General features: G+C 69.3%; 56 protein-coding genes, 1 tRNA gene and 1 pseudogene (1 of these 58 running past the window's edge). 24 read left to right on the top strand and 34 right to left on the bottom strand.

Annotated features, from left to right (window positions below; genetic code table 11):
* Nucleotides 1-1047 carry the 5' portion of a D-alanyl-D-alanine carboxypeptidase family protein gene (locus tag HZF19_RS17270; RefSeq protein WP_208029387.1) on the bottom strand. The gene continues 252 nt to the left of window position 1, outside the view, so only the first 1047 of its 1299 coding nucleotides appear in the window; the start codon lies at nt 1045-1047; the stop codon falls past the left edge of the window.
* Nucleotides 1048-1313: 266 nt separating this feature from the next.
* Between HZF19_RS17270 and HZF19_RS13855 the strand changes: the two genes are divergently transcribed.
* Complete coding sequence (locus HZF19_RS13855; protein ID WP_208029386.1) at nt 1314-2102, top strand: SDR family oxidoreductase; 789 nt, start codon at nt 1314-1316, stop codon at nt 2100-2102.
* A 9-nt stretch (nt 2103-2111) separates the two neighbouring features.
* Here HZF19_RS13855 and HZF19_RS13850 read toward each other — a convergent pair whose 3' ends face one another.
* The 5 genes from HZF19_RS13850 to HZF19_RS13830 are packed head-to-tail and all read right to left on the bottom strand — an operon-like array spanning nt 2112 to nt 8058.
* Entirely contained in the window at nt 2112-3491 is a 1380-nt protein-coding gene (locus HZF19_RS13850) for a flavin monoamine oxidase family protein (protein ID WP_208029385.1), read from the bottom strand.
* Nucleotides 3492-3530: 39 nt separating this feature from the next.
* Nucleotides 3531-5384, bottom strand: coding sequence for a hypothetical protein (locus HZF19_RS13845; protein WP_208029384.1), 1854 nt, complete (start codon nt 5382-5384; stop codon nt 3531-3533).
* Between the two features lie 13 nt (nt 5385-5397).
* Entirely contained in the window at nt 5398-5673 is a 276-nt protein-coding gene (locus tag HZF19_RS13840; protein ID WP_208029383.1) for a 2TM domain-containing protein, read from the bottom strand.
* 21 nt (nt 5674-5694) lie between these two features.
* Nucleotides 5695-6795 (bottom strand): Zn-dependent alcohol dehydrogenase, encoded by a 1101-nt coding sequence (locus HZF19_RS13835; protein WP_208029382.1) that lies wholly within the window; start codon nt 6793-6795, stop codon nt 5695-5697.
* 9 nt (nt 6796-6804) lie between these two features.
* A complete protein-coding gene (locus tag HZF19_RS13830) occupies nt 6805-8058 on the bottom strand; it encodes a cytochrome P450 (RefSeq protein WP_208029381.1) in 1254 nt (417 codons plus the stop codon).
* 51 nt (nt 8059-8109) lie between these two features.
* On the opposite strand from HZF19_RS13830, the gene HZF19_RS13825 reads away from it, so the two are divergent.
* Genes HZF19_RS13825 through HZF19_RS13815 form a run of 3 tightly spaced genes read left to right on the top strand, consistent with a single transcriptional unit; the run spans nt 8110 to nt 11427 of the window.
* Nucleotides 8110-8898: an inositol monophosphatase family protein gene (locus HZF19_RS13825; protein WP_208029380.1), complete on the top strand. Its 789-nt coding sequence runs from the start codon at nt 8110-8112 to the stop codon at nt 8896-8898.
* Between the two features lie 28 nt (nt 8899-8926).
* Entirely contained in the window at nt 8927-10732 is a 1806-nt protein-coding gene (locus tag HZF19_RS13820; protein ID WP_208029379.1) for a copper resistance CopC/CopD family protein, read from the top strand.
* A complete protein-coding gene (locus HZF19_RS13815; protein ID WP_208029378.1) occupies nt 10732-11427 on the top strand; it encodes a DUF1775 domain-containing protein in 696 nt (231 codons plus the stop codon). The genes HZF19_RS13820 and HZF19_RS13815 overlap by 1 nt, the downstream gene beginning before the upstream one ends.
* Before the next feature lie 65 nt (nt 11428-11492).
* On the opposite strand, the gene HZF19_RS13810 is transcribed toward HZF19_RS13815, so the two are convergent.
* The 12 genes from HZF19_RS13810 to dnaA form a co-directional block, all read right to left on the bottom strand.
* Nucleotides 11493-12338 (bottom strand): sigma-70 family RNA polymerase sigma factor, encoded by an 846-nt coding sequence (locus tag HZF19_RS13810; RefSeq protein ID WP_208029377.1) that lies wholly within the window; start codon nt 12336-12338, stop codon nt 11493-11495.
* A gap of 196 nt (nt 12339-12534) precedes the next feature.
* Nucleotides 12535-13524 (bottom strand): saccharopine dehydrogenase family protein, encoded by a 990-nt coding sequence (locus tag HZF19_RS13805; RefSeq protein WP_208029376.1) that lies wholly within the window; start codon nt 13522-13524, stop codon nt 12535-12537.
* Nucleotides 13525-13538: 14 nt separating this feature from the next.
* Entirely contained in the window at nt 13539-13676 is a 138-nt protein-coding gene (locus HZF19_RS13800; protein ID WP_208029375.1) for a hypothetical protein, read from the bottom strand.
* Between the two features lie 50 nt (nt 13677-13726).
* A tRNA-Ile gene (locus tag HZF19_RS13795) sits at nt 13727-13800 on the bottom strand.
* 17 nt (nt 13801-13817) lie between these two features.
* Nucleotides 13818-14480: a DUF3566 domain-containing protein gene (locus HZF19_RS13790; protein ID WP_208029374.1), complete on the bottom strand. Its 663-nt coding sequence runs from the start codon at nt 14478-14480 to the stop codon at nt 13818-13820.
* Between the two features lie 165 nt (nt 14481-14645).
* Nucleotides 14646-14921, bottom strand: a complete 276-nt coding sequence (locus HZF19_RS13785; protein ID WP_208029373.1) for a pilus assembly protein TadG-related protein — start codon at nt 14919-14921, stop codon at nt 14646-14648.
* Nucleotides 14922-15059: 138 nt separating this feature from the next.
* Nucleotides 15060-17525, bottom strand: coding sequence for a DNA gyrase subunit A (gene gyrA, locus HZF19_RS13780; protein WP_208029372.1), 2466 nt, complete (start codon nt 17523-17525; stop codon nt 15060-15062).
* Nucleotides 17526-17539: 14 nt separating this feature from the next.
* Entirely contained in the window at nt 17540-19477 is a 1938-nt protein-coding gene (gene gyrB, locus HZF19_RS13775) for a DNA topoisomerase (ATP-hydrolyzing) subunit B (RefSeq protein WP_208029371.1), read from the bottom strand.
* Nucleotides 19478-19665: 188 nt separating this feature from the next.
* A complete protein-coding gene (locus HZF19_RS13770; protein ID WP_208029370.1) occupies nt 19666-20004 on the bottom strand; it encodes a DciA family protein in 339 nt (112 codons plus the stop codon).
* A 114-nt stretch (nt 20005-20118) separates the two neighbouring features.
* Nucleotides 20119-21210: a DNA replication/repair protein RecF gene (gene recF, locus HZF19_RS13765; RefSeq protein ID WP_208029369.1), complete on the bottom strand. Its 1092-nt coding sequence runs from the start codon at nt 21208-21210 to the stop codon at nt 20119-20121.
* Between the two features lie 6 nt (nt 21211-21216).
* Nucleotides 21217-22329, bottom strand: a complete 1113-nt coding sequence (dnaN, locus tag HZF19_RS13760; RefSeq protein WP_208029368.1) for a DNA polymerase III subunit beta — start codon at nt 22327-22329, stop codon at nt 21217-21219.
* 268 nt (nt 22330-22597) lie between these two features.
* Nucleotides 22598-24037 (bottom strand): chromosomal replication initiator protein DnaA, encoded by a 1440-nt coding sequence (gene dnaA, locus HZF19_RS13755; RefSeq protein WP_208029410.1) that lies wholly within the window; start codon nt 24035-24037, stop codon nt 22598-22600.
* A gap of 410 nt (nt 24038-24447) precedes the next feature.
* Here dnaA and rpmH point away from each other — a divergent pair, with 410 nt between their 5' ends.
* Genes rpmH through HZF19_RS13720 form a run of 8 tightly spaced genes read left to right on the top strand, consistent with a single transcriptional unit; the run spans nt 24448 to nt 29960 of the window.
* The gene (gene rpmH / locus HZF19_RS16580) at nt 24448-24582 is read left to right on the top strand and encodes a 50S ribosomal protein L34 (protein WP_307781229.1); all 135 of its coding nucleotides are present in this window, start codon (nt 24448-24450) and stop codon (nt 24580-24582) included.
* Nucleotides 24579-24935 (top strand): ribonuclease P protein component, encoded by a 357-nt coding sequence (locus HZF19_RS17500; RefSeq protein ID WP_372443468.1) that lies wholly within the window; start codon nt 24579-24581, stop codon nt 24933-24935. The genes rpmH and HZF19_RS17500 overlap by 4 nt, the downstream gene beginning before the upstream one ends.
* The gene (gene yidD / locus HZF19_RS13745; protein WP_208029366.1) at nt 24932-25213 is read left to right on the top strand and encodes a membrane protein insertion efficiency factor YidD; all 282 of its coding nucleotides are present in this window, start codon (nt 24932-24934) and stop codon (nt 25211-25213) included. Before HZF19_RS17500 ends, yidD begins: the two co-directional genes overlap by 4 nt.
* Nucleotides 25213-26277, top strand: a complete 1065-nt coding sequence (locus HZF19_RS13740) for a YidC/Oxa1 family membrane protein insertase (RefSeq protein ID WP_208029365.1) — start codon at nt 25213-25215, stop codon at nt 26275-26277. The genes yidD and HZF19_RS13740 overlap by 1 nt, the downstream gene beginning before the upstream one ends.
* 15 nt (nt 26278-26292) lie before the next feature.
* On the top strand, nt 26293-27285 hold the full coding sequence (jag, locus tag HZF19_RS17265; protein ID WP_208029364.1) for an RNA-binding cell elongation regulator Jag/EloR: 993 nt from the start codon (nt 26293-26295) through the stop codon (nt 27283-27285).
* Between the two features lie 49 nt (nt 27286-27334).
* Nucleotides 27335-27973 carry an RsmG family class I SAM-dependent methyltransferase gene (locus tag HZF19_RS13730; RefSeq protein ID WP_208029363.1) on the top strand — a complete coding sequence of 213 codons (639 nt, stop codon included), beginning with the start codon at nt 27335-27337 and terminating at the stop codon, nt 27971-27973.
* A 39-nt stretch (nt 27974-28012) separates the two neighbouring features.
* Entirely contained in the window at nt 28013-29062 is a 1050-nt protein-coding gene (locus tag HZF19_RS13725; RefSeq protein WP_208029362.1) for a ParA family protein, read from the top strand.
* Nucleotides 29037-29960 (top strand): ParB/RepB/Spo0J family partition protein, encoded by a 924-nt coding sequence (locus tag HZF19_RS13720; RefSeq protein ID WP_208029361.1) that lies wholly within the window; start codon nt 29037-29039, stop codon nt 29958-29960. Before HZF19_RS13725 ends, HZF19_RS13720 begins: the two co-directional genes overlap by 26 nt.
* 123 nt (nt 29961-30083) lie before the next feature.
* On the opposite strand, the gene HZF19_RS13715 is transcribed toward HZF19_RS13720, so the two are convergent.
* The 11 genes from HZF19_RS13715 to HZF19_RS13665 all read right to left on the bottom strand — a co-directional run bounded on the left by HZF19_RS13715 (nt 30084) and on the right by HZF19_RS13665 (nt 40470).
* On the bottom strand, nt 30084-31091 hold the full coding sequence (locus HZF19_RS13715) for a peptidoglycan-binding protein (protein WP_208029360.1): 1008 nt from the start codon (nt 31089-31091) through the stop codon (nt 30084-30086).
* A 47-nt stretch (nt 31092-31138) separates the two neighbouring features.
* Nucleotides 31139-31462 (bottom strand): thioredoxin, encoded by a 324-nt coding sequence (gene trxA, locus HZF19_RS13710; protein ID WP_208029359.1) that lies wholly within the window; start codon nt 31460-31462, stop codon nt 31139-31141.
* A gap of 116 nt (nt 31463-31578) precedes the next feature.
* A complete protein-coding gene (gene trxB / locus HZF19_RS13705; protein ID WP_208029358.1) occupies nt 31579-32544 on the bottom strand; it encodes a thioredoxin-disulfide reductase in 966 nt (321 codons plus the stop codon).
* Nucleotides 32545-32637: 93 nt separating this feature from the next.
* The gene (locus HZF19_RS13700; protein WP_208029357.1) at nt 32638-32973 is read right to left on the bottom strand and encodes a hypothetical protein; all 336 of its coding nucleotides are present in this window, start codon (nt 32971-32973) and stop codon (nt 32638-32640) included.
* Nucleotides 32974-33062: 89 nt separating this feature from the next.
* Complete coding sequence (locus HZF19_RS13695; protein ID WP_208029356.1) at nt 33063-33959, bottom strand: anti-sigma factor family protein; 897 nt, start codon at nt 33957-33959, stop codon at nt 33063-33065.
* A gap of 5 nt (nt 33960-33964) precedes the next feature.
* The gene (locus tag HZF19_RS13690) at nt 33965-34504 is read right to left on the bottom strand and encodes an RNA polymerase sigma factor (RefSeq protein ID WP_208029355.1); all 540 of its coding nucleotides are present in this window, start codon (nt 34502-34504) and stop codon (nt 33965-33967) included.
* 39 nt (nt 34505-34543) lie between these two features.
* Nucleotides 34544-34747 (bottom strand): hypothetical protein, encoded by a 204-nt coding sequence (locus HZF19_RS13685; protein ID WP_208029354.1) that lies wholly within the window; start codon nt 34745-34747, stop codon nt 34544-34546.
* A 241-nt stretch (nt 34748-34988) separates the two neighbouring features.
* A complete protein-coding gene (locus HZF19_RS13680) occupies nt 34989-36623 on the bottom strand; it encodes a protein kinase domain-containing protein (protein WP_307781228.1) in 1635 nt (544 codons plus the stop codon).
* 52 nt (nt 36624-36675) lie between these two features.
* Nucleotides 36676-37512 carry a DegV family protein gene (locus HZF19_RS13675; RefSeq protein ID WP_208029352.1) on the bottom strand — a complete coding sequence of 279 codons (837 nt, stop codon included), beginning with the start codon at nt 37510-37512 and terminating at the stop codon, nt 36676-36678.
* Complete coding sequence (locus HZF19_RS13670) at nt 37487-39757, bottom strand: DUF6049 family protein (RefSeq protein ID WP_208029351.1); 2271 nt, start codon at nt 39755-39757, stop codon at nt 37487-37489. Before HZF19_RS13670 ends, HZF19_RS13675 begins: the two co-directional genes overlap by 26 nt.
* Nucleotides 39754-40470: a GNAT family N-acetyltransferase gene (locus HZF19_RS13665; protein WP_208029350.1), complete on the bottom strand. Its 717-nt coding sequence runs from the start codon at nt 40468-40470 to the stop codon at nt 39754-39756. The genes HZF19_RS13670 and HZF19_RS13665 overlap by 4 nt, the downstream gene beginning before the upstream one ends.
* 90 nt (nt 40471-40560) lie before the next feature.
* On the opposite strand from HZF19_RS13665, the gene HZF19_RS13660 reads away from it, so the two are divergent.
* Complete coding sequence (locus HZF19_RS13660) at nt 40561-41574, top strand: histone deacetylase family protein (protein ID WP_208029349.1); 1014 nt, start codon at nt 40561-40563, stop codon at nt 41572-41574.
* Nucleotides 41575-41627: 53 nt separating this feature from the next.
* Nucleotides 41628-43049, top strand: coding sequence for a CCA tRNA nucleotidyltransferase (locus tag HZF19_RS13655; protein WP_208029348.1), 1422 nt, complete (start codon nt 41628-41630; stop codon nt 43047-43049).
* 210 nt (nt 43050-43259) lie between these two features.
* Here HZF19_RS13655 and HZF19_RS13650 read toward each other — a convergent pair whose 3' ends face one another.
* On the bottom strand, nt 43260-44045 hold the full coding sequence (locus HZF19_RS13650) for a class I SAM-dependent methyltransferase (RefSeq protein WP_208029347.1): 786 nt from the start codon (nt 44043-44045) through the stop codon (nt 43260-43262).
* A gap of 76 nt (nt 44046-44121) precedes the next feature.
* Nucleotides 44122-45012 (bottom strand): hypothetical protein, encoded by an 891-nt coding sequence (locus HZF19_RS13645; protein WP_208029346.1) that lies wholly within the window; start codon nt 45010-45012, stop codon nt 44122-44124.
* A 200-nt stretch (nt 45013-45212) separates the two neighbouring features.
* Between HZF19_RS13645 and HZF19_RS13640 the strand changes: the two genes are divergently transcribed.
* Together HZF19_RS13640 and HZF19_RS13635 are read left to right on the top strand one after the other, a co-directional pair.
* Nucleotides 45213-45617 carry a DUF5318 family protein gene (locus HZF19_RS13640; protein ID WP_208029345.1) on the top strand — a complete coding sequence of 135 codons (405 nt, stop codon included), beginning with the start codon at nt 45213-45215 and terminating at the stop codon, nt 45615-45617.
* Between the two features lie 219 nt (nt 45618-45836).
* Nucleotides 45837-47858, top strand: coding sequence for a transglycosylase domain-containing protein (locus HZF19_RS13635; protein ID WP_208029344.1), 2022 nt, complete (start codon nt 45837-45839; stop codon nt 47856-47858).
* Between the two features lie 93 nt (nt 47859-47951).
* Here the strand turns inward: HZF19_RS13635 and HZF19_RS13630 are convergent, their stop codons facing one another.
* Nucleotides 47952-48158, bottom strand: a complete 207-nt coding sequence (locus HZF19_RS13630) for a hypothetical protein (RefSeq protein ID WP_208029343.1) — start codon at nt 48156-48158, stop codon at nt 47952-47954.
* A 136-nt stretch (nt 48159-48294) separates the two neighbouring features.
* Between HZF19_RS13630 and panB the strand changes: the two genes are divergently transcribed.
* The 6 genes and pseudogenes from panB (at nt 48295) to dnaB (ending at nt 53476) form a co-directional block, all read left to right on the top strand.
* Complete coding sequence (panB, locus tag HZF19_RS13625) at nt 48295-49161, top strand: 3-methyl-2-oxobutanoate hydroxymethyltransferase (protein WP_208029342.1); 867 nt, start codon at nt 48295-48297, stop codon at nt 49159-49161.
* Between the two features lie 238 nt (nt 49162-49399).
* Nucleotides 49400-49741, top strand: a complete 342-nt coding sequence (rpsF, locus tag HZF19_RS13620) for a 30S ribosomal protein S6 (protein WP_307781227.1) — start codon at nt 49400-49402, stop codon at nt 49739-49741.
* 19 nt (nt 49742-49760) lie between these two features.
* Nucleotides 49761-50204 carry a single-stranded DNA-binding protein gene (gene ssb / locus HZF19_RS13615; protein WP_208029341.1) on the top strand — a complete coding sequence of 148 codons (444 nt, stop codon included), beginning with the start codon at nt 49761-49763 and terminating at the stop codon, nt 50202-50204.
* Nucleotides 50204-50455, top strand: a pseudogene (gene rpsR, locus HZF19_RS17495) (30S ribosomal protein S18); the annotation flags it as partial. The gene ssb and the pseudogene rpsR, both read left to right, overlap by 1 nt.
* A 191-nt stretch (nt 50456-50646) precedes the next feature.
* Nucleotides 50647-51093: a 50S ribosomal protein L9 gene (rplI, locus tag HZF19_RS13605; RefSeq protein ID WP_208029339.1), complete on the top strand. Its 447-nt coding sequence runs from the start codon at nt 50647-50649 to the stop codon at nt 51091-51093.
* 346 nt (nt 51094-51439) lie between these two features.
* The gene (gene dnaB, locus HZF19_RS13600) at nt 51440-53476 is read left to right on the top strand and encodes a replicative DNA helicase (RefSeq protein WP_208029338.1); all 2037 of its coding nucleotides are present in this window, start codon (nt 51440-51442) and stop codon (nt 53474-53476) included.
* A 97-nt stretch (nt 53477-53573) separates the two neighbouring features.
* On the opposite strand, the gene HZF19_RS13595 is transcribed toward dnaB, so the two are convergent.
* Both HZF19_RS13595 and HZF19_RS13590 read right to left on the bottom strand, forming a co-directional pair.
* Nucleotides 53574-54785 carry an alpha/beta fold hydrolase gene (locus HZF19_RS13595; protein WP_208029337.1) on the bottom strand — a complete coding sequence of 404 codons (1212 nt, stop codon included), beginning with the start codon at nt 54783-54785 and terminating at the stop codon, nt 53574-53576.
* Nucleotides 54786-54820: 35 nt separating this feature from the next.
* Nucleotides 54821-55354 (bottom strand): VOC family protein, encoded by a 534-nt coding sequence (locus HZF19_RS13590; RefSeq protein WP_208029336.1) that lies wholly within the window; start codon nt 55352-55354, stop codon nt 54821-54823.
* Nucleotides 55355-55515: 161 nt separating this feature from the next.
* On the opposite strand from HZF19_RS13590, the gene HZF19_RS13585 reads away from it, so the two are divergent.
* On the top strand, nt 55516-56232 hold the full coding sequence (locus tag HZF19_RS13585; RefSeq protein ID WP_208029335.1) for a hypothetical protein: 717 nt from the start codon (nt 55516-55518) through the stop codon (nt 56230-56232).
* 370 nt (nt 56233-56602) lie between these two features.
* Complete coding sequence (locus HZF19_RS13580) at nt 56603-56809, top strand: hypothetical protein (RefSeq protein ID WP_208029334.1); 207 nt, start codon at nt 56603-56605, stop codon at nt 56807-56809.
* The last annotated feature ends 136 nt before the right edge of the window (nt 56810-56945 follow it).

Below are 56945 nucleotides of genomic sequence, written 5' to 3'. Positions count from 1 at the left end.
GGCGATCTGCTGGTTGATGTCTCGGTAGCCGCTCCCACCCAGGACGAACCCGTCCGCGACCGCCGCGGCGAGCAGCGCTTCCAGCTGGTCCGCGATCGATGCGGCCACGGTAATGCCGCGCACGGTGCGCAGGGGCGGCGTGCTGAGGGGAGGTGGGGGAGGTGGGGGTGGTGGCGAGGTCGTGGGCGGGCCTGCAGGTGGCGACGGTGCGGGGGGTGTCGTGCTCGGTGGTGTCGGGCCCGGCTGCTGCGGTGGCGCCCCACCGGGGTCCGACGGTGGCGTGGGCTCGGGGTTGGTGGCCCGCAGGCGTTCAGCCATCGCGAGCTGCTCCGCCCGGATCTGGGCTGCGAGCTCCGCGTCGATCGCCGCCAGCGCGTCCGCCTCGGCGAGCTTGGCGCTCAGCCGTTCGTCGACGCTGGCCGCGAACTGCTTCTGGCGGGCACGTGCTGCTTCGTAGTCGGCGAGCCGGCGCTCGGCGTCCGCCGCCTGCTCCTCGGCTTCGGCCTTGGCCTGCTCGGCGGCGTGCCGCTCCTGCTCGAGTTCTCGTTGGGCAGCCCGCAACTGGTCGATCAGATCGCTGGCGCGCACCGCTCGAGTCGAGAGCAGTGCTTCCTTCTCCGCAGCCTGGGTGGCGGTGTCGGCCTTGAGACGATCGAGGAGGTCGTGCCCCGGCGGCTCGACGTACGCCTCGACGGCCACCTGGGCCATGCGGGACCGCAGCGCGTCGACCTCCTGGGCCTTCCGGTCGGCAGAGGCCTGCGCCTCCCACCAACGCTTCACGGCCTCGTCTGCGTTCCGGCGGGCATCAGCCAGCCTGCCCTGCTCGGCTCGCACGTTGGCCTCGATGTCGCGCAAGGCCCGGTCGATGGCCACATCGTCGGCCTGGAGGGTGTCGATCTGCAGCGCGAGCTCGGCCCGCTGGCTGCGTACCCGTTCACGCTCGCTCGCTGCATCAGCGCTTCGGGCTGCGGCCGGCGGGGGCGCCACCGGGGCCGTGACCAGCAGGCCCACGAGCACGCCCACCACCACCAGCGGGCCGCGCGGCACGCGGGAGGTCCACGACACAAGCCGGTTCGCCGGGGGGCGTGGCGGCATCGCTTCCTCCTCGTGCTCGCACTCGACCGGAGAGAGCAACCCCTCGTGCGCCACGGAGCACGGCCCACGACCCGCCCGCAGGTCGTCCTAGGTTAGTTCATCGGCACCTCCGGGGGAAGGGTTGAGCCGGTCACCACCAGGCATCACGAGCCCCCGGGGGCGAGCGGGTTCGGCCCGCACCGGCGGAGCGGGGCGCCACCCTCCACTAGCGTGCGGTCATGCTCCTGGATCGCTTCCGTCTCGACGATCACGCCGCCATCATCACCGGTGCTGGCCGAGGAATCGGCAGGGCCTGTGCCCTCGCCTTGGCCGAGCAGGGTGCAGACGTGGTGCTCACCGCCCGCACCGAATCCCAGCTCGACGAGGTGGCCACAGCGGTGGCCGCCCTCGGCCGGCGAGCGATCGTGGTTCCCGCCGACGTGAGCGACACCTCCACCCTCAGCGGGGTCGTCGATGCCGCGATCGCTGAGCTCGGCCGGATCGACATCGTGGTCAACAATGCCGGCGGGACCGAGCCTCGGGCCTTGCTCGATACCTCCGAGCGATTCCTCGAGTCCGCGTTCCACTTCAACGTGAGCACCGCGTTCACCCTCACCAAGCTGGCCGTGCCCCACATGCTCGCGGCCGGCGGCGGTTCCGTGGTGAACATCTCCTCGACGATGGGCCGGCTGACCGCTCGGGGCTTCGCCGCTTACGGCACCGCGAAGGCCGCGCTGGCACACCTCACCCGGTTGATGGCGGCCGATCTCGCGCCGCGGATCCGGGTCAACGCGGTGGCTGTCGGGTCCACCGCCACCTCGGCCCTCGAGGTGGTGCTCACCAACGACGAGCTACGTGAAGCCATGATCGCCAAGACCCCCCTCAAGCGCCTCGGTGAGCCGGAGGACATCGCGCTGGCGGTGCTCTACCTGGCCAGCGCTGCCGGCTCCTACCTGACAGGCAAGGTCCTCGAGGTGGACGGCGGCATCGAGACCCCGAACTTCGACCTGGGCCTACCCGATCTCTGACCGTCGTCCTCAGGTGGTGCGAGCGAGCTGCTCCTCCACCTCCCGTGCCGCCCGTTCGCCGGATTCGATGGCTCCTTCCATGTAGCCGGTCCATACCAGGGCGGTCTCGGTGCCGGCCCAGTGGATCGGGCCCACCGGCCGGCGCAACGCCGGCCCGAACTGGGTGAGCACCCCTGGCGGGAGGTGGGCCCCGTAGCAGCCCCGGGTCCACTCCTCCGCCTGCCAGTCGTGCGCGACGAACTCGACCGTGCGCCGGGCCCGATTGCCGAAGAAGCGCGCCAGCGACTCCACCACCTCCGCCCGCAGCTCGGCGGAGGAGACCCGGCCGAGCTCCACCGCGGCACGCCCCTCGACGAAGGCGAGCAACACTCCTGGACTCCCCCCGGGCGGCGAGTTGTCGAACGTCACCTTCACCGGCGGCTGACTGGTGGCGACCTGGCCGTTGAGCCCGTCGTGCCGCCAGAACGGCTCGTCATAGAGAACCTGGCACTTGATCACCGCGCCGGCGGGCATCCGCTGGGTGAGCTGGTCACGATCAGCCGGCAGCGGTGGTGAGTAGGCGATACGCCCGGCCAGTGTCGGTGGCACCGCGATGATCGCTCGGCGGGCCCGCACGGTGAGACCGTCGGCCACCACCCGCACGCCGCCGCCCGGGCCAACGTCCGTCCCGTGATCGATGCGGCGCACGGGGTGACCGAGGCGGATCCGCTCATCCAGCTCGGTGGCCAACCCGATCGCGAGCTGCTGCGCGCCACCGTCGAGCCGGTCCTGCTGTGCGCCGCCCCGGGTGCCGATGAGTCGGTCCACACCCTGGCCAGCGTGGATGTACGCCAGCGCGTGCAGCAGGGAGAACGACGAGGCATCGGCCGCGAAGACGGCCTCGGCGATGATGCGGAAGTACTCGCGCCCTCCAGCGGTGCGGGCACTGCGCCGGATCCAGGACTCGAAGGTCATCGAGTCCCAGGCTGGGGCCTTCGGTGCGGCCCAGGGCCGGTCGAGGGGCACCTTGCGAGCGAGGCGGTCGAGCCGCAGCTGGGCCTGGAGCGCATCGGCCAGGACGTGCGGGGGCAGCTTCGGCACCGATCCGCGGAAGCGAGCCAGGGTGGGCCCGATCCCCGCCAGGCTGTCGCCAGAAGTCCAGGTGGGGAAGCTCGACAGGCCGAGCTCGGCCACGAGGGCCAGCACCCGATCCTGTCCCGGTCCCACCCACTGGCCACCGAGATCGAGCACGACGCCCTCTCCGACGTCCCGGGAGAGCGTGCGGCCGCCGACCCGGTCACGGGCCTCCACCACGAGGACCTCCCGGCCCGAGCGGCGAAGGCGCCGGGCCGCTGACAGGCCGGCCAGACCGGCTCCCACCACCACCACGTCGGTGTCGAGCTGCTCCACCCCGGCATCATCGCGCCCGTCACCTCGCCCTTCCCGCGGCTAGAGGGGATCGGCACCAATGCCGGGATCAGCGCCCGGCGGGCCGATCAAGACCGCGATCGGGTCCCCTCGCAACCGGGCGGTCGTGATCGCCTGCCACAGCCCGTCATCCACCCCCTCGATGCCCCGGGCCTCACGGATGTCTCCCCCCGACACCGCCGCGTCCGCCAGGTCATCCCTGCCCGCCGCGCGGAGCTGGCTGGCGAGGCGCTCCTGCGCCGACACCAGCCACGCCCGCTGCTCGGTCGTGAGCGGGTCCCAGCGGGCGATCTCCTCGAGCGTGCCGCTGGCGACAGGACCTTGCTCCATCTCGGTCACCGCGGATCCCATCACCACCCACACCACGTACTGGGGCGGGTGATCGCTGGCTCGGCGCGACTCGCCGAACTTGAACACCAGATCGTCGTCGACGACGACGGGGACCCCGGCCCGCTCGAGCTGCAGTCTCAGGGCGTCCCCCACCGAGGCGTCGCGGGTACCCCGGAACCGCACCAGCGCCGGCCCCGGCCGGGGTGCACGCGCCACGAGCTCACCGACGACGGGCTCCACTTGCACGTACCACTCGCCGTCGGGCGTACCCACCCGGTCCACGCCATCGATCGTCCGCACCGAGAACCCGAGCGCGGCTGCGAGCGCGCCGACAGCCAGCACCGCTCCGGCGCGAAGCTGCCGGCTCCTGCCCTGGCTCGGGTGGCGGAGCAGCACGCTCGAACACCCGCACCACAGCGACCAGGCGATCGAGACCCACCAGAGCGCGCCAATCACCCACCACCAGCGGATCAGGTAGTTGTAGACGTCGCCCGTGATCCGCGAGACCGAGAGCACTCCGGCGACCGCGGCCACGGCCACGACCGCTTGAAACCGCAGCGCGGCCAACGATCGACTCCGCCACGCCACCCACGCCGCGAACCCGAAGGCCAACGCCGGCACCAGCAGCGCCGGCATCGGGGCCGATTCCACCGATCCGTCGGCGGGAGCCACGATCTCCCGGCCACCCATCCACGGAGCCACCTCGCCCAGCTCACGGGCCGCGATCCCCACCGCCCGCCCCAGTCCGGCCGTGGCCTCGCCACCGCGCCCGAAGTAGCTCAGCAGCGCCGAGACGTTGCCCGTTCCGGCCACCTGGTCGGCCAGGACCGGCGCCCAGATGAGCGCGAGCAGCACTCCTGCCACCACCAGGAAGCGGGCCCGCCGGCGCCCCCGGTCCCGTGACGCCAGCACGAAGCCCACGCCGGCCACGACCCACAACACCCCGACCAGCAGCGCGAAGCCCACGTGGCTCTGGACGAGGAACGAACCGACCACCACCGACGCCACGAGTGCGGCGCCGTCACCTTCGACCGCGGACCAGCACAGCATCACCAGCAGGGCGAACGGCAGAACCGTCACCGATGGGTTCCACGGATCGCGCAGGAACGACGGACCGAGGTGGGTCATCACCAACGCGAGCGCGACAGCCGTTCCCCCCAGCAGGACGGACCCTCCTCGCCGCCAGGCCACCACCGCCATCCCCGCCGCTGCCAGCGCGTTCACGATGGCGGCCGCGAACAGCAGCGAGCCGGACGCCGAGCCCGAGAGTCGGTACGGAACCGCGAGCAGCCAGAACAGCAACGGTCCCGGATGGTTCCAGCCGAATCGCGAGTACGGACCGGTCAGCGGGGTCGCGCTGGTCGCGACATCGCGGGTGCGCAGCTCCAGCAGCGCCCAGTCGCCGGCCGGCAGCCAGTCCCTCCGCAACCCGGCCAGGCCCGACACCAGCACCGGGGCCACGACGATCGCGACCACGAGGAGCCCGAACAGTCCCGGCCAGTGGTCGCGCGCCCAGGTTCCGGCACGCTTAGTCGAGGAAAACACGCCGTTCGCGCGATCACTCGACGACGTCGCCGCCGCGACGCTCCATCTCGCGGGTCACGTCCTCCTCGGTGATGGGCTTCTGCCCGTACACCGTCCAGGCGTGCATGGCCAGACCGAAACCCCAACCACCGATGATGAAGATGGGCCAGAAGAAGTTGGCTCCCGTCGCCGCCCAGATCAAGACGAGGAAGGCGTTCACGACCACGTAGCTGACGAGGTTGGTACGCAAGTCGCGCTTGGCCTTCAGCCGGTGGATCGCCGCGTCACGGCGGGGATCGGTGTCGCTCATCTCGCCATCTTGCCATCAGGCCTACAGCGAGAGCACCGTCCGGATGCCACGGGCCTGGCGCAGGTCGTCGACCGCCTCGTTGACCTCGGCGAGAGGACGGCGGGAGGTGACCAGCCCGTCGAGATCGAGGCGCCCGGCCTGCCACAGTGCGACCAAGCGGGGGATGTCGCGCGCTGCGTGCACGCTGCCGAGCAGCGATCCGACGAGCTTCTTCTCCGTGGTCTGGAACAGCGCGACCGGTGAGATGGTGAGCGGCTCGTCGATCGGGGGGACACCCACGATGACCGTGGTGCCACCGGCGCGGGTGGCCTGGAGGCAGGTCTCGAGCAGCGCCACCTTCCCGGCGGCCTCGAACGCGTAGTCGGCGCCGATGCCGCCGGTGAGCTCGAGCGCCGCGGCGACCACGTCGGTCTGGGCGGGGTCGAGCTCGTCGGTGGCGCCGAAACGGCGAGCTGCCTCGCGCCGGGCAGCCACCGGGTCGCTCACCACGATCCGGCCCGCGCCGGCGAGCACCGCGCCCTGCACGATCGACAGGCCCACCCCACCGAGGCCCGTCACGAGCACGGTGGCACCGGGCTCCACCTTCGCGGTGTTGATCACCGCGCCGACCCCGGTCTGCACGGCGCAGCCGATCACACAGGCCACATCCAGCGGGACTCCCTCGGGGATCCGCACCGCGGCCGCCTCCTGCACCGTGACCAGCTCACCGAAGGCTCCCACGCCGAGCCCCCGGTACAGCAGGCCGCCCTGCCGACTGAGGCGGGTGCCACCGTCGGGCAGGGTGCTGGTCATCAAGCCCGAGCTGTTCACGCAGATGCTGAACTCCCCCCGCTGGCACCAGTAACAGGACCCGCACGGCGGGCACGCGGTGAGCACGACCGGGTCGCCCGGCGCGACGACACGAACCCCCGCTCCCACCTCCTCGACGACCCCTGCCGCTTCGTGGCCGAGGATGCTCGGCACGGGGGCGGGGAGCAGACCGTCGACGACGCTGAGATCGGAATGGCACACGCCACAGTGGTGGACCCGGACCCGCACCTCGCCGGCGGCCGGGGGCTCGATCTCCACGTCGTCGTAGATGCGAAGCGGTTGGCCGTACGCCTCCAGGACAGCGGCACGCATGGTTCGACCCTAGCCAGCCCGGGCCCGAGCCGTGGTGGGTGTGAAGGTCAGCGGCAGCTCCTCCAGGCCTCGCAGGACGATGCGGTTGTTCCAGCGGGGCTGATCGGTGGCGAGGTCCAGGTCGGGGAATCGCCGCACCAGCGTGCCGATGGCCACCTGGCCTTCCAGCCGGGCGAGTGCGGCGCCCAGGCAGTGGTGGATGCCGCTCCCGAACGCCAGGTGCCGGCCCGCGGTCGCACGGCGCACATCGAGCTGGTCCGCATCAGGGCCGAACACGGCCGGGTCGTGATTCGCCGAACCCAGGCAGGTCATGACGAACCGGCCCGGCTCGATGACCCGATCGCCGAAACGGACCTCTTCCAGTGTGATCCGGCGTGAGAACTGCACCGGACTGTCGTAACGGAGGAGCTCGTCCACCGCGTTGGCATCGAGCGAGTGATCGCGCTGCAGCAGCTCGAGCTGGGAACGGTTCCGCAGCAGGGCCAGCACCCCGTTGCCGATGAGGTTGACGGTGGTCTCGTGTCCGGCGACGAACAGGAGGCTGACCTGGTCCGTGAGCTCCTCCGAGGAGAGCACGTCGCCGTCCTCCTCAGCGGTGATCAGCGCGGAGAGAAGGTCCTCGGCCAAGTGGTCCCGCTTCCAGCGGATCACCTCGGCGATGTGGTCGAACATGTGCTCCGCGGCCGTCACCGCCGACCTCATCTCCTCGGGTGTGAGGATGGGGTCCAGCATCTTGACCATCGCGTGCGACCACTCGCGGAGCTGGAGGCGATCGGCTTCGGGCATGCCCAGCATCTCCGAGATCACGGTGAACGGGAGCGGGAACGCGAGGTCGGCGATGAGATCCATTCGCCCCTCGGTCGTGACCTCGTCGAGGAACTCGTCGACCAGCTCCTGCACCGTTCCCCGGAGCTGCTCGACGCGGCGCGGCGTGAACACCTTCGACATCAGGCTGCGCAGTCGGGTGTGGTCGGGGGGGTCAACGAAGAGGATGCCCGTGCTCTCCCGAGGGCTGCGATCCGGGAACAGCTCCTGGAACATCCGTAGTCGCTCGGCCCGGGCCTCGGTGGACAGCTCGTGTTCGTTCGCGAAGTCCACACTGGTGCGGGGGTTGCGCAGGAGCGCGAAGCAGTCGTCGTAGTCGAAGAGCATCCACAGGCCCAAGGGACTCAGGTGGACCGGGTCCTGCTCTCGGAGCTGCAGGTACTGGTTATACGGGTCATCGAAGAACCCCGGCTCGAATGGGTTGAACACGACGGGCATGGCCAGTCCCCTTTCCGGCGAAGCCGACCCTAGCCCTGCCAAGATCAGGCCATGACCTCGATGACACAGGCGCTGCTCGACGAGGCGGTGGCGTTGACCCGGGCCGCGGGTGAGCTGACGCTGCAGTGGTTCCACGACGAGGAACTGGGGATCGAGCACAAAGGTGACGGCACCCCGGTCACCGCAGCCGACCGGGCCGCGGAACGGTTCCTGCGGGAGCAACTCGCGGCCCGCCACCCCGATGACGCCGTCATCGGTGAGGAGGAGCCCGACTCCCGCGGTTCGAGCGGGCGCACCTGGATCATCGACCCGATCGACGGCACCAAGGCCTTCACCCACGGCGTTCCCCTCTACAGCAACCTGCTGGCGCTCTATGACCACGAGGGCCCCGCGGTCGGGGTCATCAACCTCCCCGCACTCGGCGAGACGGTGTACGCGGCGCGCGGCCTCGGATGCTTCTTCGACGGGCGACCCGCACGGGTCAGCGACCGGCCCACCCTGGACGGTGGCTGTGTGTGCACCTCGGGTCTTGGCACCTGGGCCCCTGAACACCTGGAGGCGGTCCGGGCCTCAGGTGCGCTCCTGCGGACCTGGGGCGACGGCTACGGGTTCGCGCTGGTGGCGACCGGGCGAGCCGAAGCGATGCTCGATCCCCGGGTCGCCATCTGGGACATCGCCCCGATGCCGGTGATCATCAGCGAAGCCGGCGGGCGGTTCACGACCGTCGAGGGCGACGAGAGCCTCATGCTCGACGGGTCCGTCGCGCTGTCGGGTGTCGCCACCAACGGCCGGGTCCACCACGAGGTGCTGGGACTCTTCGATCGGAGCCGACTGTCCTGACCACCCTCTGGTGCGCCACGATGGATCGATGCGCGCCAGCGCCCGCACCAGCACGTCGCTGCGGATCGTCACCGCCCTGCTCGCCACGACCACCGTGATCCTCGGCATGCTGCTCGCCGGCGCCACGCCCGCTTCGGCCCACGCGGTCGTCGTCGCCACGGACCCCGCTGGCGGACAGGTCCTCGCCGAGCCACCGAGCAGGGTCACCGTGCAGTTCAGTGAACGGGTCTCAACCGATCTGGGCGGGCTCCGGGTCCTCGACGCCGAGGGTGACCAGGTCGACAACGGCGACAGCACGCTCTCCGGCTCCGGCGAGACCCTGACGGTGTCACTCCCCCCCGGACTGGCGGACGGCACCTACGTCGCGAGCTACCGGGTGGTCTCTGCCGACGGCCACCCGATCAGCGGTGCGTTCGTCTTCGGCGTAGGTGAAGGCACCGAGATCGACGAGGCCCGCGTCGCTCCACTCACCTCCTCGGGCGACACCGCCTACGACGTCGCGGCCACCGTCAGCCGGTTCGTGACCTACGTGGCTGCCTTGCTGGCAGCAGGCCTGGCCGTCTTCCTGGCATTCGTCCACGACCAGCGTGCGGACCGCTGGTCGCTGACCCCCGTGGTGCGCGTCGCCGCGCTCGTCGCCGGTCTGTCCACCGTCACCACCATCGGGCTGCAGGCGGCGCTCACCACTGGTCGAGGGCTCGCTGCCATGACCGATCTCGCCACCCTTCGGGGCGCGCTGGCCGAAGGCCTCGGTTGGCAGTCGGTCGTCCTGCTCATCGGGCTGGCCGTCGTGCACGTCTCCACCGACACCACCCGCTTGGTCGTCGCTCAAGTGCTGGCCTTCTACGGCGCGCTCGCGGTCGCCATGGCCTTCATCTTCTGGGGTCACAGCCGCCAGGCACCGGACGTGGCGGTGTCACTCGCGGCTGATGCCCTGCATGCCATCACGGCAGCGGTGTGGTTCGGCGGGCTGGTCGGGCTCGCCCTCCTCCTGCGGCGGCGGCTCAGAGACGCACCGGAGGATCCTCAGCTACTGCGTTCCACGGCCGCCGTGGTGGCACGGTTCTCCAGCCTGGCGGCGGTCACGCTCGTCCTGCTGGTGCTGGCAGGGGCGATCCTCGCCTGGCAGGAGGTGGGCTCCCGCTCGGCGCTGGGATCCACCACCTACGGGCGCCTCGTGCTGGCAAAGGTCTTCGCCACCCTCGCCATCGTCGGCATCGCCGCCTACAACCGCTCCCGTCTCGTGCCCGACATCGAGGCCGACCTGCGTGATCAGGACGATGGCGACCTCCGCGACGGACCCGGGCCCACCGCGATCGAGGAGCCCGCCGAGGCGGGGTCGCCGACCGTCCTCGCCACGACCGTCCAGACCGGTTCACGCTCACCCGCGTGGTCACGGCTCGCGACGACCGTGCGGGTCGAAGCGCTGGGCATCGTGGTGGTCTTGGCGATCACCTCCGTACTCGTCTACACCACACCCCCCCGCGACGCGATCGCCACCAGCCCCGTGGTCTTCAACCAGACCCTGCCGGCAGGCTCCTACCAGGTCAATCTGGTCGTCACCCCCGCTGCGGTGGGCCCGAATGCAATGCACGTGCAGTACCTCGACCAGTCGGGTCGACCCGTCGACGCGCCCCGCTCGCTGACGGTGGAGCTCGAGTTGCCCGAGCGCGGCGTCGGCCCGCTACGTCTGGAGGTGCCGCGAGCCGGCCCTGGGCACTTCCTGGTGAGCGATGCCGACATGCCGCTGGCCGGCACCTGGGACGTCAGCCTCGTCGCCCGGCTCACCGACTTCGACCTGCAACGGACGACCTTTCGCGTGAAGATCACCTGATGAGCGCATCGAACGCCAACGCCACTCGAGTCGCCGCCGCCGTGCGCCACGCCGCATGCTCGGCCCTCGCCGCCATCATTGGCTCGCTGCTGTTCCCGTCGGTGGCCGCAGCGCACGTGAACGCCAAGGCGACACAGGTCACCGACGACGGGATCGTCACCGTCGAGTTCACCTTCGACCACGGCTGCCAGGGTCGGCCCACCAACGCACTGCGCGTGCAGATCCCGAGCAACGTCGCCGACGTGACCCCCCAAGCACAACCGGGCTGGGTCGTCGACCTCGGGACCGACCAGTTCGGCTGGAGCGGCGGGTCGGTGCCAGACCGCCAGCGCATCACCTTCACCGCCACGATGCGGGTGTGGGGCAAAGCCGGCGAGACGATCTGGTTGAAGACCATCCAGCAGTGCGGTGACCTCGAGGAGGCCTGGGTCGAGGTACCCGCCCCCGGCGCCGCCGAGCCACCCAACGTCGCCCCCTCGATCACCCTGCCCCGCTCGATCGCCCCGCCCACCACCACGACCACCACCACCACGGCACCGGCGTCGACCGCTCCACCGTCGACGGCTCCCAGCTCGGCGATCACCGACGAGGGTTCGCCCGCGAGCACCGCCGGGCTGGTGGTGTTCGGCGTGGTGGTCGCCGTCCTCGTCGGCGGAGCAGCGGTGCTCTACCTCCGCCACCGCCGGCCCGGATGACTGCTCACCGGAGGGGTTGGTAGCGACGCGAAATCGACTGCTTCGACCCGGGAGGCTGACCCGGCTCAGACGGCGACCGAGGTGAGCCGGCTCCGCCACGCGCTGGCATCGGCAATCGCTGCCGCGTAGCTCGCCTTCCGGCGGGCCACCCGCCCGCTCGCCTGCTCCGGAGCGGTCACCGATCCGGAGTACTGGGCTTCGATGCCCTCCTTGAGCATGGCCAGGGCCTCGGAGCGCAGCTGGGACACTCGCGATTCGGTCACCCCGAGGAAGCGAGCGAGCTCCTGCGAGCTGCGACCTTCGAGGAAGTAGCCGACGATCACCAACCGTTGCCGCTCCGGCAAGAGCTCGACGGCATCACGCAGGTAGGCGTGGAGCTCGCGGGTCTCGAGCTCCTCCAGGGGCTCGACCTGGGCCCGGTCGCACAGCACGTCGACCAGGGTGAGGTCCTCGTCGCTGTCGTCGGTCACCTCGTGCTCGAGTGCCAGGACCACCGAACGGAACAGTCGGTCCTGCAGCCGAGCCAACTCTGCCCGGGTCATGCCCAGCGCCTCGGCCATCTCCGCCGGACCTGGCAGCCGACCCAACTGGGTGGCGAGGCGCTGCTCGACCGACTCGAGCTTCCGGGCGAGCGTGCGCACCGAGCGGGGAGCCCAGTCGGCGGCTCGTACGGCATCGAGGATCGCACCGCGGATGCGCTGCGCGGCGAAACGGTCGAACGGCACACCCCGGGCTTCGTCGTACCGCCGGGCGGCCTCCACCAGTCCGAGCGCGCCTGCTCGTGCCAGCTCGTCCCGATCGACGTGACGCGGGAAGTGCACGGCTACCTGGAACACGATGTGCTTCACGAGCGGGAGATGCTCTTCGATCAACGCGGTGAGATCGTGAGCCTCGCCCTTGTCGCTTCGCATGCGGACCCTCCCAGTCACAACGCCCCGAGATTTTCGTCCACCAGGCAGCGCGACTTTAGGAGAGCGGAGGGCAAGCACCCGAGACGTCATGTATCCGCAACGCGAGGGCGCGCGCTACGTGTCGCAGGAAACCATCAGTCGCGCGAACCGTGACCAGGCCTAGGTCGAACGCACTAGATGGGCCGTTTTCGGGCCCTCACGGCGCGTCGCCCTCGAACACCGCGGCACGCACACCGCGGCGGCCCAGCTCGAGCAGGAACGGGAGCGGTTCCGCCAGCTCAGCGAGCCCGGCAGCTCCGTGGCGAGCGAGCCGGCCCTCGGCCGCCCACCACGCGGCCACCGCCGCGACCGCTCCCGCTGCCACCGCCGGCCGGTCCATCGCCCCGAACACGACCACCTCACGAGCGCGACCTCGTCGGCCCCGGATCTCCACCCGCACCGCGCCCGGGCCACCTTCGGGATGGGTCGGCCAGAGCATCGGTAGACGAGCGGTGAGGCGGTCGCGACGGGTGGCGGCCACGCGAGAGGTCACCCGCTGGACCCCCGGGAACGCCGGGACGAGCAGCAGGGCGTCGGGGAGCGCGGCGCGGTAGCAGTCCTGCGCGCCGACCGGGTCAGGAAACCATGACAGCTCCCGCCCCGACATGGGAGGTCGTTGCACCCAGCCACCCTCCCGCCAGTCGAGAGCCATGCGACCGAGCGCTCGGTGGTGCTGGCGGGCGCACGCCGGCCCACCGGTGCCGACCTTGGCGACGTGAACCTCGTCCACCGCGTCGAAGCGGCGCGCGCCGTGCGCCGCGAGCACACACGTGAGCCCGGGGGCGAACCCCGCCCCGACCACCACCGCCCGGCCCCGCTCCCGCGCCTCGCTGTCGAGCTCGAGCAACGCCCGCACGTCCCGGAGGTCGTCGCTCACCGAGACGACGTGCTGGTCGGCCCGCAGGAACCGAGCTGCGAGGACGTCGTGAGCGCCTGGATCGCCGGCCAGCACGACCACTTCAGCGTCGAGGGGCTCGAGCAAGCCGGACTGGTCGGCGATCGCACCTTCCCCGAGCGAGCGGGCCACGTCCTCCAGGCGGGACCGGTTCGGGTCTCGCAGCACCACCTCCGACACCTGCTCGGTCGACACGAGCTGGCGTGCCAGGCGGGCACCCACCGCACCCGCCCCCAGGACGGCGACACGCATCGTCGTGACCCCGGTCAGCTCAGCTCGGGGCCAGCCAGCTCTCGCCAGCCCCCATCCTTGGGAGGGGTGCCGCCCGTGCCTCGCAACCGCAAGATCGCCGCGACGATGCCTGCCAGGCCGACGGCGATCAGTGCCTTGCGGACCATCTTCATGGGCGGGTCTCCGGAGGTCGTCGAGCGCTGCAACAGGCGTGCGCTGGGGGTGGGGCTAGCTGGAATCGAACCAGCGACCTCATCCTTATCAGGGATGCGCTCTAACCGACTGAGCTATAGCCCCGTACCGGAGGATGAACGCTAGCGGACGCGGTCGGCGGCCGGCGAGCCCGAACGGGGCGCCGCGCGTCGAGCCCACCGAGCCGGCAGCCTGCCGCCGCGCAGATCGTCGGCGGTGACCGGACGAGCGGTCTCGAGCTCCACCACGGCCAGGCGGATCCCGCCGGTGAGCTCGCTGATCAAGTTGAACAGCAAGGCCAGCAGGACCGTCATCGTCGTGCCGGCGACGGCGAAGACCACCCCGGCGAACACCGAGGCGCGCAGCACCGTTCCACCGTCGATCGAGAACGACTCCAGGGACAGCATCTCGGCCAGGAAGCTCTCGGCGTTGTCGAGCAGGCCGCCAGAGAGCGCCATCCGCCACAGGATCACGCCGGCCACCGTGGTCACCAACCAGAGGCAGCTGTAGAAGACCAGCGACACCCGCAGCACCGACCACAGACGGACTCCCCGGACGAGCCGCTCGACCTGCCGGGCTTGCAGCGGCACCCCGGTGGGGATCGACGTGGGCTGCGGGCGGCTCGACGTCTCCTCGCCATACCGCTCTCCGTTGACCCCACCGCCGTGGGCCGTCGCACCGGCCGGGGGATCGAGGATCGCCTCCGACACCACCACCGACGCCGCCAGCTCGTCGAGGAACGCGTCGTCGCCCGCCGATCGGGCGGGGAGGGGATCGGTCGCCATCGCCCGGAAGTGTACGGGATCACGTAGGGTGAGCTCTCCCGCACCGTCCAGACCATCATCCAACGGGCTTCCTGGACCGACCGCCCAGGGACGACCGGCCGCCGGGGCACACCCGTTCCCGACGGCATGGCGGGCGTCCTCGGCAACGATGGCGGGTCCTGCGGTTCAGCCTTCTCGGGTGGCCCGTGCTGAGGCACGGGAGCCCCCTACCCGGACCGTGACCTCCACAACACGCTCGACCCGCACGAAGCGCACGAGCACGCCACCGTTCCGCTCCGCCAACGACCTGGCGTCCGCCTCGGTGCCGCTCACCCCTGCCAGAGCCGCCGCATCGGCGGCGTTGCGGGCCCGGGCTCGCTCGCCGGCGGTCGCCGCCACCCGAGCGATCAACAACATCCCCACGGCGGCGACGATCACCACCAGCGCGAGCAGCGGAGCCACCTGCCCGGTATCAACGCAGGCTCGACCGACCGCCGCCCGTGTAGCCCGTCTTTCTCCCATCCGCGTGTCCTTCCGCTAGCGACAGCAGGCGGGGGAAGAGACAACCGGCTCGAGCCGGCGATACGGGCGAGCGAGTGATCAGTTCTGATCGTCGTCGGCTTGCAGCACCGGCGCCACCGCCGCGACGACCTGGTCGGGGTCGAGGTTCATCACTCGCACCCCGGTCGCATCGCGGCCCTGGGACGAGATCTGCCGCACCGGCATGCGTATGACCACCCCGCTCGACGCGATCACGAAGATCTCGTCATCGAGGCCGACCATGAACGCGGAGACCACCTCGCCCTTCTTCGCCGTGAGCTTGATGCCGCGCACCCCCTGGCCGCCCCGGCCCTGCCGGTTGAACCTGTCGAGCTGGGTGCGCTTGCCGTATCCACCATTGGTGACGATCAGGATGCTGGCGTCGTCGCGAGCCACGTCACAGGAGACGACCTGGTCGCCTTCCTTGAGCCGCATGCCGCGCACGCCTGCCGCCGCCCGTCCCATGGCCCTCACCTCCTCTTCGGAGAAGCGGATCGCCATGCCCTTCCGGCTCACGAGGAAGATGTCGTCGGTGCCATTGGTGGGGATCACCTTCACCAGTTCGTCACCCTCGCGAAGGTTCAGTGCGATCAGTCCGGTCCTCAGCGACGAGTCGTACTCGGTGAACTTCGTCTTCTTGACCTGGCCGTTCTTCGTGCAGAAGAACAGGAACCGATTCGTCTCGTAGTCCCGGGTGTCGATGATCGACTGGATCGTCTCTCCCGGCTGGAGCGGTAGCAGGTTCACGATCGCCGTGCCCCGTGCGGTGCGCTCCTTCATCGGGATCTCGTGCGCCTTCAGCCGGTACACCCGCCCGCGACTGGAGAAGAACAGCAGGTACGCGTGCGCGGAGGTGTGGATGATGTGAGTGACGTAGTCCTCGTCCTTGAGCTTCGCGCCCGCTACCCCGCGACCCCCTCGGCTCTGGGTGCGGAAGACGTCGGACGCCATCGTCTTGATGTAGCCCTTCGCCGACATCGTCACCACGAGCTCTTCGTCCTCGATCAGGTCCTCGATGTCGAGGTCGCCCACATCGAAGGTGATCTGGCTGCGTCGAGGTTCTCCGTAGCCCTCCTTGATCTCCCCCAGTTCGGTCTTGATCACGCCCCGGAGTCGACCCTCGTCGGACAGGATGGCCTCGAGCTCCGCGATGGTCTCCCGCAGCTCGGCCAGCTCCTCCTCGAGCTGGGTGCGACCGAGACGGGTGAGCCGGGAGAGCTGCATATCGAGGATGTGCTCGGCCTGCACCTCGCTGAACGAGAACGGCTCGGCCATCAGCGCCGTGCGGGCCGCGGCCTTGTCGTCGGAAGCGCGGATGGTGGCGATGATCTCGTCGATGAGGTCCAGGGCCTTGATGAGACCTTCGACGATGTGAGCCCGAGCTCGGGCCTTGTCGAGGCGGAATTGCGAACGGCGGGTGATCACCTCGACCTGGTGATCGATGTAGGCGACCAGCGCGTCGCGGAGGTTGAGCGTGCGTGGCACCCCGTCGACCAGCGCGACGCAGTTGACCGCGAAGTTGGTCTGCAGCGGCGTGCGCTTGTAGAGGTTGTTGAGCACCACGAGTGCGGGTGCGTCCTTCTTGAGCTTCACCACCAACCGGAGCTGACCCTTGGCGGACTCGTTGTTCAGGTCGGCGATGCCCTCGAGCTCGCGGGCTTCGACGAGGTCCCGAACCTTCGTGAGCACCGCGTCAGGGCTGACCTGGTAGGGAAGCTCCGTGATGATGATCTGGTCGTTGCGGGTGCCTTCCTGGATCTCGGCCTTGCCCCGGATGCGAATGGAGCCTCGCCCGGTGGTGTACGCGTCGATGATGCCTTGACGGCCCATGATGAGACCGCCGGTGGGGAAGTCCGGACCGGTCACGAACTGCATGAGGTCCTGCGGGGTCGCGTCGGGGTGGTCCAGGAGATGGATCACCGCCTCGACGACCTCGGCGAGGTTGTGCGGGGGGATGTTCGTGGCCATGCCGACCGCGATGCCCTGGCTGCCATTGACGAGCAAGTTGGGGAAGCGGGCTGGGAGCACGACCGGCTCGGTGAACTCACCCGAGTAGTTGTCGGCGAAGTCGACCGTCTCCTCGTCGATGCCCTCGAGCATCTGCAGCGCGATCGGGGCCAGCCGGCACTCCGTGTAGCGCGACGCGGCAGGCGGGTCGTCCGGTGAGCCGAAGTTGCCCTTCGGGTGGATGAGAGGATGGCGGAGCGAGAAGTCCTGCCCCATCCGGACCAGCGCGTCGTAGATCGCGCTGTCGCCGTGCGGGTGGTACTTGCCCATCACCTCGCCCGTGACCCGGGCGCACTTGAGAGTGGGCCGGTCGGGCAGCGCGCGCAAGTCGTACATGCCCCACAGGATCCGGCGGTGCACCGGTTTGAGACCGTCGCGAGCGTCGGGCAGCGCCCGCGCCGTGATGACCGACATCGCGTAGTCCAGGAAGGAGCGCTCCATCTCCTCCTGGATCTCGATCTGTTGGACGTCGAGCCCTGCTCGGGTCTCGCCGTCGTCGGGGGGAATCACGTCGGTCATGGCAGCGGCATCCCTCAGATGTCGATGAAGCGCACGTCTTTGGCGTTGCTGGCGATGAACTGCTTGCGCGACTCGACGTCGTCACCCATGAGCACGGAGAAGACCTCGTCCGCGATGGCCGCGGCCTCGACCGACACCTTGAGCAGCGTCCGGTTCGCCGGGTCCATCGTGGTCTCGCCGAGCTCCTCCCAGTCCATCTCGCCGAGGCCCTTCAGGCGCTGGAACTCCTTCTTGTGGTTCGGGTGCTCCTGCATGAACGTGGCCTTGGCCTGGTCGTCCTTGAGGTACACCTTCTCCTTGCCGACCACCGTCGAGTAGAGCGGGGGCTGGGCGATGTACACGTGCTCCTTCTCGACCAGGTCCTTCATCTGCCGGAAGAAGAAGGTGAGGAGCAAGGTGCGGATGTGCGAGCCGTCGACGTCGGCGTCACACATGATGATGACCTTGTCGTAGCGGATCTTCTCGACATCGAACTCCTCACCGACACCGGCACCGATCGCGGAGATGAGCGCCTGGATCTCCGCGTTCTTCAGCATCTGGTCGATACGAGCCCGCTCGACGTTGAGGATCTTGCCCCTGATGGGCAGGATCGCCTGGTTGTTCGGGTTGCGGGCCTGCACAGCGGAGCCACCAGCGGAATCACCCTCGACGATGAACAGCTCACACTCGTCACGATTGCGGCTGGCGCAGTCCCTCAGCTTGTCGGGCATGCCCGCACCTTCGAGCGCCGACTTGCGGCGCGTGGCCTCCCTGGCCTTGCGGGCGGCGATACGAGCGCGGGAGGCCTGCACCGCCTTCTGCACGACCTTGCGGGCCTCGGTCGGGTTCTCCTCGAACCAGTCACGGAGCTTGTCGTTCGTAGCCCGCTCGACGAGCGAACGCATCGACACGTTGCCGAGCTTGCCCTTCGTCTGGCCCTCGAACTGCGGCTCGCGCAAACGGACCGAGATGATCGCCGTGAGACCCTCACGGATGTCCTCGCCCTGGAGGTTGTCGTCCTTCTCCTTGATGAGGCCCTTCTCTCGCGCGTAGCGGTTCACCACGTTGGTGAGGGCCTTCTTGAAGCCCTCCTCGTGCATCCCGCCCTCGATGGTGGCGATGCCGTTGGCGAAGGAGTGCAGGCCGTCGGTCTGGTAGCCGGTGTTCCACTGGAACGCTATCTCCACTTCCTGGTCGTCTTCGGCCTGCTCGAAGTAGCCGATGCGCTTGAAGAGCGGCTCCTTGGTCTCGTTGAGGTGCCGGACGAAGTCGACGATGCCTCCCGCGTACTTGAACACCACCGGTTCGGGGTGCTCGTCCGGTCGCTGGTCGACGAAGCGGATCTCGAGGCCCCGGTTGAGGAAAGCCATCATCTGGAAGCGTTCCAGCAACGTCTGGGCCCGGAAGTTGATCTCGTCGAAGATCGTGGGATCGGGCCAGAACCGCACCGTCGTACCGGTACGGCCACGTGGCGCCTTGCCGATCACCTTGAGCTTGGTCTTGGTCTTCCCACCGTTCTCGAAGTCCATGTAGTGGCGTTGACCGTCGCGGTCGATCTCCACCTCGAGCCGGCGGGACAGCGCGTTGACGACCGAAACGCCCACGCCGTGGAGCCCGCCCGAGACCTTGTAGCCGTCACCGCCGAACTTGCCGCCCGCGTGGAGCACCGTGAGGACCACCTCGGCCGCCGACTTCTTCTTCAGCTTCGGATCCGGATGGGGATCGACGGGGATCCCACGCCCATCGTCGACCACCTCGCAGCCACCGTCGGGCAACAGCGTCACGTCGATGCGGCTGGCGTGGCCGGCCATCGCCTCGTCGACCGCGTTGTCGACCACCTCGTACACGAGGTGGTGAAGCCCGGCCGGCCCGGTGGAGCCGATGTACATGCCGGGACGCTTGCGCACGGCTTCGAGGCCCTCGAGGACGGTGATGTCCTTCGCCCCGTACGTCGATTCAGCGGTCTGCGCCACGCAGCCACGGCCTTTCCGACTGGGTGCTCCGGCACGGCCGGTGCACGGCTCTCATCTGGGGAGATCGTCGCCGGAACACGTAGGAAAAGCTTGCTCGACGGCACCGATCACAATGATCGAAGTCTACCAGCCGTGGGCGACGCTTCCGTCGAACAGCGCACCTCGCGGAGGGCTCCCGGGCGAGCTGATCAACCCGTCGATCGGCGAACGCGAACCTCCAGGCGAGCTAGCTCCGGAAGGTTCAGCACCTCCCGTACCCGGCCCAGGATCTCGCCCTCGAGGAACCGTAGCTGGGTCGCCCACGCGGGGTCGTCGACGGCGACCACCAGGACCCCGTCCCGCAGTGCCGAGGGCGTGGCGTGCCGAGCCACGCGCTCGCCGACGATCTGCTCCCAGGAGCCGAACAGGCCACCGACGGCGCCGGCCGACGAGCCCCCCAGGTGCCGGACCACGCGGTCGAGGCTGTGCGCCAGCCGCTCCGGTTGGGAATCGTTCCCGTCGCTCGTGGGGAGCGGCCGCCAGCTCATCGCCCGAGAGTATGGCCTGAGCAGACCACGTCAGGCCGGGACGAGATCAGACCGGGACGAGCCCCAACCGATGCGCCCCACCTCCCTCGCCGGGCACATGCCGGACCTGCTCGGCTACCACACCGGAGATCGCTCCGCCACCAGACCGTCACACACCTGCAGCAAGCGCTCGCATCGTGCCCCGGACGGCAACGACGCGGCGGTCGTCAGCACCGTCTGGCCCGGGGGCAACGCTCGCAGCAGGGCGTCGCTCCGGCCGGGGTCGAGCTCGGAGAACACGTCGTCGAGCACCAGCAGTGGCGGCGCACCGACCGCCTCGGTGACCGCGGCGTGCACGGCCAAGCGCAGCGCGAAGGCCAGCGAGCGTTGTTCGCCCTGCGACGCGTGCGTGCGGGCCGGCAAGTCCTCGATCCGCAGCTCCACGTCGTCACGATGGGGCCCGACCAGGCTCACGCCGCGACGCAGCTCGTCCCGCCGGGCATCGTCGAGGGCAGCAGCGAGGCCGTGCTCGCGCCAGGGCGCCACGTAACGGGCGGTGACCGCCGCTGAGGCCCCAGCGACCTGGTCGTAGGATCTCGAGAGGTACGGCTCCAACGCCTCGAGCAGGCACACCCGTTGCGCGGCTAGCGCCTCACCGGTCTCGACCAGCTTGGCATCCCAGACCTCCAGGGTCGTCTCGATGTCCGGGGTGAGCCGGCCGCCGGCCTGCCTGAGCAGCGCGTTGCGCTGCCGCACGACTCGCTCGTACTCCGTGCGGAGCAGGTCGTTGCTCGTCCGGACGGCGACGAGAGCATCATCGAGGAACCGGCGGCGCTCCACCGGAGCTCCCTTGACCAGCGCCAGGTCGTCAGGGGCGAAGATCGTCACCCGCAGTGCCCCCAGGAGATCCCGGCTCCTCATCAGCCGTTGCTTGTTGACCAGCACCCGGCCCCGGCCGTGGGCGGCGATCTCCGCTTCGATCAGCAGAGACCGACCGGCGCGCTCGCCCTCGGCGCGAACCACCGCCCGATCCCGACCCTTGCGGACCAGGGCCTCGTTCGGTGCCCCACGGAACGACGAGAGCGTCGCGAGGTAGCCGATCGCCTCGACCAGGTTGCTCTTGCCCTGTCCGTTGTCGCCGATCACCGCGGTCAACCCACGGGCCAGGTCGACCTCGGCGTGCTCGTAGTTACGGAAGTCGTCGAGCCAGAGCCGGCGCAGATACAAGGGGCGTCAACTCACCCGCACCGGCATCAGCAGGTACAGGAACTCCGTGTCACCGAGGCTGTGCACGAGCGCCGGCTTCAGCGCGTCGATCGTCTCGAGGGTGATCTCGTCGCCAGGAGTGACCTCGATGCCCGCGATCAGGTACTCCGGGTTGAAGGCCACCGTCAGTTCGGTGCCTTCGTACTTCGCGTCGAGCTCCTCATGGGCCTGGCCTACGTCCTGGGTGACGGCAAGGAGCTCGAGGCTGTCCGGCCTCATGACCAGGCGAACGGGCGTGGCCTCCCGAGCGAGCAGGCGTACCCGCCGGAGCGCCTCCAGCAGCCCCTCCCGCTCCACGGTCAGCCGGTTCGGCTGGTTCTTCGGGATGAGGCCCCGGTAGTTGGGGAACTCTCCCTCGATGAGCCGGGTCATCAGCCGCACAGCGCTCAGGTCGCCGATCCCGTCGAGCTCGAAGGACGCGTCCCGCTCCCCCAGACGCAGGGTGATGGTCGACGCGTCACCGAGCAGGCGGGTCAGCTCCTTCAGGGCGTGAGAGGGGACGAGCACGCTCTGGTCGGGCTCCAGGACCGACGTCCCGGGAAGATCACGCACCGCTAGCCGGTACGAATCGGTGGCCACGAGGCGGAGGCCGTCAGCTTCGGCAGCCATCAGCACCCCGGTGAGGATCGGTCGGGCCTCATCCACGCTCGCCGCGGAGACCACCTGCCGCAAGGCGTCGGCGAAGGCCTGGGCGTCGAGCTCCACGGATTGGTCGGCCGGCTCCGGGAGTTGGGGGAACTCGTGAGCCGGGATGGTCCGCACCGCGAACTGCGACCGGCCTGCCACGATGCGCGCCTCGTCGTCATCGACCTCGACCTCGACCGCTCCTGGGCCCAGCGCTCGGACGATGTCGGTCACGAGCTTCGCGGGCAACACCCCGACACCGTCGTCACCTGCTGCGACCTCGATGGTTGCGGAAATGGTGAGATCGAGGTCGCTGCCAGTCACCCGCAGGCGATCCCCCGCGAGCTCCAGCCGGACTCCTGACAGCACCGGCAGGCTGCTGCCCCGGTTGGTCACCGCTCGCTGCGCAGCACTGAGGGCCTCGACGAGCTTGTCGCGTTCGCACCGGAACTTCACCGCAGGCTCGCTTTCTCTATCTCTTCTAGTTGACTGATAGCTGGTAGTAGCCGTAGTAGGGGCTGGGGATTGTGGACATCTACCCGTTGAGCCAGGTCAGGGATGGTTTTGCTGTCCTGGGGCCATCCCCAGTCCTTCACAGGTTGGCATGGTCGTCGGGGACGTCGGGGGATCACCGGGCAGATGTCCACGCTGGCGGGCGTCCGATCCACAGACTTCTCCACGGTGTCTTCCCCATCGACACGCCGTCCCCGCGGGGTCGAGCAGGTCAGGATCCGCTCCGGACGGCCTGGGTGAGTGCGGTCACCTGGTCGTAGACCTGCCGGCGTTCTTTCATGAGGGCGCCCACCTTCTCGACGGCGTGGATGACCGTTGTGTGATCTCGGCCGCCGAACTCGCGCGCGATGGCGGGGTAGCTCAGATCGGTCATCTCCCGGAACACGTACATGCCGATCTGGCGGGCGGTGACGAGGGGCCGCCGCCGGCTCTTGCCCCGGATCTCCTCTTCCGAGTAGCCGAACATCTCGCAGGTCTTGCGCATGATGAGCTCGGGGGTGATGGGTTTGGGCCCGCTGTCGGTGATGAGATCCGAGAGCACCCGTTCGGCGAGATCGACCGAGAGCTTCTCGTCGGTGAGGCTCGCGTAGGCACAGACCCGGATGAGTGCACCCTCCAGCTCACGGATGTTGTTGGTGATGTGTGAGGCGATGAACTCGAGGACCTCCGGTGGTGGAGGCACCGGTTCGTTCTCGGCTTTCTTCCGGAGGATCGCCAGCCGGGTCTCGAGCTCGGGTGGGTTGATCTCGGTGGTGAGCCCCATCTTGAACCGGCTGCGGAGCCGCTCCTCGAGCGTGGCCATGGCATCTGGCGGGCGGTCCGAGGACAGGACGATCTGGCGGTTTGCCTGGTAGAGGGCGTTGAACGTGTGGAAGAACTCGTCCTGGAGCTGCTCGCTCTTCTCGATGAACTGGATGTCGTCGAGCAGCAGGACGTCGACCTCGCGGTAGCGCTTCTTGAAGTCGGCCATGGCGCCGGCGCGGATGGCGTCGACGAACTGATTGAGGAACGTCTCGGTGGTTACGTAGCGCACCACGAAGGTCGGGTAGTTCTCGTTGACGTAGTGCGCGATCGCCTGGAGGAGGTGGGTCTTGCCCAGGCCTGCGTCGCCGTAGATGAACAGCGGGTTGTAGGAGCGAGCCGGGGTCTCTGCCACGGAGAGCGCGGCGGCGTGAGCGAATCGGTTCGACGTGCCGATGACGAAGGCCTCGAACGTGTAGCGAGGGTTGACGAAATCCGGCTCCCGCCCCCGGCGGGAACCGATGTCGTCGGATCTGCCGAGCAGCTGATGACCGTTGTCCACAGGGCTGTGGATGTCCTGGCTGTCGGGATGGGTCCCCGATGGGAGCTCATCTCGAGTCGCTGCCTGGTCACCCTCCGTGTGCACCTCGATCCGGAGCTCGACGGCTCCGCCACCGACGTCGGCGAGGGCACTGCGCACCAGCGTCAGGTAGCGGCCTTCAATACGGTCCCGCACGACGCTGCTCGGCACGGCCAAGCGGAGTTGCCCATCGGCCAGCTCCAAGGGCTCGGCGGCGTTGAAGGTGGTGAGCCAGACAGCTTCGGAGACCTGCTCGCGAAGGATCTCCGCACATGCTGTCCACAACTCGTCCGCTCGCTCCACCAGCCCGTACGCCTCCTTGGGTACCATCACGTCCACAACGGAGTCCACAACTGTGGAAAACGTGGCTGGCGCCCTTTCGGGGGTAGCCAGCCTGGTTGCGACCGACCGTCTTCGTCGAGGGGCGAACGAGTCGATTCGGTGCGATGGGCGACCGTAGCACCCTGTGGACGGTCGCGCACGGGGCACCCGCGATGGCCGAGAACGGGCTGGTCAGGAGGGGTTTTCAGGGGTGAGCCGGGGGTTGACCCGAGCCGGGTTGCCCGTCTCAGGACCACGGTTCTACCCTCGGGGCCAGCATTGGCGAGTCGCGCCGAGACACGCGCGAGTGGTCGTCGGGACGCGCGGCCGGGTGGCGCCCCATGTGCCGGAGGGTCTCGCCACTCGGATTTCCACAACGCCGCCAGCCGAGGGAGGCTCGGTGGTCGAGGAGGCAAGAGGTGAAGCGAACGTTTCAGCCCAACAACCGTCGCCGAGCCAAGCGGCACGGCTTCCGGCACCGCATGTCGACGCGAGCGGGACGCCGAGTCCTGAGGGCTCGTCGCTTGAAGGGGCGGCAGCGACTGTCCGCCTGATCTGGCGAGTCCGGGACCGCCGGACCTTCGACGCGCTCCGGCGGTACGGAAGGCGATCCCGCTCTGGGCCGGTTCGGGTCACCCACCTGCCCGCGAAGACCCCGGGCGAGCGGCACCAGCCACCGAGGGTCGCGTTCGCGGTCAGCAGGCGGGTGGGCTCAGCGGTGGTCCGCAACCGTATCCGGCGACGCCTCCGAGGAGTCCTGGTGGAGCTGGCCCGGGATGTGGACAGTCCACTCGGGCCAGGGGTGTACCTGATCGGCGTGGATCCGGACGCCGTGGCACTGTCTCATGAGGAGTTGAGGAGCAACGTGACAGCAGCGCTGGAGCGTGTGGGGAAGGGGCGCGGGTGAACGAGTCGCGCCCGGCCCGGCTCCCGGCTCGCCTGTTGATGGCGTCCATCCGGGCCTACCAGTGGGTCTTCGCATGGCGCCCGTCGCCGTGCCGGTACACGCCGACGTGCTCCACCTACGCGCTCGAGGCCATCCAGATCCATGGTGCGGTGCGCGGTGGTTGGTTGGCCGCCCGCAGGTTGGGTCGCTGCCACCCGTGGGGCGGCCACGGTTGGGACCCCGTGCCCGAGCCGCTGGCCCGACCCTCCTCGTCGACCACGCAACGGAAGGCCGCTTGATGAACGCGTTCTTCGACTTCTTCGCCTCGATCCTGTCGTTCTTCTACGGGCTGGTGCACAGCTACGCGTTCGCCATCACAATGCTGACCCTGCTCGTGATGATCATCGTGACGCCGCTGACCCTGAAGGGCACCCGGTCCATGATGGTCATGCAGCAGCTCCAGCCGGAGATCCGCAAGATCCAGCAGCAGTACAAGGACGATCGCCAGCGGCTCAACGAGGAGCTTCTCAAGTTCTACAAGGAGAACAACCTCAACCCGTTGGGAGGTTGCCTCCCCCTGCTCGTGCAGATGCCGGTTTTCCTGGTGCTGTACCAGGTGCTTCGTGGCCTCACCCGGCGGGAGAGCTCGTTCGGGTTCGATGCCGGTTGGGTGACGGGTCAGCTCGGGGTGGGGAGGACGCCGGGAACAACACCGGTGATCGAACGTCCGTTCGATCCAGCCTTCATCCGCCCTGACACGGAGATGTACCAGGCCCTGCATGGCTCGACGACGATGAGTGGGCCGCTGGGGATGAACCTGGCGGAGTCGGCGAGCCAGGCGTTGAGCACCGGCATTGTGCATGCGTTGCCGTATCTGGCTCTCATCGCCATCGTCGGGGTGACCGGGTTCGTCCAGCAACGACAGATCCAGGGCCGCAACCCCAACGCGCAGATCAATCCACAGCAACAGATGATCATGCGCATCATGCCGGTGTTCCTGCCGGTGATCTCGTTCGGGCTCCCCGTCGGTCTGGTCCTGTACTTCGCCGTGTCGAACCTCTATCGCATCGGGCAGCAGGCGTTCATCTCGCGCAGCATCTACGGGATGTCCCGGGCGGAACTGAAGGCGAACCGGGAGGCTGGCAAGAAGGCTGCTGCTGCGCCGGCCAAGAAGCAGAGCTCGCCCAGCAAGGACGAGCCCGGCAAGACCGGGGGGGCGGGCAAGAGTGCGAAACAGGAGACGGCCAAGGCGGCCAAGCGGCCGGCGAGCCGCAACGCTGGGGCGAGCCGGGTCACCCCCAAGGCGACTGGCGGGACAGGCCAGCGGGCTCTGCAGCCGCGGGCGCGCAAGAAGAAGAGGTAGCCGAGGTTGGAGTGGGTGGAGACCACCGGGCGAACGGTGGACGAAGCGAAGGACCGAGCCCTCGACCAGTTGGGCGTCGACCTGAGTGACGCGGAGTTCGAGGTGATCGAGGAGCCCAAGGCCGGGCTCTTCGGGCGGATTCGCCGTGAGGCTCGGGTGAGGGCCCGGGTCAAGCCGACCCAGCCCCGACCCAAGACCGACCGTCGCGAGCGCCGGAGGCGGGGGCGGTCAGCCGGCGACAAGGGCCGCGAGGAGGTGAGCGCGGGGTCGCCGAAGACCGTCAAGCGGCAGGAGGCGGGACAGACCGGGACGCGGACGGGGGAAGAGCGTCCGACTGAGGCCAGCGGTGCTGCGAGCGTCCAGAGCTCCGAAGCCGCTGGAAATCGAGCCGCGGCGACGAGTGCACGACGGTCTCGCAGGCGGGGAGGCGGCGGTCGAGGTGCATCGGGGCGCGGAGCCGATGCTGGTGCGGTACCGTCAGAACAGGCGGCGAAGTCGAGCAGCCCCGATGAAGGAGGGCCGGGCATGACGGTGGAGGAGGTCTCTCTGGAGGAGCAGGGCGACATCGTGGAGGCCTTCCTGGAAGGCTTGCTCGACGCGTTCGATCTCGACGGCGACGTGCAGCAAGTGCGCATCGACGACGACACCCTGGAAGTGAGGATCGAAGGCGACGACCTCGGCCTGTTGATCGGCCCCAAGGGGCAGACGCTCGTCGCCCTGCAGGAGCTCGCTCGGACCGTGGTGCAGCGCCAGGCCCAAGGCGCTCACCGTGGACGGTTTCGCGTGGATGTGGCGGGATACCGTGAGCGTCGCCGCCAGGCCCTGGAGCGGTTCGCTCGCTCGGTCGCCGAGGAGGTCAAGCGGACCGGGGTGCAAAAGGCTCTCGAGCCGATGGGATCGGCCGATCGAAAAGTCGTCCACGATACGGTGAATGCGATCGACGGCGTGTCGACGCTCTCTGAGGGCGAAGATCCTCGCCGCCGAGTGATCATCGTCCCGCAGCCCTGAAGCGGGACTACTCGCTGCGATCCGCCTCCGCGACCGGCGAGGCCCGCGAGTGAGCGCGTCCTCTGAACGGGCAGCGCTGCTGGCGGTGCTCGAAGAGGCACGGCGCAGGGGGTTTCTCGGTCCGGGACCCGTGGACGAGCACGTCCGGCAGGCCGAGCGTTTCAGGTGTCGGATCGACGATCTCCTGGTGCGGGGAGCGCTCTTCGTCCGCGCTGTTGACCTGGGCAGTGGCGGCGGGGTGCCTGGTCTGGCGCTCGCTGTTGACCACCCCGAACTCACCTGGGTTCTGGTCGAGGCTGGCGAGCGTCGTGCGGCGTTCCTCCAAGAGGCCGTCAGCACCCTAGGTCTGGCCGACCGGGTCTCGGTTCGGTGGGGTCGTGCGGAGCTGCTGGCCCGGGATACGCAGCTCCGTCACCAGATCGACCTGGTGGTGGTTCGGAGCTTCGGGCCACCGGCGGTCACCGCTGAGTGCGCAACGGGTTTCCTGCGGCAGGACGGCTACCTGCTGGTGAGCGAGCCGCCATACCCCCAGGCGCGACAGCGCTGGCCGGCGGAGGAGCTGGCGGAGCTTGGGTTCGAACCAGAAGGCGTCACTCACGGAATCCAAGCATTGAGGCAGGCGAGGCTCTGTCCGGAGCGCTTCCCGCGCCGGGTCGGGATCCCGGCGAAGCGACCGCTGTTCCACTGACCGGGTGTTCCACGTGAAACACCGCCACGGTGCTTGACCATGACGCTGTTCGAAAGGAAGGATGGGTCAGTGACCCCCGAATCCAGCGGAAGCGGTGGACGTCCCGCGTTCGGCATCCTGAGCAGGTTCCTGCCTGGGCAACCGACCCAGGCAGCGGTAACTGAGGCCCAGCCGCCGTCGACCGACGAACCGTCGGAGCGCGACGTCGACCAGGTTGACTCGTCACCGGACGCCGCCATCGACCTACCGGAGGACATCGATCTGGCCGAGCGAATCATCGAGGCAGGAGCACCGGCCACGGTCCGGCGGCCATTACCCCGGGTGATCGCGATCGCCAACCAGAAGGGAGGGGTGGGGAAGACGACCACTGCGGTGAACCTGGGGGCGTGCCTTGCGGAGTTGGGCTACCGCACGCTCGTCATCGATCTCGATCCGCAAGGGAACGCCTCGACCGGGCTCGGGATCAACATCAGAGCCCTCGACGCCTCCATGTACGACGTGATCATCAACGACGTCCCCCTCGATGACTGCATCGAGGGGTCATCGGTCCGAGGGCTGTTCGTGGCTCCTGCGAGCCTCGATCTCGCCGGGGCCGAGATCGAGCTCGTTCCCGCGTTCAGCCGGGAGTTGAAGCTCCGCAAGGCGTTGCGGGAAGTCCGTGACGACTACGACTACATCCTGATCGACTGTCCACCATCGCTCGGCCTGCTCACTGTGAACGCCTTTGCGGCGGCGACGGAGGTGCTGGTGCCGATCCAGTGCGAGTACTACGCGCTGGAGGGGTTGGGTCAGCTGCTCCGCAACGTCGACTTGGTGCAACGGAACCTGAATCCCGACCTCGAGGTCAGCGCCATCGTGCTGGTCATGTTCGATGCCCGCACGAAGCTGGCGGATCAGGTGGCCAGCGAGGTACGAGCCCATTTCGGTGACAAGGTGTTGCGGCAGGTCGTGCCGCGCACCGTGCGGTTGTCCGAGGCCCCGTCGTTCGGTCAGCCGATCATCACGTTTGATCCGAGTTCCCGAGGCGCGATCGCCTACCGGGAGCTGGCGAAGGAGGTCAGCGGTGGCGCGGCGCAGCGGGTTGGGTAAGGGTCTCGGGGCACTCATCCCCGCCTCAGAGGAGTCGGGTGACGGAGGTCCCCAGCTCCGGGAGCTCCCGATCACCCAGATCGAACCCAACCGGTACCAACCCCGCTCACATTTCGATGAGGAGGCGCTGGCCTCGCTGACCGCGTCCATCCGGGAGGTCGGCGTCCTGCAGCCGATCCTGGTCCGTCCGGCTGGCACTGACCTGTACGAGCTGATCGCCGGTGAGCGGCGATGGCGAGCAGCGCAGAGGGCAGGCCTGGCGACCATCCCCGCGTTGGTACGGACGGTGCAGAGCGAACAGTCGCTGGAGCAAGCGCTGGTCGAGAACCTGCATCGAGAGGATCTGAACCCGCTGGAGGAGGCGGCGGCCTACCAGCAGCTCATCGATGACTTTTCGTTGACCCAGGATCAGGTGGCGACCCGAGTGGGCAAGAGCCGCTCGGCGGTAGCGAACACGATTCGATTGCTCCAGTTGCCTGGAGGGGTCCAGAAGATGGTGGCGGAGGGTCAACTCTCCGCAGGCCACGCTCGGGCCATCCTCGGGGTGCCGGATCAGGCCTTTCAGGAAGAGCTGGCCCGGTTGGCCGTGGCTGAGGAGTTGACGGTGCGGGAGGTCGAGGAGCTGGTGCGCCGGCAGGTGCAAGGTGACGAGCCTCCGACGACCGAGGGGGTAGCACCTGTCGCTCCGTCGCCGGTCGAGACATCGAGCCGACACGAACCGGGAGAGACCAGGCCGGCAGCCATCCTGGAGCTCGAGGCCCTGCTCGCGGATCGTCTCGATACCAGGGTGAAGGTCACGCTCGGTGCCGATCGCGGGAGAGTGATCATCGAGTTCGCCTCTCTTGACGACCTCGAGCGGATCTACGGGGTGATCACGGCAGGATCGGGAACGACCTGAGCATCTGTCCGCTCGTGGCCGCGGGAGGCTCTGGTTGATCCACAACCTGTGACAAACCCTGTGGTCAACCGTTCGACTTCAGTGGCATCTGTCACATGAAGCAGTCTGGGTGAGAGGCCGGTGTCACGTGACGACCGGATCCTCCACCCACTGGATCAGCCCGGTGACCAGGGCTTCGGCGACGGCGGCGGTGCGGGCGACCACCTGATCCACTGGTCCCAGGTAGCACATCACGGCGGGCATCCGGGTCTCCCGGAGGATCGGCAATCGCATCGCCCGGCTCTCAGAGACGGGGAGTCCGGCTTGCCGGTGGAGGGTGGTGGTGAGGACATCAGCTAGGTGATGCCCACCGGCGCTCTCGAAGCCCGTCGTGGCGTAGTAGGTGCATCGGCAGACATCCTGGTCACCGAAGCCGAGCCCGAGGTAGACGTCAGCGTCGAACTCGTTGGCTTCCCGGGCGTGGATCGACGGGTCAGGATGGTTGAGCACGGCCACCACCGCGCCCTTGCCCTGCAGATCCCTGGCCATGGCGCTGACCACCACCTCCAGTCCACCCCCGTCGCCGATAGCGACTCGGCGGTCATGGAGCGCACGCGGCGAGTGCCGGAGACGGTCACGTTCGCGGACCCCGGCAACGTTTGAGTTGTGGTCGACGCGGCCGCCGAGCCGATCGAGCGTGGCGAGCACGTCGCGCCCGCAGACCCCGTCGGTCGTGAGTCCGGTGTTTCGCTGGAAGTCCTTCAAGGCGGCTTCGGTGTTGGGGCCGAAGATGCCGTCCACGCGGCCGGCGTCGAATCCCAGCGCTCCGAGCCGCAACTGGAGAGCGGCCACGTCATCGCCGCGGAGCATCGGGTTGCGGTGGTAGAGCAGCCGATCACCGAGTCGGTAGCCCGCTTCCACCAACGCCGCCCACGTCGGCGCATCGCACGAGCCGTTGACCAGGAGACCCCGGCTCTCCTGGAATCGCCGCACGGCCCGTTCGGTGCTCGGACCGAACGTTCCCAGCTCGCCGGGATCGATCTCCTGGCCCAGCGCGGTGAGCCGCTGCTGGAGGTCGCGCACCGCTTCGCCGCAGGCGTCGGGCAGCAACGGAAGGGTGGTCGGGCTCGCAGAGGTGGGACGCTCAGGCACCAGAACCCCCCGCTCTCATCAGTCGGGATGGGGTTGACCCTCGAGGATCAGAGGAACTGGCTCAACTCCTGTACGAGCTGCGCCTTGCCCCTGGCTCCGACGATACGGGTCGCCTCCTTGCCATCTTTGAAAACGATAAGCGTTGGGATACTCATCACCGAAAAGCGGAGTGGGATGTCAGGGTTGTCGTCCACGTTCAGCTTGGCGACCCGCAGACCGGGGTGTTCGGCGGCGATCTCCTCGAGGACGGGGGCGATCATCTTGCAGGGTCCGCACCACTCGGCCCAGAAATCGACGAGGACCGGCTGATCGGCCCCGAGCACCTCTTCATCGAAGGTGGCGTCGGAGAGCGTGGTGACGGATACGGACATCACTGGATCCTTCTAGGGCTACGAGCGGGACTCACATCAACGTGCAGACCGCGGCCGACATTCCGTGCGCGCCGACGCGTCATCGCAGCGCTCACCGTAGCGCGATACCGATCCGCTCATGGATGGGGCTGTGCCTCCAGCCACCGCTCGGCGTCGATAGCGGCCATGCACCCTGAGCCGGCAGCGGTGATCGCCTGGCGGTAGACGTGGTCCTGGACGTCACCGCACGCGAAGACCCCTTCGACGTTGGTACGCGTGCCCTCGCGGGTGATCAGGTATCCCGTGTCCTCCATCTCCAGCTGTCCCTTGAACAGGTCGGTGTTGGGCTGGTGGCCGATCGCCACGAACAGGCCGGTCACGGCGAGCTCGGAGACCTCGCCGGTGAGGACGTTGCGAACCTTGAGGCCTTCGACGGTGGTCGTCCCCAGCACCTCGTCGACCACGTGGTTCCAGAGGATCTCGATCTTGGGATTGGCGAAGGCTCGTTCCTGCATGATCTTCGAGGCCCGCAGCTCGTCACGCCGGTGGATGAGCGTGACCTTCTCGGCGAACTTCGTGAGGAACGTGGCTTCTTCGACCGCCGAATCGCCACCTCCGACGACTGCGATGTGCTGACCCCGGAAGAAGAAACCGTCGCAGGTGGCACAGGTCGAGACGCCGTGGCCGAGCAGGCGTCGCTCACCCTCGAGACCCAGCATGAGCGAGCGGGCCCCGGTGGACACGATGACGACGCGGCTGCGGTAGGTGGGCTGCTCGGCTTGGGGGTCACCCACCCAGACCCCGAACGGCCTGCTCGACAGGTCGACTCTCGTGACCCGCTCGGTGACGATCTCTGCTCCGAACCGCAGAGCCTGGTCGCGGAAGCGGGACATGAGCTCGGGGCCCATGATGCCTTCCGGGAAGCCGGGGAAGTTCTCGACCTCGGTAGTGAGCATGAGCTGGCCACCGGGTTGATCGCTGGTCGATGACGGCTCGCCCTCGATCACGAGGGGGTGGAGGTTGGCCCTGGCGGTGTAGATGGCTGCGGTCAGGCCCGCGGGACCGGAGCCGATGATGATGACGTTGCGTACGTCGGTCGTCATGTGAGTCCTTCCACGGTGGAGTGGTCCTGGCAGCTGGTCACGGAGGTGTCCCCGCAAACGGGTCGTGGGCAGAGCTATTCCCGGGGGTATCCGTCAGAGGTAGGGCGGCGCGTGTCGCTTCCGGAACAGGATTGCCCCGACCCCGGTGAAGAACGCCCCGACGATCAGGTAGGTGAGCCAGACGGCCGGCAGCAACTCGTTGAGCAGTCGCAGCAGGGCGACGATCACCAGGACCACGACGATGCTGGCGAGCACGATGGTGATCAACCCGAAGACCAGCGCCCGCGAGGCGGTGAGGATCGGCCCCGTCGTCTTGTCGCGGACCTGGTCGACCACGTTGACGATGGCGCCCGTCGCCTGGGCAGGCCAGTCGTCCGCCGGGGTCGACCGGTCGGCCATCGGCAGCGCGCGATCGATCGGGCTGGCCATGCCGGCGATCCTAGTCCCGGAAGGCGCCGAGCTTCGCCGCCTTCCGGCACTCTCCTCCGACGAGGGAGCGGAGGGCAGTGGCAGGGAAATCAGAGCGTGAATCGCTCAAGGATGCGGCAACCTTCCACCGCCGTGACCACGACGATCGCAGGAGAGCCGTCGCCGGGAGCGAACACGTCGAGATACGCCGTTACGCCCCGATAGGTCAGGCCAGCCGCATACACCCATGGGCCGAGCGAGGGTTCGGTGGTCCTGGCGAGGGGTGCGCAAGGCGACGGACCCATCGTGGCGGTGTTCGCCGGAAGGTCGGAGGCTCGCCGATCCGGTGCGGTGCCGCTCGGGGTCTGGGCGGTCGAGCCAGTGGTCCCGTAGGCCTCGCGGACCGCCTGCCGGAGATCCTCCGCGTTGGTGAACGTCCCGAGCTGGGGCTCGCCGATCGGCGCCGCCTCCGGTGTGCGCTCCTCGCCGGAAGCGGTTGGTTCGGGGGTGGCAGCGTCGCGTGGGGAGGTCCCACCACGGATTTCGGCGCCCACCTCCGCGAAGGTCTCCGTACGGTCCGGCTGAGGGCCGGACGCGACGTCGGTGTGGCTCGCCGTGCGGTCCCAGCGGAGCAGAGCGAACGTGGCGATCGCCACCGCCACGGCGGCGGCGATGGCCAACGCAGACCTGGCAGCGAGCATTGCCGGGTGTCGGTCCGGCCCCGGAGGGGGCAATGCCTGGTCCCGACCGTGCGCTGCAGGGTCGGGGTCCTCGTGGCGGCCGTGGCTGGGACGAGCTGCGAGAGCGCGGTCGATGAGCTGTGCTCGCACCGCGGGTTCCAATGGGGCGACCGGGGTGCGGAGGCGGGCTGCGAGCTCCCGAAAGCGCTCCAAGCGTTCCCGGGCGTCAGGGTCTGCGAGCACCTGGGCCTCCTCCTCCGCCGACGCCTCACCGTCGAGGACCGCGGAGACGAGCTCGTCGTCGGGGGGAAGGTGTGGGGGGGTCACGTCCGTCATGGTCTGTCTGTTGGGACGTCGACGGAGGGATTGAGGTTCCCGAGCTGATCCGCGAGCGCGGCTCGGCCCCGGGCGATGCGAGACCGTACCGTGCCCGGTGGGATGTCCAACACCTCGCCGATCGTGGCGTAGTCGAGCCCCAGCACGTCGCGAAGGACGACCGCGGCCCGGAACTCGGGTGCCAGGGTGGCGAGCACCTCGTCGATGGCCAGGCGGTCGCTCAGGAGTTGGTCGAAGCTCGGGACCGCCGGGTCGTCAGTGGCCGTGTCCCGCGGAGCGGGCTCGGGGCGCCGCCTCCGTCGGCGGAGCTGGTCGAGGCAGGTGTTGGTCGCCACCCGGTAGCTCCACGTGCTGAACGCGGCCCGTCCGTCGAATCGGTCGAGCCCCCGCACGATCGCAAGGAGGGCTTCCTGGGTGGCGTCGAGCGCGTCCTCGTCGTGGCCGGTGAGACGGCGGCAGAGGGCATGGATGCGGTCGTAGTGCCGGCGCAGCAGGGCCTCGAGCGCGTCCCGGCCACCCGCCTGAGCGGCGGACACCAGCGCTCGGTCGTCGGCCTCCCCCCGGATCGGCCGAGCCTAGCGGTGCCCCTTCCCACCTCGCGGGAGTCTCAGCGGCCGATCACCCGCCTCGGATTCGTCGTCTGGGGTCGACGGCTGTAGTGATGGCTGCTCCTGGACCGGGCCGATGGCCTCGTCCAGCACCGCCTCGAGGAACTCGTCCTTCTCCTCGGGAGTCATCTCCTGCCAGTTCTCGGGCACCTTGAACGTCTTGCGATTCACGCAGTCCTCCTCCAGACGCGGAAACGGTGGTCTCTGTACCACCGGTACCTCCGGTGGGCACCTCTCTCCCGCCAGCGATGTCCCACATCGCCTTCTCGTTGCGGGACCTAGCCTTGCGGCGAGCTTCCTCGATGTCATCGAACACCTCGCTCAAATCGAACCACACATCACCAGTCTCCTCCTCAGTCCATACGCCGAAGTGGAGATTGGGATTGGCCTACCTTCCCACCTCGCGGGAGTCTCAGCGGCCGATCACCGCCAGTTCCTCGACCTCCACCCGGCCCGGCCCGTCTCCGAGGTCGGTGATCCACAGGAGTACGAAGGCACCGGAGGTGCCACGTAGATCGAATGTGGCATCACCCTGGATCCCCTCGGACGCGTCCACCGGTCGGCCCCAGCCAGCGAGATCCGGCGGGAGGGTCGCGGCCACGTGCACCGACGCAGCCCACCCGTTGGTGGGCGAGCTCACCTCGAGACGACCGAGCCGGGCAGCAGCGGGGAGCGCGACCACCAGGCCCACACCGTCCTTGAGGTTGCCGAACTGGCGAGTCTGGTAGGTCTCGGTGCGCCACGAAGTCGAAGGGTCACCGTCGACGGCCAGGTTCGCCTGTGCATCGTTCTCGTGATCGTCACCGGCGGGGTCGAACGGTTGCACGGAGCTGATGGGGATCGTCACCGGCGCCCGACCAGAGAGGCCCGGGCGGGGGAGCAGCATCTCGTCGCCGCTGGTACGGGACACGAGGACCGCCGCCACAGCCATGGACGTGGCAGCCACGCCCGCCAGGACAGCAGCCAGCACCCATCGCCGGCGTGAGCGGCGTGCCGGCGATGGCGGCACCTGGTGAGGTGTGGGCGCTGCCGCTGCGACCGTCGGCACCGCTCCCGCGACCGGCGAGACGGAGGTCGGGTCGGGATCCGCGAGACGAGCCGTGATGGCCGTCCGGTCCCCTGCGAGGCTCGGAGCGGGGCCTGGCCTCGGCTCTGCGCCGGCTGCGAGCAGGGCCGCTCGGAACGCAGGCGCGTCCGGGTAGCGATCGTCGGGCTCTCTCGCCAGGACCCGCAGCAGAACACGGTCGAGGCGCTCGGGGAGCTCAGGGCGAAGGGCCCGCGCCGGCAGCACCGGTTGGTGAAGCCGGGCGAGGGCGACCGCCGCTGCCGCGTCGCCGGTGAACGGTGGCCGTCCGGTCAGGCACTCGTAGAGCACCACGCCGAGCGAGTACAGATCCGCGCGAGGGTCAACGGGTCGGCCAGCGACCTGTTCGGGAGCCAGGTACTTCACGGTCCCGAGCATGGTGCCGGTACTGGTCAGATCGGACCCGCCGTACACCTTGGCGATTCCGAAGTCGGTGACCATGACCCGCTCGTCGTCGCACAACAGGATGTTCGCCGGCTTGATGTCGCGGTGGATGACTCCGGCACGGTGGGCGACGGTGAGGGCGTCCGCGACCTGTGTGCCGAGGTGGATCGCGTCGTCGGGATCGAGGGGTCCGTGCTCGTCGAGGAACTCGCGCACCGTCCTTCCACGAATGAGCTCCATGACGATCGCCTCGTGGCCCTGATCGTGACAGGTGTCGAAGATGGCCACGATCGAGGGGTGACGGAGCCGGGCTGCGGCGATGGCCTCGGCCCGGAACCGGGCGGTGAAGGCCTGATCGGAGGACAGGTGCGCGTGCAGCAGCTTGAGGGCGACCGGCCGCTCGAGCACGTGGTCGACGCCCTCCCAGACCTCAGCCATCCCGCCCTTGGCGATCAGGTGCCGCAGGGCGTACCGGCCCGCGAGGATCAGACCGGGGTGAGGTGCGGCCGGTCGCGCTGGGACCGGCGCGTCTGAGGCTCCCCGAGGGCCAGGTGGCGGGCTGGTGGCGGGACCGGACACGGCAGACCCACGGTAGTTGGCGCCGGCACGTGACGGTCGGAGCCGCCGGGCGCTACTTCACGTAGCAGACACCGATGATGCGAGGGCCGCCGTGGGTGCCGATCACCGCGCCGATCTTGCAGACGGTGATCTCTTCGCGTGGGTAACGGGGGGAGATGAGCTCCAGGAACTCCTCGAGGTCGGGGGCCTCGCCGTGGCAGACCCGCAGGTGGGACACGTCGCCTTCGGCGAAGAGCTTGTCGCGTAGTGCCTCGAGCGCACGCTTGCGGGTCCGCGGCTTTCCGGCCTCTTCCACCGCTCCGTCGGCGATGTGGATGAGCGGCTTGAACGACAACATGGAACCGAGCAGGGCTCGGGCGTTGCCGATGCGCCCCCCCTTCTTGAGGTTCTCAAGCGTGTCCAGAGCGCCGTAGATCTCGGTTCGTGGAACCAGATCCTCCACGACGGCCACCACGTCGTCGACGCTCTTGCCGTCGGCGGCAGCCTTCGCGGCTTCCACGACCTGGATCCCGAGGCCACCGGTGATCGACCTCGAATCGACGATGCGCACGTCGATGTCGTCGGCCACGGCGGCCGCCGCGTTCTGTGCCGACTGCATCGTGGCCGACAACGCGCTCGACAGGTTGATGCACACCACCGCGTCGGCTCCGTCGTTGGCAGCGTCCCGAAAAGCCTGCTCGAACTTGCCCGGCGGTGGCGCTGCGGTCTCGGGCAACGTGTCGGACGCCGCCATCCGTTCGTAGAACTCCTCGACCGAGAGCTCCTCCCGGTCGATGAACTCCCGGTCACCGAATCGTATGGAGAGCGGTACCACTCGGATGCGGTGTCGGTCGGCCTCCTCGGGTTCGAGGTCGCAGGCGCTGTCAGTGACGATCTGGACTCCGGGCATGGTCTCCCCCGCTGGCGGCGCCCTCCGCGCCGACCGATCGGGGGAGCGTAGCGGACCCCGCCGTGGGACTCGGGGAACGGGGGCTGCTCACCGGACGCGAGGCGGGATGGTTGGGGGAGACCAGCCGCCGGCTCCGGCGCACATCACGGAAATGACGCGCCCACCACAGCAGCAGGAACGCGCCGGCCACGGCGGACAACAGCAGCCCGATCCCCGAGATGGCCGTCGAGCGCACGGAGAACCGGGTGGCGCCCAGCACCAGGCCTCGGTCGGGTGAGCGAATGGTGACCTCCATGGGGAACGCACCTGAGGAGCGGGTCTCGACGGTGATCTCGTAGCGGGTGGTCTCCTTCGGCGGCAGTGTGAGGACCTGGAGGTCGCCACCCGGGAACTCGAGCTTCTCGCTCTGCAGCGCCACCTCCACGGTGACCGCATGATCGAGCTGGTTCTCGAAGGTGAGCGGGACCCGGCTGGTGCGCTCGGTCAGCGTGATCTGTTGAGGCCCGGGAAGAGTGATCGCCGCGAGCCGGGCCTGGACGGCCACATCGGCGGCGGTGAGGAAGGCGTCCCGCTCGGGCTCGTCCAGGTCGGCCGCGCCGGCGGCCAGAACCAGGCGCCGCATCGGCCAGACCAGCTCTCGGGCCACGCTCGGCGCGACAACGCCCTGGTCGCTACCGGAGCCCGCGGCGCCTGGCTCCACCGGCGTCGGGGGCTCGAGCATCGATGCGAACGAGTCGATCCGGCTCCACATGGCCGCGCTGTCGGCGGCCAGCGTGCTGACGTCGCCTTCGGAGAAGGCGGCGGCAAGCTCGCGCACCAGCGGTGATCGGGTGCCTGCTCGGCCGGTGGTGGCGATGTCGACCGCTCGGAACAGGTCGTCGAGCGTCACCGGGCTCACGAGGGGGTCCGCTCCCGGTGGGGAGCGGTGAGAGAGGCCCTGGAGCAACGCGTCCCAGCTCGCACGCGGGATCGCGAAGCTCCCGGGGGGAGAGAAGACTGCACCCCGCGACTGGGACGGGCGCTCGAGCGCGAGCACCGCCAGGTCAGCGAGCACCAGGTGGGCGTTGAGGACGGGATCGGAGGTGGCGAGCAGCCGCTCCGCCAGGCTGGGATCGGTCTGCACCGCCTGCAGCGTCCCACCTTCGCGGTCGCGGACGTCGAAGGCGAGATGGTCCGCCGTGGTTCCCCGCCCGCCCTCGTCGTCGAGCCGGTCGGCGGGTAGCACGACCTGGGAGACCCCGGCGGCCCTCAGGCGGCCCAGAGTGGCGTCGTCGATCGTGTGGTCAGCGAGCCAGGTCCTCGGGTCGGGCCAGGTGCCGAGCAGGGCAGCGACCACCTCGCTGCCGGTGGCCAGCTGGCGGGTCAGCCCGATGTCGGTGTCCGGGTCGGTCTGTGAGCCGCGTGTCCAGGCCGGAAGGTCGATGGTGGCGTAGGGGCGGGGCAGGACCTGGCGGGCGCCGAGGCTGCGAGCCAGGGGACCGAGCAGATCCGGTTCCCCCTGTTGTTGGGCGATGGCCAGCGCGTCGATCACCTCGGGAGACGGCGCCAGGGTGAGTGGTACGTCGACCGTGGTCGCCAGAGCGGCGATCGTGCTCCCGAGGCGTTCGCGGTCGTCGCGGCTGAGCCGGACCGAACCGTCCGGGCGCAACGGTGAGCCCGCCTCGAGCGGGGCGATGATGGACACCGCCAGCGGCACCCCTGCCGAGCCGCTCGCGGGGAGCCGCACGAGGTGGGTCACCAGCTGCGTGACCGGGCCGCCGTCGCGGTCGGTGATCGCCACGCTGACGGGGTACACCCCCGGCGAGCTGAGGCGGACGCCGAACGGGGGAGTCGCCAGCGTGCTGACCGGCACCGCCACCCGGTAGGTGTCGGCCCCTGCGGCCAGCGCGTCGAGAGGCCAGGCCGGTGGGCCCGGCCGCAGCGGTGCGCCGAGGTTCTGCCCCCGGATGGACTGCTCGAAGCGAGCGCGTGACGACACCGCGGGGTGGACCGTGACCGCGAGCCGCGCCTCGGGCGGTGGATCGAGGATGCGGAGGCGGAGCTCGAACGTGCCTTCCGGCGCCACCCAAGCCGTCTGATCGACCAGCTCGAGGCGGGCCGGGCCGGCAAGCTCAGGTATGGCTCCTGCCCCTGCGAGCGGTCTGACGGTCGCCAGGCCGAGCGAGGCGAAGATTGTGGCCAGGGTGACCAGCAGTGGGGTCGAGCGGAGCCGTGGCCGGCAGGTTCGGCCGGTCGAAGGCGTCATGCACGCTTCCCGCGCCGATCGAGCGGGTGCTCGAGCACAGCCAGCCCGTGGGGCTGCTGCACGAAGCCGAGGCGTAGGTAGAGCGCCAGCGCGTCCTGGTTGGTCTCCTGGGTGTTGACCAGAACCCAGGCGCTTCCTCGACGGCGAGCCCAGCGTAAGGCATCGGCGACGAGCGCGGTGCCGAGCCCGCGACGTTGATGGTCGGGATGCACGGCGAGGCGCTGCAGGTAGCCCACCGAACCGGCCCGGCCGGTGATGGCATAGGCGGCCACCGCCCCAGCATCGACGACCCGGAACCTCGATGACGGGGTTGCCTGGCGAGCGTCGTCGAAGCCCGCCTGGTCGAACCTCCAGAAGGGCTGGAATGCGGCACCGTCGACCATGAGCACCGGCGTGCGATCACGGCGGCGCCCGCGCCGCAGGCGCGTCCCGGGTGGCAAGGGACCGTCCGGTAGGTCACGGAGATCGTGGCGCAAGAGGTGCAGGCGCTCGTGCACCCCGAACCCGGCCTCGAGGAACGGGTACTGCTCGTCGAGCGTCAAGGCGGAGGTGAGGACTGATCGGTAGCCCTCCGCCGCGAGCGCGTCGAGGGAACGGCGGATCGCTCTCGCAGTGGGAACCATCCCCGCGGTGGGGGTCAGTTGCGCGACGGACGGATCGCCGCGCCACGGCGTGATCCGGAGCCGTTCGGACCCCCGATGCAGCAGATCCATCTTTCCCATGATCCTCGACGAGGATACGGCCGCGAGTACGACCGGGATGGGGCGAGCCCGTGCTCCCGAGGTGAGGGGTACCCTCGCCTCGTGACCGTCCTGCTGGCCACCCATCCCTTGTTCGAGAAGCACGATCCTGGTCGTTGGCACCCGGAACGAGCCGAGCGGCTGGCGGCGGTGGCGCAGGGCATCGAGGAAGCCGGGATCACCGAAGCCGTCGCACCGTTCGAGCCACGCCCCGCTCCGGAAGCGGCGATCGAACGGGTACATCCCGGTCGCTACCTGCGAGCGCTGCAGGAGCTGTCGATCATGGGGGGCGGCCGGATCGACGCCGACACCGCGGTCTCCGAGGGCTCGTACGAGGCCGCGCTCCTCGCGGCCGGTGCCGGGTTGGATGCCATCGAGCGCCTCGATGCGGGCGAGGCCGAGGTGGCGTTCTGCGCGGTACGCCCGCCTGGCCACCACGCGACGCCCACCCGCCCCATGGGTTTCTGTCTGGTCAACAACGTGGCCGTGGCGGCAGCCGCGCTCGCCGACCGTGGTGAGCGGGTGCTGATCGTCGACTACGACGCGCACCACGGCAACGGCACGCAGGACGCGTTCTACGACGACCCCCGGGTGCTGTACGTCTCGTTCCACGAGTACCCGCTCTACCCGGGTACCGGCTCTCTGGAGGAGACGGGGCGCGGTGAAGGGGCAGGGATGACGATCAACGTGCCGCTCCCCGCTGGCGCGACGGGAGATGTCTACCGACTCGCGTTCGACGTGCTCGTCGCTCCGGTGGTCGACCACTGGCATCCCACCTGGTTGATCGTGTCTGCTGGCTACGACGCCCATCGCGCCGACCCGCTGACCGGGCTCGGTCTGCGCGCCGGGGACTTCGCTGATCTCACGGCCCAGCTCTGCGAGCTGGTGCCCGCGGGCCGGCGGTTGCTGATCCTCGAGGGAGGCTACGACCTCGCAGCGCTGGGCCTCTCGGTGGGCGCGTCGTTGGCTCGGCTGGTCGAGGTCGACTACCGGCCTGAACCGGCGACCTCCGGCGGTGCGGGACGGGCGGTGGTCGAGGCGGTCCGGCGGATCCGCGACGAGGCCGGCTGGCCCTGACGGATCGCCTCCGCTGGCGATGCCCTGCGGGGCGGCCGGTAGCGTTGCCCGCCGTGATCCCGGACCGGCTGCGACCCGTGCTCGACCAGGCGCGACCTTTCGCTGATCGTTTCACCGCGGCCGGGTTCCGGCTCTACCTCGTAGGTGGGATCGTGCGTGACCTGCTCGTCGGTCGCGAGCTGGGCGCCGATCGTGACATCGACCTCACCACCGACGCCCGCCCCGAACAGACCAAGCAGCTCGTGCGTGATCTGGCCGACGCGGTGTGGACCCAGGGGGAGCGCTTCGGGACGATCGGCGTCAAGCGTGGGGAATGGACCTTCGAGATCACCACCCATCGCGCCGAGGCTTACGTGCCGGATTCCCGTAAGCCCGACGTGCGGTTCGCGGATGCGGTCGAGAGCGACCTGTCGCGCCGTGACTTCACGGTGAACGCGATGGCGCTCGCGCTGCCTGAGCCGGAGCTGATCGATCCCTTCGACGGGGCGGCCGACTTGGCGGCGTCGCGACTGCGGACGCCTCTGTCACCGGAGGAGTCCTTCGCCGACGACCCACTGCGGATGTTGCGGGCGGCGCGTTTCATCGCCGGGTACGGGCTGCGCCCGGTTCCCGAGTTGACGGCGGCGGTAGAGCGGATGCACCACCGGTTGGCGATCGTCTCCGCGGAGCGGATTCGGGACGAGCTCGACAAGCTGCTGGTCGTTGCGGACCCGTCACCTGGTCTGTGGTTCCTCGTGGACACGGGGCTGATGGAGGAGTTCCTGCCCGAGGTTCCCGCCATGCGCTTGGAGCAAGATCCGATCCACCGCCACAAGGACGTGTTGACCCACACCATCGCGGTGGTGGCCAAGACCTCTCCTCGCCGGCTGGTTCGCCTCGCAGCCCTGTTCCACGACGTCGGCAAGCCCCGGACGCGGGCCTACGGCGAGAACGGCGTGTCCTTCCATCATCACGAGGTGGTGGGCGCCCGGATGACCCGACACCGCATGCGTGAGCTGCGGTACTCCAACGAGGACGTCGAGGCCGTGAGCCGGCTCGTGTACCTGCACCTCCGGTTCCACACGTACAAGATGGGCTGGACGGACAGTGCGGTGCGCCGCTTCGTTCGCGATGCCGGGCCATTGCTCGACGAGCTGATCGAGCTCACGCGCTGTGACTGCACGACCCGCAACGAGCGCAAGGCCCGGGCCCTCGCCGCTCGCATGGACGAGCTCGAGCGGCGTATCGAGGAACTGTCCGCGAAGGAGGAGCTCGCCTCGATCCGGCCGGACCTTGATGGTCGGGAGGTGATGGCTCATCTGAGCATCGAACCGGGACCCCTCGTGGGTCGGGCGCTGGAGCACCTTCTGGAGCTGCGGCTGGAGCAGGGGCCGCTCGGGCGGGAGGAGGCCTTCCGCCGGCTGGACGAGTGGTGGGCAACGCAGCCAGAGGCTGCGCATACGCCGCCGCCGCTTGGCGATCAGCACGAAGGGTGATATCGTCTGCACGTCCCGTCACCGTTCGCGGTGACCGGCGGGGAAGTGATGATCCGCAGGTTGAACTGGTCGCTGCGCCTGCGGGGAGCTAGAGCGAACCCGGCCCCGGTGACTCGAACCGAAGGCGCCGGGCCGCGTTCTTTTCGGTCCCGGCCGTGCTGTTGGCGATGCGCGCGGTGGGGGCCCTTGGGCCCCCACCGGTCGTTCCGCTCAGATGCCTTCCTTGCGGCCCCGCACCAGCAGGGTGGCGGGCGCCCGCTCCATGGCAGGCTTCCACAGCGCCGAGCGTGGCCCGTCGAGGGGCTCGGGCTCGAGTAAGGCATCGACCCGGAAGTTCGCCCGGGTGAGGCTCGTGAAGACTTCGCTGATGGTGCGCGGCTGCTCCTGGCCTGTCGCGTCACCCGTGTCCCACGCCAACGGGGAGCGGTCGAAGTAGGAGTTGCCCTCGGCCACCCGTAGGGCCGGGTGGGGCAGCGAGAACACCAGCGGGCACCCGGTGCGCAGCACCCGGTGGACCTGGCGGAAGACCCGGTCCAGGTCGGTGACCGAAGCCAGCGCGTAGACGCTCAAGGCCACGTCGATGGTGTCGGCCCGCACGAAGGCGAGCTCGGCCAGATCGCTCTGGTGGAGCTCCACCCGGACCTCAGCGCGTTCGCAAGCGTTGCGGGCCTGTTCCAGTCGCCGGTGCGAAGGGTCGACAGCGATCACGTGCGCCCCCTGGTAGGCGAGCGCGACGGCTGCTTGGCCGGCGCCGCAGCCGAGCTCGAGGACCCGCTTGCCCTCCAGGTGGCCGAGGAGCCTGAAGACGGCCTCGGTGGCGATGTCGGGTCCGTAGGACACCACGTCGTCCGGCAGGGACACGGTGGCGGGGAAGACGGCCGAGAGCGGCGATCGGGACCCGCCGGCGTCGGGCTGCAGATCCTCAGTGGGATCGGGGGCAGGGCGGAGGTGTCCGCTCGGATGGGTGCTCGTCAGGTCGTCGGGCTGGTCGGGCATCAGCGCCAGTCTGCCCGCACACGCTCGGGAAGACGGGGATGACCTTTCGGAGTCCGGGCCCGCGCCGATGGGCGGATTACAGGTACCACTTGAGGTTCAGGTAGCACTCGACCTGATCGATCTCCGTGGCATTGAGGACCCGGTCGTAGATGATGATCTCGCCGATCATGCCGTCGAACACGGTCTGTGCCGCGAGGTCGTCACCGCCGACCCGCAAGGTGTCTGCGTTGCCGCCGACCGCTGCGCTCGGGGTGAGGTCCAGCGCCGGGTTGCCCAGGCTCAGGGTACGGGCCGTGAGGTTGACGCGCAGGGTGCTGAGGGTCGTGGTCTGGGTGATCGTGACGATGTCGGTCCCGAGCGTGTAGTCGGCGTTGGTCGTGCCGGCAGCGTTGCCGTTCGAGGCCAGGGTGAACGACTCGCCCGTGAGCGACCCTGTCACATCCGCCCCGGCCACCTGCCAGGCGTTGGTGCTGTTGCCTGCGCTGGAGTCGTAGCCCCACAGGACCGGCCCGTCGGGCGACACGTCGTTGGCGGCCACGTAGAAGACGGTGACGTCCGTGAGACCGTTGAGCACTGTGAGGGCGGTCTCCAGCCAGTCATCGGTTCCGTCGAACTCCACCGATCCGAGCCCGTTGATGCCCGTGTTGAACCGCCAGGTTGGTTGGTTCGCGGCGGTGTTCTGGACCAGGTCGTAGCCGTTCCCCGACTTGTCGGCCCAGGTTTGCAGGGCGACGTCGGTGAGTGGGTTGGTGGGCGGGTTGATGGTCGTCGGATCAGCGCCGTCCCACCAGGCGAGGAGGTTGGTGATGTCGTTGGGGCCGGAGATGCCGCAGGTGCTCTGAGCTAGCGCCCGGCTGGAGGCGATCGTGGGTGCGGTCCACGCAACCGCGGCGCCCAGCCCTACCTTCTTCAGGAACGAGCGCCGCCCCTCGCGGTGTCGGCCGTCGTCCAACTTGTCGTGGGTCATCGCCCCCCGCCACCTCGTTCGGAGCCGATACGGAGCATTCGAATGCCGATTCGGGCCCTAAGTGTGGCACGCCAGCCGCTAGGCCGCCACCATCACCTACCGTTGCCGACGCACCGGACAGCCGCACCGCTGGGAACCGCTCGAGGATCGGGGCACCCCACTCCGCCCGCAGGCTGGATCGGTCGCTACCCTGGAGCCCCGTGAGCTTTGGCCCCGGTGCCCTCCGTGGCGGCCCGTCCGGTACCCCCGGTGAGGTCGACTACCGGCTGGCGCGCCAGGCAGTGCTCGCGGAGTTCCATCGCGGTCGCCTGGCCCGGCACGAGATCTGTGATGCCCATCCCGAGTTGGTGCGGGCGGCCCGCGAGTGCAGCGAACCCTCCGGTGAGCGGTGCCCTGTTTGTGCAGGCGCCGATGTGGTGCTGGTCACGTACGTGTTCGGACCGCGGCTGCCGGCGCACGGACGTTGCGTCACCTCGCGAGCGGAGCTGCGGTCGCTCGCTGAGCGCCGTGGCGATTTCGCCTGCTACGTGGTGGAGGTGTGCCCCGAGTGCTCCTGGAACCACTTGGCGCGTACCTTCGTGCTGAACCCGGCCCGCTCCGCTTGAACCGCCTGCGGCCCCGACCCCATGACGACGAGGTCATCGAAGCAGCACCGTCCACGTGCCGGGAGCGTTCGCGGCCAGCGCCCGAAGCCGCCGGACGGGCGTGGCCACGGGGACGCTGGTGGTCGTCGTGGCCTCCTCTGGCGGTGGCGACGCGGGCTGTTCCTCGTCGGTCTGCTTCTCATCCTGGGCGTCGCCGGTGCCGGCTACCTGTTCGCTCAGGTGCCCCTGCCGTCGTCCGAGCCGCCGTTGCTGCAGACCACCTTCATCTGCGCAGCCGACGTGACCACCGGGTGCAACGCCGACAACTCGATCGCCCAGCTGTCGGGGGGAGTGGACCGGGTGAGCGTCACCTACGCCCAGCTCCCGCAGGTGCTGATCGACGCCGTGGTGGCGGCTGAGGACCGCGCCTTCTTCGAACACAAGGGTGTCGACCCGCTCGGCATCGCGCGAGCGCTGTGGGCGAACGTGCGCAGCGAAGGGATCCGCCAGGGTGGGTCGACCATCACCCAGCAGTACGTCAAGAACGTGTACCTCAGCCAGGAGCGGACCCTGGACCGCAAGATCAAGGAGGCCGCCCTGGCGGTGAAGGTGGAGCGGGAGCTCTCCAAGGAGGAGATCCTCACCCGCTACCTCAACGTCATCTACTTCGGGCGAGGGGCCTATGGCGTGCAGGCAGCATCCAAGACGTACTTCGGGATCGATGTGGAGGAGCTGAACCTGTCCCAGGCCGCCTACCTCGCTGGCCTGATCCGGGCGCCGGAGCTCGCTGACGCCAAGCTCCCCGACATCGATCCCCGGGCCGCGCCGCAACGCGAGGAGGCGACGAACCGGCGCCGCAGCGTGCTCGCCGCCATGCTCGAGACGGGTTCCATCACCCAGGAGGACTACGACGCCGCCGTCGCCGCCGGGTGGGACGACGTGCTGACCCGCACGAACACCGGCAACTTCGGGCGCGTCGCCCGCCCGGAGCTGGGCACCGAGTATTTCGTCGACTACGTCCGCCAATGGCTGGTGAAGCACGCGGGGTTCACCGACGCCGAGGTCTACGGGGGTGGTCTGCGTGTGTACACCACCCTCGACTTCGACCTCCAGGAGGAGGCCATCTCGGCCATCACCTCCACGCTCGATCGCCCGGGCGACCCCGCAGCCGCGCTGGTGTCGATCGACCCCCAGGGTCGGGTGCGAGCCATGGTGGGCGGGTTGGACTTCGCGTCGTCGAGGGTGAACTTGGCGGTCGGCGCGGAGGGGGGTGGGTCGGGTCGCCAGCCTGGTTCCTCGTTCAAGCCGATCGCTCTGGCTGAGGCGCTGGAGCAAGGGGTGCCTCTGAGCAAGGTGTACGACGCCCCGGCCAAGAGGGTCTTCAAGGGTGCGGACGGGGGCGCGGACTGGACGGTGGCGAACTACGCCGATGCCGGGCTCGGTCAGCTCAACCTGGTCGACGCCACCCGCAAGTCCTCGAACACCGCGTACGCCCAGCTGGGCCTCGACATCGGCCCGGAGAACGTGGCCGCGATGGCCAGGCGGATGGGTGTCACCAGCCACCTCGACGAGGTGCCCTCCATCGTGCTCGGCACCAGCAACGTGTCGGTGCTCGACATGGCGACCGCCTATTCGACGTTCGCCAACGGCGGCGAGCACCTCGGGCCGTTCGTGGTCACCCGGGTGACCGACGCCAAGGGGGCGTTGCTGTACGAAGCACCGTCGCGCCGTGAACGAGTGCTCTCCGAGGACGTGGCCGCACAGGTGAACTGGACGCTGTCGCAGGTGATCGAGAGCGGCACCGGCACCGGAGCACGGATCGGCAAGCCGGCCGCCGGCAAGACCGGAACGACGGAGAACTACCGCGATGCCTGGTTCGTGGGGTACACGTGCTCGCTGACCACCGCGGTGTGGATGGGGTACCCGGGAGCGCCCGGCGAGCCCGTTCGCTACATGCGCAGCGTCCACGGCCAAGCGGTCACCGGCGGCTCGTTCCCGGCGACGATCTGGCGCAAGTACATGACCAAGGCCACCGACGGCCTTCCCTCCTGCCCCTTCGAGCGCCCCCGGCTCGCGCCGGCCACCTCGGACACGTTCGTTCCAGGCACCGCGCCCAAGCCGTCGGACACGACCGTTCCGCCGACGTCCACGAGCACGCCCGCCACGAGCACCACCACGGCGCCCGCCACCACGACCACCACCGCGCCGACGACGACCACGACGGCACCGGGCACCACGAGCACTTCGACCCCCGGCGGTTGAGTCCCGGCGATCCGTTCATCGGCGGGTGCTGCGGGACCACACGCGGGTGAACGGTTTGAGAGGGGGAATGCCGCGGGAGGGAGACGCCGTCCGTCAGCCGCCGGGCTGCGGCCAGCCGGTGTCCTCGCCGTCGCTGTGGTGCGGATAGTGCGTGCGGCACACGAAGCACCACCATTCCTCGCCGGCCACGTCCACCCTTCCCGGTGTGTCCCACGCCTCCGGGGTGACGTAGAGGCGGCGCACCAGCACCAGTTCCTCTTCGTCGCGGCCACAGCTTTCGCAGGTGCCGACGACCGTCACAGGTGACGTCTCCCGCTCACACGCGGCACGCTACCGCCTCGCGCGATCCGGACGTGCTGTCGATCCCGGCGCCCGGGTACAGTGTCGATCACCGCCGGCAGCCACGGGGCGCTGGACGGGATGAAGGAGGCTCGCGATGAGCAAGAAGATGACCGCGCCCGCTGTCCGCGGGCGAAAGGTCCGCTCCGGTGCCGATCCGCTCGTGATGGTGACCGCGTACGACGCCCCGGGAGCGCGCATCGCCGACGAGGCCGGCGTCGATGTCATCCTCGTCGGGGACTCCGTGGCGATGGTGGTGCTCGGCTACGACGACACCCTGCAGGTCACCGTCGATGACATGGCCCGCCATACGGCTGCCGTGGCTCGTGCCCGGCCGGGCGCGCTCATCGTGGGGGACCTGCCCTGGATGAGCTACCACGTGTCCGTCGAGGAGACCGTGCGCAACGCCGCCGCGCTGGTGCGGGCCGGTGCGCAGGCGGTCAAGCTCGAGGGCGGGCGCAAGCGGGTGCCGATGATCGAGGCCATCGTCGCCGCGGAGATGCCGGTGATGGGCCACATCGGCCTCACGCCGCAGTCGGTGCACGCCATGGGGGGGTTCAAGGTGCAGGGCCGCCAGCACGACGCGGCCCTGGCGCTGATGGAGGACGCGAAGGCGCTGGAGCACGCGGGCTGCTTCTCGATCGTGCTGGAGGGCGTCCCCGACGAGGTGGCGCGCCTCGTCACCGACTCGGTCGATGTCCCGACCATCGGCATCGGCGCCGGCCCGCACTGTGATGGGCAGGTGCTGGTGTTCCACGACCTGCTCGGGATCGAGGATCGCATCGTCCCCAAGTTCGTCCGGCGCTACGCCTCGGTGAAGGCCGACTCGGTGGCCGCCGTGCGATCGTTCGCGGAGGACGTGCGCACGGGTCGCTTCCCGAGCTCGGAGGAGAGCTACCACCTGAGCGGCGAGGTGGCCGAGACCCTGGGGTTGTACGGCAGCGCACCGGGCATCAGCGCCTGAGCGGGCCGTCTGCGGGGCTCGACCGCCGGCCCCCGACCGATGTTGTCCCAGCCCGCCTGCATACTCGTCGCATGATCGTCCGCGGGCAGGGAAGGCAGCGGAGCGCTGGAGGCGCTGGTGCCGGTGGGCAGTGGCGTCGCGCGTCCACTACCCTGGCGCGTTCCGAGACGACCCTGCCCCGGCTCCGGGCCGGGGCCCCGGCAACCCGCCGTGGTCCACAGGGAGGTGATGGCTCGCCGTGCGAGCGTACGAACTGATGGTCATCTACGACGGCGACACCGACGACGCCGCCGTCAACGCGAGCCTCGCCGCCATCGGCCGGCAGGTGGAGGCGGGTGGTGGCAGGGTCGCCACCACTGATCTGTGGGGGAAGCGGCGCTTCGCCTACGAGATCAACCACAAGTGGGAGGGCATCTACGTGGTGCTCGAGATCGTGACCGAGGCACGTGACCTCCACGACATCGAGCGCTCCCTCCGCCTCGCGGACGAGGTCGTCCGCCACAAGGTGATCCGCCTCCCCGATCGCGAAGCCGCCCGGCGTGGCCTGCTCGGCGAGGCGACCCCGGCCGAGGCCGGTTGAGGGGAGGAGGAGCATCCCCATGGCAGTTGGAAACACCGTCACCATCGTCGGGAACGTCACCCGAGACCCAGAGCTGCGCTTCACCAACAGCGGCATGGCCGTGGCGTCGTTCGGCGTCGCCATCAACAGCGGCCGTCGCAACCCCCAGACCGGTCAGTGGGAGGAGGGCGAGCCGTCGTTCTTCGACGTGAGCTGCTTCCGCGAGATGGCCGACAACGTCGCCGAGTCGCTCCAGAAGGGCACCCGGGTGGTGGTCACGGGTCGACTCAACCAGCGCTCGTGGCAGACGGACAACGGCGAGAAGCGCTCGAAGGTGGAGATCATCGCCGACGAGGTGGCCCCGAGCCTGCGCTGGGCGACCGCGACCGTCCAGCGCAACGAGCGCCGTGAGGGCTTCGACGGTGGCAGTCGCGGTGGATCGCCGGAGCCCGTGCCCGACTACCCGGACGAGGAGCCGTTCTGATGGCCAAGACCGCTACCAGGCGTGGCAAGAACAAGGACAACGCCCGCCGCAGCAAGAAGAAGACCAGCATCCTCACCATCGAGCGGGTGGAGTACGTCGACTACAAGGACGTCAACCTCCTCCGCCGATTCATGTCCGATCGGGCGAAGATCCGCGCCCGGCGCGTCACGGGCAACGACTCCCAGCAACAGAAGGAGATCGCCCGGGCCATCAAGAATGCCCGGGAGATGGCGCTGCTGCCGTACACCAGCCGGGTCACGACCCAGCGGGGTGGCCGTGACCGAGGTGATCGGGCGCCTCGCGAGGACCGTGTGCCGCGGGAGGACCGTGATGTCGAGGCGCTGGGCGACGCCGAGACGGCCGAGATGGTGGGCGGCGTCGACACCCTCTACGTCGAGGTGGGCGCGCCGGGCGACGACGCTCGCGGGGAGGTAGAGGCCTGATGAAGCTGCTGCTGCGCACGGATGTGCGAGGCGTCGGCAAGAAGGGTGATCTGGTCGACGTCGCCGACGGCTATGCCCGCAACTTCCTGGTGCCGAAAGGCCTCGCCATCAAGGCGACGCCGGGGGTCGAGGCGCAAGCCGCGTCGATGCGCCGATCGCGCGACCTGAAGGATGCCGCCGACCGGGGGGCGGCCGAAGAGGTCGCCAAGGTGCTCGTCCCCGCGGTGATCACCGTGGCCGCCAAGGCCGGGACCGAGGGACGGCTCTTCGGCTCGGTCACCACGGCCGATGTCGTGGAGGCGGTGGCGTCGCAAACGGGCATCCGGCTCGATCGCAAGCTCCTGCACCTCGATGAGCCCATCAAGACCCTCGGTACCCACTCGGTGCAGGCCAAGCTCCACTCGGACGTGGAGTTCGCCATCACGGTGGACGTCATCGCCGGCTGATCCTGCCCGTGGATCTGCGGTGACACAGCGCCTCCGTGGCGCCGCGTCACCGCGTGCCCATCTCGAGGCGTCGCGGGCGGGTGAGGCCTGATCGAGTCGTTGTCAGTGGCCCCCCGCATGATGGCGGCATGCACCTGAGCGCAGGCCGAGCACCCAGGATCCACCACCCGCCTGAGGTCCGTCCGTACCCTTCTGCCATGCACCCGCAAGGGAAGGGTTCCGGGTGCTCACGTCACCCACAGCGCTCGGTCGGGTGTCCACAGCGCGTCCCCAGAGCGGTCCACCGGAAAACCCTGGGTTGTCCGTCTTACGATCCCCAGGGTGCGTGCGTCAGTGTGAGGCTTCCATGAGCGCTCCCATCGACGATCTCGCCCCGCCTCGTGCCGCCGGCCGCCCCGACCGGTCCGGCCGGGTGCCACCGCACAACCTCCAAGCCGAGGAGTCGCTGCTCGGAGCGATGCTCCTGTCGAAGGACGCGATCGCCGCGGCGACGGAGATCCTCGACGCCAGCGACTTCTACAAGCCCGCCCACGGCCACATCTTCGAGGCCATCACGAACCTCTCGGCGGCGGGGGAGCCGGCCGATCCCGTCACCGTGGCCGAAGAGCTGCGCCGAGCGGGGCTGCTCGAAGCGATCGGCGGCCAGGCGGTGCTCGCCGACCTGCAGGCGTCCACCCCCGCCACCTCGAACGCTCAGCGCTACGCGCGGATCGTCGAAGAGCACGCGCTGCTCCGCAAGCTCATCGGCGTGGCCGGCGAGATCGCCGAGATGGGCTACGAGGTGCCCGACGACGTCACCAAGGTGGTCGACCGGGCGGAGTCGCTGGTGTTCGACGTGGCTCAGCGCAGGGTGACCGACACCATGGCGCCGATCCACGATCTACTCGACGCCAACCTCGACCGGCTCGAGACGCTCTACGAGCGGGGCGACGCGATCACCGGTGCACCCACCGGCTTCATCGACCTCGACGAGCTCCTCTCCGGCCTCCAGGACAGCGCCCTGTACGTGCTCGGCGCGCGCCCCTCGGCGGGCAAGACCGCGCTCGGGCTGTGCATCGCCACCAACGTGGCCGTGGAAGCCGGTCGTCCCGTGCTCATCTTCTCGCTGGAGATGAGCCAGCTCGAGCTGACCCAGCGCATGCTCTGCGCGGAGGCCCGGGTGGACTCCAAACGGGTGCGCAACGGGGTGCTCACCGAAGGTGACTGGCAGAAGATCGCCCACGCGACCGGCCGGCTCGCCGAGGCGCCGATCTGGATCGACGACAACCCGAACCTCACCATCATGGAGCTGCGTTCGAAGGCCCGGCGTCTCAAGGCTCGCATCGGCGATTTGGGTCTTGTGGTGGTCGACTACCTGCAGCTGATGACCGGGCGTTCCACGGCCGAGAACCGCCAGGTGGAGGTGAGCGAGATCAGCCGGGGCCTCAAGATCCTCGCACGCGAGCTCGAGTGCCCGGTGCTGGCGCTGTCACAGCTGTCGCGCTCCTTGGAGCTGCGCGCGGACAAGCGACCGATCCTCGCGGACCTACGTGAGTCGGGTTGTCTCACCGCCGACACCCGTCTGACGAGAGCCGACACCGGTGAGCAGGTCACGATGGGCGAGCTGCTCGAGCGCGACGAGCGGGACGTGCCCATCTGGACCCTCGATGAGCACTACCGGCTCAGGGTGGGTCGGCTCTCGCACGTGTTCCCGAGCGGTGTGAAGACCGTCTACGAGATGCGCTTGGCCTCGGGGCGGTGCATCAAGGCGAGCGCGAACCACCCGTTCCTCGCGCTCGAGGGCTGGTTCCCCCTCGAGAAGCTCGACGTGGGCGACTTCGTGGCCGTGCCCGGAGAGGGGAGGTGGCCGCCGTCGGTAGGGGCCGGCGGCGGCCACTCCACTCCGGTGGTACCGAGAGAGGTGTGGACCTACGTGCGCAAGGTCCTCCCGAACCTCGGGGTGGACGTGCGCGACCTGGAGTCGGGCTTCGGTGGCCGGGATGCCTTCCTCGACCAGGTGTACGGCGAACCGCTCACTCGGGAGCAGGTGACCCGTCTGGCCGAACTGGTGCCGGACCCGGTGCTCGCCGACCTCGCCCACGGAGACGTGTGGTGGGACTGCATCGTCGGCATCACCGAGCTGGGCGAGGAGCCAGTCTACGACGCCACGGTGCCGGGCACCCACAACTTCGTGGCCGAGGGCGTGGTGGTGCACAACTCGATCGAGCAGGACGCGGATGTCGTGCTGTTCATCTATCGGGACGAGGTGTACCACCCCGACTCGCCCGATCGTGGCACGGCGGAGATCCTGGTCAGCAAGCACCGCAACGGCCCGACCGGGGTCGTGCGCCTGGCGTTCCTCGATCACTACACCAAGTTCGCCAACATGGCTCGCGGCGCCTGACCAACCGGTTGTCCCGGCCGCTCGCCGCAGCCCGCACCTCGGCGCCGCTGACCCTCGGCGTCTGCCGTGACACCGGATCCCGCCGAGGTCTGGTCCGTCAGAGCCCTCGTGATCGCAGCCAGTCGATCACCAGGTCGAGCGTCTCCCGGCGGTAGCCGTGGAGGTAGTGCGGCGCTCCCACGATCAGCTCGTACGTGAGGTCGTCGGCGCCAGAGGCATCGCGGATCGCCTCTGCCTGGTGCAAGCGGATCTCGGTGTCACCTGTGGGGTGCACGATGAGGGTGGGCACCTGCACGGAGGGCATCGTGTGGGCCAACGCAGCGCGCGACGACAGCCCCGACCACGTCGACAGCCAACCCCGTGCGGTCATCGTCCGGGCCAGCCCGCCGTAGCCGTAGTTGGCGTCATGCGGATCGGGGTGGGCGAACACCGTGCCGAGTGGGCGATCGTCCGGATCGATCGACGGATCGAGGTACGCCGGATCGGCGAGGGTGCGGTAGATGGTGAGGTATCGAGCGTGGACGGCTCGCCGGCGGGCATCGATCCAGCCCCGCGAACCGCGCTCGAACTGCGCCAACGAGGCCCGTGCCGCCTGGCGCTCCTCGAGCGCCGCCTGTGCCATGGCATCGATCCGGGCCACACGCTCCCGCTGCGCGGCCCGGTAGGTGGCCAGCCAGCCGGGGTCGTAGCTCGACGGCTCGGGCCATGGGCGCCAGCCGTTGTCCGGGTCGTACATGTCGAGCGACGGATCGACCGAGAAGGGATCGTTCTCGTCGGTGACCGACGGGTCGATCACCTGCAGCATGAACACCCCCTCGCCCGGATGAGCAGCCAACGCCACGAACGCGTCGCCGAGGGGTTCGCCCCGCTGCGCGCCCTGGGCGTGGGCCAGCGCCATCAACGATCCTCCGCCGCTGTTGCCGAGCAGCACCACCTGCACGGCCCCGCGACGACGCATCTCGGCCACCGCGCACTCGACGTCGACGACGCACTTCTCGTGCAGGCAGTCGGTGTCGTTGTTGACGTAGCGGGTCGCCAACCCGAGCACCCCGTAGCCTGCGGCGGCGAGCAGCGGGCAGGCGTAGTGCACACTGAAGTCGCCGCGGGGGTGAGCGAGCACCACCGCGGTCCGCCACGGGGTGTCGCCGGGCGGCGTCCAGAGGATGCCCCGTACCACCGCACCGTCGGAGGTGATCAGAGCCACGGGTTCGCGCCCGAGCGGTCGTCCGGGGTCGTCGGCGGGATCGGGCCAGTAGCCGAGCGCCGGCCTTCCCGCCGAGCCTCCCGCCGCCGTCACCCCGAGGTTCATGGTTCGAGGACGCGGGTCTCGCAGGTTGCCTCCGGTCACGCTGGCGAGGTGGCGACCCGGCGGGCCTGGTGGAACACCGGGGTGGGCATGTCCTCGAGTGGCGGGTGTGGATCGGTGAGCAGGCGGTGCGCCGAGACCCGGTCGCGCTCGTCGAGCGGGCGGGCATCCGCGCACCACTCGACGAGGATCCCGTTCGGGTCGACGGTGTAGGCCGAGACGCAGAAGCCGTGGTCGAGCTCCATCACGTCGTAGCCCTGTTCGAGCCAGCGGTCACGCTTGGCGGGCAGGTCGTCCAGCTCGGCTGCGAATGCGAGGTGGTTCACCCATGCCGGGAGACCGAGGCCGGTCGAGATCGCAGGGTCGAATGGCGGGATGCTCTCGTCGTGGAGCTCCCAGAAGGCGATCAGGCCGTCGCCACCGGTGTCGTAGAAGGCGTGCTTGGCCCACCCCCCTTCGCTCTCCGTCGGGCCGACGACGATCTTCACCAGCTCGAAGCCCATGGCCTCGGTGTAGAAGCGGTGGGTCACCTCCAGATCGCGAACGGCGAGCGCTACGTGATGGAACCCCATGGTCCTCCCCCTTCCCGCCCCCGGATGGGGACGTGGCCGTCGCGCGGCCCCGCACGACGCCGCGCCAGGATCCCACGCCCGCGCCCGGTGTACCACCATGGCCGTGGTCGCGTCGGTGGGCGCGCCGTGTCGGAGGGGCGGCACGGCTACCGTCGCCGGACGTGATCCTGCCCCGCCGGCACGCGGTCGTGGCTGCCCTCGCAGGCACGGTGGCGGGGATGCTGGCCGCCGCCGCTCTGGTCGCGTCCGGGTCGCTCGAGCGGGCCCCGGACCAGGCTCAGCCGATCGAGGAACTACTCACGGCCTACCGGCGCAGCCGGGAAGGGACCTACGTCGTCGAGGCCACCTTCACCCGGACGATGCCCGACGGGCGCCAACTCGGGTCGGCGGCGCTCGTGGTGCAGCGCCCCCCGGACTCCCTGCGGCGCCAACTCGGCAGCGTGACCGGCACGCTGCAGGGGCGAAGCCTCAACTGCACCTCGGCGACCGATGGCCGGTTGCGGTGCGCGCCCACCGGGGAGGTTCGTCCTTGGCAGGAGCAGGTCGACCGGGACGTCGAGGTGTTGAAGTCCTACTTCGATCCTGCCTACCCCCTCTACCGGGTGCGCCGCGACGGCGAGGGCTGTTTCGTGCTCGACCAGGACCGCCCGTACCCGGACCCCACCTACGGCGCGCGCAGTCGCATGTGCTTCGACCCGACCACCGGGGCGATGACGCTGCTCGAGTTGACCCGCGAGACCGGGGCGGTCGATCGCTTCGAGGCGGCCACGGTGCGTGGCGATGTGAGCGAGGCCGACCTGCGGGTCGAGGCCGATCAGGCGTACGACGCCCGCGACGAAGCGGGCAACGTGGTCGGGGGAGTCCCTGGCGGCGGCTGATGATCCGAGCGGCTGACCGAGGATGGACGTGGTGGCTCGGGGTCCCACGCGCCACGACCCCAGGCATGGAGGGTCCTGGGGTCGTGGAGATCCGAGGGGGGCGGAGGCCACGAAGGCGCCAGAACCCGTGAGAGTTGCTGGTGGCGATGCGTTTGGAGGGAGTTGCGACCCCCGCCCGTCCCCGATGTGCGCCGGTGGGGGCGATGTCCACCGACACTCGTCCATCGGCAGGTCGCGGGACCACCTTGAGTGGTTTTTTCGGGTAGAGCTCCAGCGGGGTCGGTCGACAGGATGAGGGCCGGGTGAGCGCTGGGGTCACGATGGGGGACCGGTTCTGGCGTGGGTCGGCCCGCTGGACGATCCTGTGGCGGTGCTGTTCCTCGGCGAAGACCTGCTGGCCTGGCTGGTGTTGGCCATGGGCGCCGCGCTCGCGCTCGGCACCCTCCTCGCGCTGGTGCGCCCCCGGGCGGAGACACCGGAAGGAGAGCTTGCCCGCCCACCACTCGGGCGAAGCGTGGTGATGATCGCCATCGGCACCATCGCGGCCCTGTGGGGGTTGGCCAGCCTCCTCAGGTGACGGCGCCTCCTAGGAGACTGCTGAGCAATCGGGTGGGCGGGTCGATTCGCGTTGGGGGCGTGGATCGAAAAGAATGGGCCGATGCAAGGGACGTCTCGCCCGGATCGTGAGTTGCTCGACGCGGCGGCATTGTGCA

The organism is Rhabdothermincola sediminis (genome assembly GCF_014805525.1).
Classification (GTDB): Bacteria; Actinomycetota; Acidimicrobiia; order Acidimicrobiales; family Acidimicrobilacustridaceae; genus Rhabdothermincola; species Rhabdothermincola sediminis.
This window is presented reverse-complemented; position numbering and strand designations above follow the sequence as displayed.

What these genes read in the sequence shown, in the direction of transcription:
- HZF19_RS13590 (WP_208029336.1), bottom strand. Translation starts at nt 55,354, where the DNA reads ATGGGGTTCCATCACGTAGCGCTCGCCGTTCGCGATCTGGAGGTGACC.
- HZF19_RS13670 (WP_208029351.1), bottom strand. Translation starts at nt 39,757, where the DNA reads ATGACGCCTTCGACCGGCCGAACCTGCCGGCCACGGCTCCGCTCGACC.
- HZF19_RS13740 (WP_208029365.1), top strand. Translation starts at nt 25,213, where the DNA reads ATGAACGCGTTCTTCGACTTCTTCGCCTCGATCCTGTCGTTCTTCTAC.
- HZF19_RS13805 (WP_208029376.1), bottom strand. Translation starts at nt 13,524, where the DNA reads ATGCGTGTCGCCGTCCTGGGGGCGGGTGCGGTGGGTGCCCGCCTGGCA.
- HZF19_RS13810 (WP_208029377.1), bottom strand. Translation starts at nt 12,338, where the DNA reads ATGCGAAGCGACAAGGGCGAGGCTCACGATCTCACCGCGTTGATCGAA.
- trxA (WP_208029359.1), bottom strand. Translation starts at nt 31,462, where the DNA reads ATGTCCGTATCCGTCACCACGCTCTCCGACGCCACCTTCGATGAAGAG.
- HZF19_RS13790 (WP_208029374.1), bottom strand. Translation starts at nt 14,480, where the DNA reads ATGGCGACCGATCCCCTCCCCGCCCGATCGGCGGGCGACGACGCGTTC.
- HZF19_RS13815 (WP_208029378.1), top strand. Translation starts at nt 10,732, where the DNA reads ATGAGCGCATCGAACGCCAACGCCACTCGAGTCGCCGCCGCCGTGCGC.
- dnaA (WP_208029410.1), bottom strand. Translation starts at nt 24,037, where the DNA reads ATGGTACCCAAGGAGGCGTACGGGCTGGTGGAGCGAGCGGACGAGTTG.
- HZF19_RS13840 (WP_208029383.1), bottom strand. Translation starts at nt 5,673, where the DNA reads ATGAGCGACACCGATCCCCGCCGTGACGCGGCGATCCACCGGCTGAAG.
- panB (WP_208029342.1), top strand. Translation starts at nt 48,295, where the DNA reads ATGAGCAAGAAGATGACCGCGCCCGCTGTCCGCGGGCGAAAGGTCCGC.
- HZF19_RS13830 (WP_208029381.1), bottom strand. Translation starts at nt 8,058, where the DNA reads ATGCCCGTCGTGTTCAACCCATTCGAGCCGGGGTTCTTCGATGACCCG.
- dnaB (WP_208029338.1), top strand. Translation starts at nt 51,440, where the DNA reads ATGAGCGCTCCCATCGACGATCTCGCCCCGCCTCGTGCCGCCGGCCGC.
- gyrA (WP_208029372.1), bottom strand. Translation starts at nt 17,525, where the DNA reads ATGACCGACGTGATTCCCCCCGACGACGGCGAGACCCGAGCAGGGCTC.
- HZF19_RS13665 (WP_208029350.1), bottom strand. Translation starts at nt 40,470, where the DNA reads ATGGATCTGCTGCATCGGGGGTCCGAACGGCTCCGGATCACGCCGTGG.
- HZF19_RS13650 (WP_208029347.1), bottom strand. Translation starts at nt 44,045, where the DNA reads ATGCCCGACCAGCCCGACGACCTGACGAGCACCCATCCGAGCGGACAC.
- HZF19_RS13675 (WP_208029352.1), bottom strand. Translation starts at nt 37,512, where the DNA reads ATGCCCGGAGTCCAGATCGTCACTGACAGCGCCTGCGACCTCGAACCC.
- HZF19_RS13700 (WP_208029357.1), bottom strand. Translation starts at nt 32,973, where the DNA reads ATGGCCAGCCCGATCGATCGCGCGCTGCCGATGGCCGACCGGTCGACC.
- ssb (WP_208029341.1), top strand. Translation starts at nt 49,761, where the DNA reads ATGGCAGTTGGAAACACCGTCACCATCGTCGGGAACGTCACCCGAGAC.
- rplI (WP_208029339.1), top strand. Translation starts at nt 50,647, where the DNA reads ATGAAGCTGCTGCTGCGCACGGATGTGCGAGGCGTCGGCAAGAAGGGT.
- HZF19_RS13855 (WP_208029386.1), top strand. Translation starts at nt 1,314, where the DNA reads ATGCTCCTGGATCGCTTCCGTCTCGACGATCACGCCGCCATCATCACC.
- HZF19_RS13595 (WP_208029337.1), bottom strand. Translation starts at nt 54,785, where the DNA reads ATGAACCTCGGGGTGACGGCGGCGGGAGGCTCGGCGGGAAGGCCGGCG.
- trxB (WP_208029358.1), bottom strand. Translation starts at nt 32,544, where the DNA reads ATGACGACCGACGTACGCAACGTCATCATCATCGGCTCCGGTCCCGCG.
- HZF19_RS13820 (WP_208029379.1), top strand. Translation starts at nt 8,927, where the DNA reads ATGCGCGCCAGCGCCCGCACCAGCACGTCGCTGCGGATCGTCACCGCC.
- HZF19_RS13800 (WP_208029375.1), bottom strand. Translation starts at nt 13,676, where the DNA reads ATGAAGATGGTCCGCAAGGCACTGATCGCCGTCGGCCTGGCAGGCATC.
- HZF19_RS13825 (WP_208029380.1), top strand. Translation starts at nt 8,110, where the DNA reads ATGACCTCGATGACACAGGCGCTGCTCGACGAGGCGGTGGCGTTGACC.
- HZF19_RS13725 (WP_208029362.1), top strand. Translation starts at nt 28,013, where the DNA reads ATGACGCTGTTCGAAAGGAAGGATGGGTCAGTGACCCCCGAATCCAGC.
- HZF19_RS13770 (WP_208029370.1), bottom strand. Translation starts at nt 20,004, where the DNA reads ATGAGCTGGCGGCCGCTCCCCACGAGCGACGGGAACGATTCCCAACCG.
- HZF19_RS13645 (WP_208029346.1), bottom strand. Translation starts at nt 45,012, where the DNA reads ATGACCCACGACAAGTTGGACGACGGCCGACACCGCGAGGGGCGGCGC.
- HZF19_RS13835 (WP_208029382.1), bottom strand. Translation starts at nt 6,795, where the DNA reads ATGCGTGCCGCTGTCCTGGAGGCGTACGGCCAACCGCTTCGCATCTAC.